The following is a 46913-nucleotide window of genomic DNA, read 5'->3' as shown; positions in this document are numbered from 1 at the left end:
AACCAATATTATATTTTTTATAAACCTTTAAAGTTTCTAATTGCATTTTTTGAATAGAAACAGGATCTTTTTTTAAAATATATTTATCTCTAATTTTATCTATTTCGGGTTGTACTAAACTCATATTCAAAGTAAAAGTACTAGTTTTAGTATAAATCGGCCAAGATAAAGTTCTAACTAAAACAGTAGTTAAAATTATACCAAATCCTAAATTACCAAAAAAATAAGAAAAAATATATAGAAAAAAACCAATAGTAATTATTAAAACATTCCAAATATAATAAAAACCTAATTTACCACTCCAATTTAATTTAGAAGGCCATTGAATAGGTAAATATCCGTAATTATCGACAAATATTGGAAAATTAAGTGAAAGATTATCATTAAATATTAATTCAGAAATTAAATGAGGAGGGTTATTATCACCGAAAGTAACTTGTTTAATAATATTATTATACATAGTTAAATCTTTGGAATTAATTTCATTTTTTTCATTATTAAATAACTTATGATGTTTTAATGACGGTAATTTTTCAATATTATTACTACTATTTAAAAATTTTAAAAAAAATTCTTTATTATAATTTATACCAAAATATTTCTTATATTTTGAATTATCACTGGTGTCATCAACAATATATCGATAATTAGTTCCGATTAAAACAGTAAAAAAATCCTTAATATTATTTAATTTTTTTATTTTTTGTTGTTGAAAATTTTTTGTTCCATATGAATAATCTTCTGTTGAATCAAAACAAAGATAATTAAAATCATATTCATTGTCGAATTTAATTATATTTTTAATTTGAATTCTATTATCATAAATAATTTCAACAGTAATAGGAGGAGCAAAAGAATAAGAGTCTGTATTATATAAAATGTTTATTTGAATATTATCAAGTTCAATTTCTTCTAATTGTTTAATTTGAATATTTTGTTCTTGATTATTAGTATATAATTTAAAAACATCAAAATGTTTTTTAATAAATGGTTTAATATCATGATTAGATAAAGATATTTTTTTACTATTAAAATATGGTTTTAATTCTTTACTAAATTCTAACATTGCATTTTTATTTTTAAAAACATTAACTACATAAAGTACATTTTCTTTTGTTTTTGATTTAATAAAGATAAATTTTATAAAAATAAAAAAAACAATAAAAAATAATATTAAAAAAATAGTTTTTGTAAAATTACTTCTTTGTTTGAACATAATATTTTAATTCCTAACTAAATTTAAATTACTAAATTAGATCTTTTTAATAAAATAAAAAACTCTTTTTTAATTTGTTGAAATATTAAATTTTTAGCTTTAGGTTTTATAACTAAAACAAAAGATATTTTAAAATCAATTAAAACATGAAATTCCTTAATAATCATTCTTAAACGTCTTTTAATTAAATTTCTTTCATAAGCTTTGCCATATTTTTTACCTATACTTAAAGCAAATTTAAAATGTGTTTGAGTTTTATTTTTTACATGATATAAAACAAAAAAAGAATTACCAATACTTTTTTTAAATTTTAAAATATTACTAATATCAATATCTTTTTTAATAATAAATTTTTTTTTCATAAGTTTAAATTTAGATTAATTTTAATAAATTATAAATCTCTAAAAATAAATAAAAATTTTTATAATTAGAATCTTTATATTTTATAATTCAATAATTAAACTGTTAAACGCATACGACCTTTAGATCTTCTTGCATTAATAACTCTTTTACCTCCAATAGTAGATATTCTAGCTCTAAAACCATGAGTCCTTTGTCTTTTAATTTTACTTGGTTGATATGTTCTTTTCATATAAAATAATATTTTTACCTCTTTTTCTTAAACTATATTATAACTAGATTTTTTTCATTTGTCAACAATAAACCAATTGAAATATTTTTGTGATAATAATTTTAAACAAATTAAAAATTTTTTTAAACTATTTTGAATAAAATATAATTTTTTATTTAATATTTTTAAAATTATTTTTTTATATAATAAACTTGAAATTATATTCGAATATATTAATTCAATTTTATTTTAAAAAGTTTATCAATAGTTAATAATAAATATTAAATACAAAAAAAAATAATAAATTTCTGAAATTAATTTTTAAATTTTTTTGTTTTTATAAAATCAAAAAATAAATTCATTAACATATTTAAAATAATAAAAAAAATTGGTAAATAAAATTTTATTATTTTGTATATAATAAAGATAAAAGATTTTTTTTATAATTTTCTACTCCAGGTTGATCAAAAGGATTCACTTCTAAAAGATAAGCAGAAAGGGCACAAGCTTTTTCAAAAAAATATACTAAATAACCAAAATGATATTCATCTAAATTATCAAAAATAATTTCTATATTAGGCACATTACCTTTAATATGAGCCATTTTTACAGCCTTTAAAGCATTTTGATTTATATAAGATAAACTTGTATTCGATAAATAATTTAATTTATCAATATTATTACATAAATTAGGAATAAAACAATCGTCAGGCATATTTTTAACATTTAAAATAGTTTCAAAAAAAATTTTCGGACCTTCTTGTAAATATTGCCCTAAAGAGTGTAATTCTGAAGTAGCATAAAGACCACATGGAAAAAGAGATTTACCATCTTTTCCTTCAGATTCTGCAAATAATTGTTTCCACCAATCAGTAAAAGAAATTAAATTAGGTTCATAACTAACTAACAATTCAATATGTTTTTTATTTTGATATAAACAAAATCTAGCAATAGCATATTGATAAGAAAGATTTTTTGATAATTCATAACTATTAGTATCATAAAATGCATCTCTAGCACCTTTTAAAATATTTTCTATATTAATATTGGCAAAAATAAAAGGTAAAAATCCTACCGTAGATAAAACACTAAAACGTCCACTTATTGATTTTGGAATATCAAAAACTTCATATCCCTCTTGCAAAGCTAAATTAAATAAATTATTACCTTTATTTTTTCTAGTTGTTACAAAAATTCTTTTTTTAGTTTCTTTTTTACCAAATTTAAATTCTAACTCTTTTTTTAAAATTCGAAATGCAATAGCTGGTTCAATAGTATTTCCTGATTTAGAAATAACATTAATAGCCCAATTTTTGTTTTTTAAATATTTAATTAAATTAGATAAATAAAAACCTGATATTTGATAACCAGCAAAAATAATCTGGGGTTTAGATAATATAAAGTCAAATTTTAAAAAATCTAAACCAGCTTTTACACCATAATAAGAACCACCCGCTCCAATGACTATTAAAACTTCTAAATCATAATAAGATTTTATTTGATTAATTTTAATAACTTCTTTATAATTAACTTTAAAAGGTAAATCTAACCAACCTAAAAAATCTTTACCAACACCTTTTTTATTTTGCATATTTTGATGAATTATTTTAATTTTAGATATTAATTGCTGGCTTTCTGTTTCAAAATTAATAAATTTTTTTATACCAGATAAATTTAATTTTAATCCCATATAATTTTAAAAAAACTCCTTTTTTTAGAACATTTATTTTTTCAAACTATTATAAAAATAAAATTATAAACGTTTATATTTAAAAAAAAATTAAATACCAATATATTATATTTTTTTAAAATTAATTTATAAATAAAAATCTTTTAAATATATTAAAATTTAAAATTAAAAATTAATTATTATCTTCAAAACGAATAAAAAGTATTTCTTTTGAATATAATTTTTTACTTTCAGTTACGCCAAAAATTTCTAAACTATCAAAAGTATTATTTTCAGATTTAATTTGTTTTAAAATAGATTTAGCTGTAGTCGGTAAAAAGGGTTGCAATAAAACACCAATAAATCTTAAAGTTTCTACTAAACTATATAAAACATGATCTAAAATATCTTGTTTATCACTTTTTTTAAATAATATCCAAGGTTTAGCTAAATCAATATATTTATTAGAAAAACGAGCTAATTGCATAATAACTTCTAAAGAATCAGAAATTTGAAAATTCAATATTTTTTTTTTTATCAACGGTAAAGCTTCTAAAGATTTTTTAGATAAATCAATTTCTAAAATTTCTGGTAAAATAACCTTTTTTAAATTATAATTACGATAAGATTTTAACATACCTAAAGTTCGACTTAATAAATTACCTATGGTATTAGCTAAATCAGTGTTATTTCTTTCTATTAATAACTCATGTGTAATATTTCCATCTTGATTATATGGTATTTCATGTAACATAAAATAACGAATTGTATCAACTGAAAAAGTTTTTAATAAATCATCAATATATAAAACATTACCTTTAGATTTGCTCATTTTATTTTTATCAAACAAAATAAAAGGATGTACAAAAAATTGTTTTGGTAAAGGCAATTCTAAAGATATTAATAAAATTAAAAAATGAACTAAATGAAAACGTATAATATCTTTCCCTATAATATGAAGATCGCACGGCCAATATTTTAAAAATTCTTTACTTTTAGGTAAATCCGGATGATAATTTAAACCAGTAATATAATTTAACAAAGCATCAACCCAAACATAAACAAAATGTTGTGAATTAAAATTTAAATTGATACCATATTTACAAAAAGTTCTAGTAATACATAAATCAGGCAAAGGATCTTTTAATAAATTTAAAATCTCTTGTTTTTTATTAGCTGGCTTAATTAAAAAATTATCATTTTTTAAAAAATCATATAATTTTTTTTGATATTTAGATAATTTAAAAAAATAAACTTCCTCGCTATTCCATATTGGAACTTCGCCATTTTTAGTCAATCCATTTACTAAATCTTTTTCTAATACATAAGATTCTTCAATAACAGAATAAAATCCTTCGTATTTGCCTAAATAAATATCTTTTTGCCTATATAACTTATCTAAAATCGCTTGTACTGATTTTTTATGGTTTTCGTTAGAAGTTCTAACAAATTTATTATAACTAATATTCATTAAATCATAAATTCTTCTAATTTCTTTAGAAAAATAATCAACATAAATTTGTGGTTTTTCATTTTTAGATTTTGATTTTTGTAATATTTTTTGACCATGTTCATCTGTTCCGGTTTGAAAATAAACATCATAACCTTCTAATCTTTTAAAACGAGCTAAAAAATCAGCTAAAACAACTTCATAAACATTACCAACGTGAGGAATATCTGAAGCATAAGAAATAGCGGTTGCAAGATAAAATTTTTCTTTTTTTTTCATTTTTTTATAATTCCTCAAAAATTAAATTTTATATTTTTTATAAATTTCTCTCTTGGAAATTTTTCTTTCTTTAGAAACCTTTTGAAAAGATTCTTTTTCACTAAAACCTTGTTTTAAATAAAATTGAATATGTTGTAATAAGGAAAAATTTTCAAAAAACATAAAAGATTTATTAAAACCTTCAATTACTATAACATATTCACCTTTTAAAAATAATTCTTTTTTTAAAATTTCTTCTAAAGAAGTATTAATTATTTGTTCAAATTTTTTAGTTAATTCCCTTGCTAAAGAAATTTTTCTATTACCATAAAGTTTTTTTAGCAATTTTAAAGTTTCTAATACTCTATAAGATGATTCATAAATTAATAAAGTTGCTTCACAAAATTTATATTTTAATAAAAAAAAATTTTTTTTATTTTGTGAACGAGGCAAAAAACCTAAAAAAATCAAAGGTAATTTAAAAGAAGACGTAATAAAAGCTGTTAAAAAAGCAGTTACTCCAGGAATAGCTATTGTATGAAAACCCCTTTTTTGCACCTCTTGAACTAATACATCACCGGGATCACTAATTAAAGGTGTTCCAGCATCACTAATTAAAGCTAAATCATGTTTAGAAGTTAAAAGTTGTAATATTTTATTTAAACGTTTTTGTTGATTATATTGATAAAAAGAAATTATGGGTTTTTTAATATCATAAAAATCTAAAAGTTTTTTTGATATTCTTGTATCTTCTGCTAAAATAAAATCAACAGATTTTAAAATTTGTAAAGCTCTTAAAGTTATATCAGATAAATTGCCGATTGGAGTAGATACTAAATATAAAGTAGGTTTTATTTCTATAAAACTTTTTTGTGATAAAAACATTAAATTTAATTTTCCTTTAATTTAAAAATATTATTTTATAAAACAAATTTCATCTAAACCAATTAATAAAGTCATAAATAAATCTTCATCAGTAAATAAGTATTTTTCTTTTTTTTGTAAACTTATAATTAAATTTATTATCATATTTAAATTTTGGATAGAAAAATCTATAAAAAAAATATCTGATGATTTATAATCATAAAAACAATCAATGTTTGTTTTTTTGTAAAAAATAACTATAAAATATTTTAACAAACAAATTAATAAATCTCGAAACCAACCCTTTTTTTCTTTTATTATAGGAAAATTAATAAATATAGTTCTTAAAAAATATGATTTTTGCAAACCATCAATAATATTTAAAAAAGTTTTTTTAAAATTAATATAGTAAGAACTATTAAAAAAAAGTAAATTTATTCTTTCTTTTTGAATTAAAGACATCAAAAAACAATCTATAAATTCAAAACCTTCTTCTTGAAACAACAAATATTTTTTTTGTTCTTCAGCAAAATAAGAAAAAGGTAAACTAAAAACTTGACAACGTGATAGAATCGTTGGTAATACTTGTGATGAATCTTCAGACAATAAAAAACCATGAGTATCTTGATTAATAGGATTTTCTAAAAAATTTAATAAAATATTACTAGCTGAATAAGTCATATTATTAATATTTTCAATTACATAAACTCTTTTTTTATATAATAAAGGTTTTTGTAAAAAATAAAACTTTAAATTTAAAATATCTTCCTTTATAATTAAAGAATCGTTTTTAGTTAAATAATAAAAATTAGAATAAGTGTTTGTAATCATTAATTGTTCTAATGTTAAATTTGGATTATTAATTTTTAAAATTTCATAAGATATTTTAATAACTAATTCTTTTTTATTGAAAATTTTGTTACCTTCAATTAAATACAAATGAGATATTTTTTTATTTTGAATAATTTTTTGAAACTTTTGATATAATTCAAATGATTTTAATATCATTATTGATTCTTAATATTAAAAAATTCTATAACTTTTTTATAAATAATTTCAAAAATATTTTCTAAAGATTGATTACCATCAATTAATATAATTCTTGATTTATTTTTTTTAAAAATATTTAAATAACCTTCTCTTACACGTTGATGAAAATCCATTTTTTCTAAATCAAAATTATCTAATTTTTCTTTTCTAAAATTTTTAATACGTCGAATACCAATAAAAGGATCTATGTCAATATAAAAAGTAATATCAGGTAAATATTTTAAAGCATAAAAATTAATTTTATAAATAAACTCTTCTCCTAAATTTCTTCCATATCCTTGATAAGCTACTGATGAATCTAAAAAACGATCACAAATAACAATTTTTTTTTGTTCAAAAGATGGAATAATAATTTGATTTAAATGTTCTATTCTGTCTGCTGCATATAATAAAGACTCACTGTAACAATTTAATTTTTTAAAAAAAGAATTTAAAAGTATTTTTTTAATCGGTTCGGTTTGTAAACAACCCCCAGGTTCTTTAGTAAGTATTGTTGAATAATTGTTTTCCATTAATTTTTTTTCTAATTTTTTTGATAAAAAAGTTTTTCCTGTACCTTCTCCACCTTCAAAAGAAATAAACATTATCTCGCTCCTTATTATAATTAATAAAAAATTTTTTTTAAAATTAAACCTTTAGCTGGTGCTAATAACCTAGCTTTTTGATTAATTTTTAAATCTAACATTTGTTTAAATTCTGATAAAGTTTTTTTATTTTGAGCAATTTCAATTAAAAAACCAACTAAAAAACGAATCATGTGTTGAATAAAACTATTACCATGAATTATCAAAAAATATTTTTGTTTTGTTTCTTTCATAAAGGCTTTAAAAATAATTCTTTGATAATTTTTTAAATTTTTTTTTGAAGTAAATAAATAAAAATCATGTTTACCTTCAATAAATAATATTGCTTCTTTGATTTTATTAAAATCAATATTAGGGATATAAACTTGAAATCGATAATTAAAAACATTTAATTTTGTTTTAGAAAAAACATAATGATAAATTTTAGATTTAGCTTGAAAACGAGCATGAAATTCTTTTGGCATTAAACTAATTTTTATAATTTGAATATCAGGTGGTAAACAAAAATTTAATATTTTTTGAAATTGTTCATTAGGAATTAAAAAAGGGAGTTTGAAATGTACTATTTGACCTAAAGCATGTACTCCTTTATCTGTTCTACTGGCGCCGTAAATTTTAATTGTTTTTTGCTTAGTTATTTTATTTAAAACGTTTTCTAAAATAGATTGGATTGTATTTAAATGTAATTGTTTTTGAAATCCATAATAATCAGTACCATCATAACTTAAAACTAACTTATAATTAAAATCTTGCAATTTTATCTCCTATATTTTTGACTTTTTAATATATCAAAAAATAAAATTAATTAATAAAAAAACAAAAACTATCATAATAATAAAAAAAATATCAATTTTTGTAACTTTATAAAAAATCATTTTAGTACGTGGAGCTCCTAAAACATAGCCCCTTACTTCCATAGCGTTAGCTAAAATTAAAGATCTTTTAAAAACTAAAACAAAAATAGGAATTAGTAAAGATAACAAATTATTAATTTTTTTTAAAAAATTTTTATTTTGTAAATCCATTCCTCTAGATGTTTGAGCTTTTAAAATTTTTTCAGTTTCTTGAAATAAAAAAGGTACAGAAATAAAAATTAAAGATAACATAAAAGTAAATATTTCTACTGGTATTTTAATTTTTTTTAATGGACATAAAATTATTCTTAAACCATCGTTAATTTCCATAAAAGAAGTTGATTTATTAAAAACAAAAATAATCATAATAATAATTATTAATCGTAAAAAAATAAAAAAACTTTGAAAAAAAGATTTTCGTTGTAAACCATAATTTTTAATATTTGATGATGTTAAAAATGATATATTTTCAACATTATTTAATGAAATAATTAAACTCGGAAAAACAAAAAATAAAAATAATAAAAAAATAAAATAAATCATTTTGAAAAAAAAATTTTTTTTAGTTATATTATAAAAGAATATTAAAAATATAAATATTAAAAAATTATTATAACCACCCCAATCATAAAAAGGGATTTCAAATAATAAATTTTTGTTTTGATTTATAGATTCAAATTGAATCAATAGAGAAAAAATAAATAAAAATCTTAAATTTTTAATTTGTTCAAGAAAATGTTGAAAAAAATAATTATAAAAAAAACAATAAAAAAATAATAAAAAAAATAAAAATCCATATATAAAAAATAAAATTTTTTCTTTATTGGAAGAGACTTCTGAAAAATAAATAGGTAAACGAAAAATAATAAAAAGTATAAAAAATAAAATTACAATTTTAAAAGAAGGATGAATCCGTTGCAATAAAGAAGATTTAGAAACAGAAAAAATCATTTCTCGATCATATTTCGAATTTAAATCATTTTTCGTCATAAAAAATCCCTTCAAAATATTTTTTTAAAGATAAAATTTTTTTAAATATTCTAATAAAGTTTTAAAACAATATTTATTTTCAAAAGGAATTCCAATAGTTTGTTGTAAATGTTTTAAAATTTTAAAAGTTTGTGGATAACCTAAATCAAATTTAGAAAAATAATCACTTTCAAAAAAAACTTCTTTATAACCATCAAAAACAAGTTCACCTTGTTCCAAAAATAAAATCCTAGAAGCATATTCAGCAACTAAATTAATATCATGAGTAATCATAATAATAGTTTTTTTTTGTTTTTTATATATTTCTTGAAAAAAATTCATTATATTTTTTTTACTCAAAGAATCTAAACCTCTTGTAGGTTCATCTAATATTAAAATATCTGGTTCCATAGCTAAAATACCTGCAATAGCTACTTTTCTTTGTTGACCATCGCTAATTTGAAAAGGAGATTTATCAAATAAATCTTCTGAAATACCAATTTTTTTTAAAACTTGAATAGATTTTTGTTTAGATAATTCATAATCATTAGTAAAATTTTCAGGAGCAAACATAACATCTTTTAAAACACTAATTTCAAATAATTGATACTCTGGAAATTGAAAAACCAATCCTATTTTCTTTTTTAAAGCAATTAAATTTTTTTTTTTTGTTTTAGAATTAATTAATTGATTAAAAATTATTATTTTACCAATATCAGTAATTAATAAAGAATTCATTAATTGAACTAAAGTGGTTTTGCCAGAACCTATTTTACCAATTAAAGCAATAAATTCACCTTCAGATTTAATACTTAAATTAATATCTTTTAAAGAAAAAATTTTATTTTTTTTATCATAAAAAAATTTTACTTTTTCAAATTGTATAGCCATAAAATTTCTTTCATCTTTTCTAATATTTTTATATCTTTAATTTTTTTATCTTTATAAAACATAATATCTTTTTTTATTTCATAATAAATTTTTAAAGCTAAAGTTGGTTCTAAATTATTTTGATTTAAAAAAATTTGATTCTCTAAAATAATTTCTGGTTTATCCTTCTTTACTAATTGACCTTGCGATAAAACAATAATTTCATCACTTTTAGAAGCAAAATCTAGATCATGAGTAATAGTAATAACAATTTTATCTTTAATTTTTTTAATAATATTTTCAATTTCTTTTTTTGACTTATCATCTAAAAAAGAAGTAACTTCATCAAAAATAATAATTTCTGGTTGCATAGCTAAAACAGATGCAATAGTAACTTTCTGTTTTTGTCCTCCAGAAAGTTCTTGTGGACTTTTATTTAAAAAATTACTCATACCAACCATTTCAGAATAATCATAAACCCTTTTTATAATTTCATTTCTGGACAAATTTTGATTTTCTAAACCAAAAGCTATATCATCTTTTACTGTATGACCTATAAATTGATAATCTGGATTTTGAAAAACCATACCAATCTTATTACGTAAAAATGGTAAATTATTATAATTTAACTTTAAACCATCAATTAAAATATTTCCTTCATAAGGTTCTAACAATCCGACTAAAATTTTAGCTAAAGTTGATTTACCCGAACCATTATGACCCATAATAGAGACCCAATTATTTTTGTAAATATTAAAACTTAAATTTTTTAATACTTTTTTATCATCATAAATAAAACTTAAATTTTGAATTTCTAACATAAAAGATAATAACCCTTACCTTTATTATATATTAAATAAAATATTATTATTTATTTTTAATAAATTATTATTTTTTTTATATATAAAAATATAATTTAAAATCAATTAATAAAAGATTACTTTATTATAAAATATAAATACTCAATTATATTAATATTTTAATAAAAATGCCTTATATAAATAAAATAAGACATTTTTAAAATTTAATTCTTTTAAACAAAAGTAATTATAGCCATAGGAGCTGCGTCCCCACGACGAGGAACAGTTTTAATTATTCTTGTGCAACCGCCATTTCTATTAATATATTTTCTGGCTGTAGTTTTAAATAATTTTTGAATAACAGTTTGTTCTTTATTAATATTTTCATCAAATAATTTTTTAATTGCTTGACGTCTGCTATGTAAACTGTTTTTTTTAGCTAAAGTAATAACTTTTTCAACATTTTTTTGTAATTCTTTAGCTTTAGATTCGGTAGTAATAATTTTTTCTTTAATAATTAAATCAGAAACTAAACTTCTTAATAAAGATTTTCTTTGAGATTTATTACGTCTTAATTTACTATAAGCCATACCAATTATTCCTCTATTTCTTCTTCATCATCATAATATAATTTTTTTTCTAAATCATTTTGAAATTTAAGACCATGTTGCTTAAATTTTTCTTTTAATTCTTCAAAAGATTTTCTACCTAAACTTTTTAATTTAAAAACTTCTTCTTCTTTTAATAAAACTAAATCAGATACTTTTTCAATTCCTGATTTTTTTAAACAATTAAATAAACGAACAGATAATTCTAATTGATCAATCCTTAATTCTAGAGATTTATTAGGCAATTCTTTCTTAGGCTCATAAATAAAACTGATTTGATCTTTTTTTTCATTTAAATTAGCTAAAAAACTAAAATGATCAAATAAAATTTTAGAGGCCATAGTTAAAGCGGTTTTAGCTGTAATAGATTTATTAGTAGTAATTTCAATTATTAATTCTTCTTTATCTCCTAATTTTTTTTCTATATCATAAGAAACTTTATTAACAGGTGTATAAAAAGTATCAATACTAATTAAACCTATCTTTTTTTTTGTATAAACCTTATTTTCTTCAGCACTAACATAACCTATTCCTCTTTTAATTAATACAGTCATTTTTAAAGAAGCTTTTTCAGATACTAAATTAGCTATTTCTTGTTCAGGATTAATAATTTTAACACCTTCAATTTGTTCAAAACAAGAAGCTGTTACTTTTTTTTTTCCTGAAACAAATAATTCCATTTTTTGTTCAAAATCATCATCTATCGAATCTACAGATATTACCACTTTTTTTAAATTTAAAACAATAGACATTACATCTTCATAAACTCCAGAAATTGTACTAAACTCATGATCAACACCTTGAATTTGTACATAAACTATTCCGGCACCAGGCAAAGAAGATAACAAAACTCTTCTTAAAGGATTACCAATAGTAACACCATAAGAAGGGTCTAAATTTTGAATAATAAATTTACCAAAAGATAAATCTTCAGATAAATTTTCTTCCAGAAAAAAAAGATTAATAAATTTAATTTTTTTCATATCTTTATAAATTCTTATCCACGAGGACGTTTAGGAGGTCGACAACCATTATGTGGCACTGTTGTAACATCCCTAATCGAAGTAATTTCTAATCCTGAAGCCTGTAAAGAACGTATAGAAGCTTCTCGTCCTGCGCCTGGACCTTTAACAAAAACTTCTACTTTTAACATTCCATGTTCTAAAGCTGCTTTTGCTGCATTTGATGATGCAATTTGAGCCGCAAAAGGTGTTGATTTACGACTTCCTTTAAAACCTAAAGCACCAGCACTACTCCAAGTAATAGTGTTTCCTTGTAAATCAGTAATAGTTAAAATAGTATTATTAAAAGTAGTGTGAATATGTGCTATTCCTAAATTAATATTTTTTTTAAATTTATTTTTATTTTTTTTTTTCTTAATCATAAACAAATATTAGCCTTTTCTATTTTTTATTATTAGTAACCGTGTTTTTTGTTCTACGCTTACCTTTTATAGTCCTAGCATTATTTCTTGTATTTTGACCACGTGAAGGTAAACCTTTACGATGACGTAAACCTCTATAAGATCCATTTTCCATCAAACGTTTTATATTTAAAACAACTTCTCTTTTTAAATCGCCTTCTACTAAATAATTACCATTTTGAATTTTATTTCTAATAGCAATTAAATGTTGTTCTTTTAAATCTTCTACTTTAGTATTGATATTAATTTCTTTCAAATCGCTCAAAATATTTTGAGCTTTTTTTATTCCAATACCACGAATATACGTTAAAGCAATTACAACTCTTTTATTACTAGGAATTTCAACACCCGCAATTCTTGCCATAAAAATACTCCTCTTAAATTATCCTTGTCTTTGATTATGTCTTCTATTTTTTTTATTAATGATATAAACACGCCCTTTTCGACGTACAATAATATCATCCGGGCTACGTTTTTTAACAGATGATCTTACTTTCATTATATAATTTTCTCCTTTTGAAAAAATATTAATTAATTTTATGAATAACGATAAAAAATACGTCCTTCGTTAAAATTATAAATAGATATTTCTACTTTAACTCTATCACCAAGTAAAACACGAATTTTATTCATGCGAATTTTACCAGAAACATAAGCTAAAATAATCTTATTATTAGACATTAATTGAACCTTAAATTTAGTATTTGCATTAGGTAAAACTTCAACAACTTTTGCATCTACTTGTAATAAATCTTCTTTATAATTTTGTTTTAACACTTTTTTTTGTAAAATTTTTTTTTTGTAAAATTTTTTTTTTAACACTTATAAAATCACCAACCTTTTTTTAAATATTAAGTTAAAATTTCATAATCTTTTTCAGTAACTAAAACAGTATGTTCAAAATGAGCACTAAAACTGCGATCAACAGTAACAGCAGTCCAATTATCGAATAAAATTTCTATTTCTTCACTACCTAAAGTAATCATTGGTTCAATACAAAAAGTCATTCCTGGTTTTAATTCAATGTTTTTTTGTTCATATACTATACAATTAGGAATATAAGGTTCTTCATGCAATTTTTTTCCAATACCATGACCAGTAAAATCCTTAACAATTCCATATCCGTAAGGTTTAACAAACTCTTCTATAGCTCTCGAAATATCAATAATATAGTTATGAGTTTTAACTTGTTTTAAACCTTCATATAAAGCTTTTTGTGTCACATCTATTAATTGAATAATTGGTGTTTCAACAGTTCCAATAGTATAAGTAAATGCTGAATCAACAAAATAACCTTTATAATTAATGCCTAAATCAATAGTAATAATATCTCCTGATTTTAAAATTTGTTTTTTAGAAGGAATACCATGAACAACTACTTCATTAACAGAAGTACAAATATGTTTTGAAAAACCTTTATAATTTTTAAAAGCAGAAATAGCTCTTTGTTTTTTAATAAAATTTTTAGCTAAAGTATCTAAATAGTAAGTTGAAACACCAGGTTTTAAATATAAACTTAACATTTTTCTAAGACGTTTTAAAATAAAACCAGCTTGTTTCATTAAATGAATTTCATTTTCTGTTTTAATAAAAATCACTTAATTTACCTATAAATATATAAACTAAAAAACATCATTATTATTTTTTTAAAAAATTTTTGCATAATCTTCTTTATTAACAGTAGAACTAATTTGTTGTAAAGTTTCAATAGAAACACCAACAATAATTAAAAACCCTGTTCCTCCTATTTTAAATTCTGTAAAATTAAAAAATTTACTAATTAATAAAGGTAATATAAATAAAAAAACCATAAACAAAACACCAATAAGCGTAATCCTAAAAAAATCATAAGATATTTTTTCTGTAGTTTGTTTACCTGGTCTGCAATTTTCAATATAAGCATCTTGTTTAGATAAATGTTCGGAGATATCATGAATATTTACAATTAAAAAAGAAGTTAAAAAAGAGAAAAAAATTATTAAACAAACAAAAAAAATAATTCCTAAACTAGTAGATATACTAATAAAATCTATAATTTTATCTTTATAACTTAATTTGTTAAAAAATGGTATATTATTAATAAAAAACATAAAAAATGCTTGTAAAGTAGACGTTAAAATAATAGGCAATACCCCGGAAACATTAATTTTTAAAGGAATATAATTTTCTACCTGACTTTGTTTATTAGGATAAATAATAGGAATTTTAAAAGTAGCTAAATAAATTATAACAGTAGATATTAAAATAAATAATAATAATAAAAATAAAGAAAAAAATTTAATTTTATCAGTATGCCAAAATTCAAATATTTTTTGAAAAGTATTAATTACTCCACTACTCATTCCAACCATAATTAAAATTGAAGTTCCATTACCAATCCCTTTAGCTGTAATTAAATCAGATAACCAAATAGAAATAGCTGTTCCAGTAGCTAAAAAAAACGATATATATATCTTATCTTTAAATAATTCAATATTATATTTATTCATCATTAAATAACTTTGAAACATAGCTAATAAAATAGCTAAAAAACGAATTAAACGATTTAATTTTTGTTTTCCAACTTCACCTTGTTCACGCCATTCTTTCAAATGAGGAATTAATTTTTGAACCAATTGAATAAAAATAGAAACAGTAATATAAGGATATATACTTAAAGATAATAAATTAAAATTACTAAGATCAAAATTAATTAAAAATTGATTTTGATTAAATTTTTTAAAAATTTTCATAATTGCCGCTATGTTAACAGGTAAAAACGGAATTTGTATACTACGTCCTAAAATAAAAATAAAAATAATAAATAAAGTAAAAACAATTCTTGAAATTAATTTACTGTTAAAAATTAATTTTATGTTTTTTAACATCCCTTAATTAACCTCAATATTTCCGCCTGCTAATTTTATATTTTCTTGAGCTTTTTTTGAATATTTAGAAACTTGAAAATTTAATTTTTTTGTTAATTTTCCATGAGATAAAATTTTAACTCCGTTAGGTAATATACTTTTAATAATTTTTTTCTCTAATAATAATTCTTCATTAACTAAAGTATTATTTTCCAATATTTCTAATGTACCTAAATTAACTATAGAATATTTTTTTTGATTAACATTGTGAAATCCACGTTTAGGAATTCTCTGAAAAAAAGGTATTTGACCTCCTTCAAAACCTGGTCTAACACCACCGCCAGAACGTGCTAATTGTCCTTTATGACCCTTACCAGAAGTTTTACCAGTACCACTTCCACAACCTCGTCCTAAACGCTTAACCGTCTTACGAGCACCTTTAAATGGTTTTATTTGATGTAACATAATTATAAACCCTTTCTAAATTTTTTCAATAGTAACTAAATGATAAATTTTTCTCATCATACCTCTATTAACCGGATTATCATCTTTTATAACTTTTTGATTAATTTTTCTTAAACCTAAAATATGTGCAGTTTGAATTTGTGATTTAGTTCTAGCAATTAAACTTTTATTTAAAATAATCATAAATTGTGGTTTTTTCATTTTTTATTATTCCACCTTATCAAAAGAAATTCCTCTTATTTTAGCAATTTCTTCCTTTGTTCTTAATTTTTTTAAACCATCTACAATAGCTCTTAAAACATTAATAGATGTTCTAGAACCTAAAGTTTTAGCTGAAATATCATTAATTCCTGCTAATTCAAAAATAGTTCTTGCAGCATTACCACCTGCAATAATACCTGTACCTTTACAAACTGGTTTTAAAAAAATTTTAGTAGCACCAAAATGACCAGTAATCAAATGTGTAATTGTTGTTTTAAATAAAGGTACTGTTATTAAATTTTTTTTTGCTTTTTCTGAAGCTTTTTTAATTGACTCTATAACTTCTTGAGATTTACCAGTAGCAAAACCTACTCTACCTTTTTTATCGCCTACAACTAACAAAACAGCAAAACGAAAACGTCTTCCGCCTTTAACTACCTTAGTAATGCGTTTTATTTTAACTACTTTTTCTTCAAATAAATTTACTTTTTTATTAAATTTTTGTTTTATCATATCAACTATCCTTAAAACTTTAATCCTAATCTTCGAGAAGCATTAGCTAAAGCTTCGATTTTTCCATGATACAAAAAACCGCCTCTGTCAAAAACTACATTAATAATTCCTTGAGCTAAAGCTTTTTTAGCTATCAATTCACCAACTTTAGTAGCTGTTGTTATATTTAAACCTTTAGAATCGACTTCTTTACTATGAACACTACATAAAGTTATTTGCTTTTCATCATCTATTAATTGTATATAAAAATATTTATTAGAACGAAAAATATTTAAACGTGGTTTTTGGTTTGTACCGATAATTTTTTTTCTTAATTTTAAATGACGTTTTTTACGAACTAAATTAGATATTTTTTTAATGATCATAAACTATTTAATTGACCTTTCTTTATTTTTTAGCACTCTTACCAGCTTTACGAATAACATATTGACCTTCAAAACGAATACCTTTACCTTTATAAGGTTCTGGTTTACGTAATTTAGCTATTTTAGAAGCAAATTCACCTACAAATTGTTTATCTATTCCTTTAATATGAATACCTTTAATTTTTTTAGGAATTTCTATATTAATACCTTTAGGTATAATAATTGTAATAGGATGTGAAAAACCTAAATGTAAAATTAGTTTCTCACCTTGCAAATCAACTTTATAATCTAAACCTACAATTTCTAAACGCTTAACAAATCCTTTTTCTACCCCTTCAATCATATTAGATAATAAAGCACGAGTAGTACCATGAATTTTTTTCATAAAAAGTTCATCATTAGGACGTGTTACTTTGATAATATTATTTATAAGAAGAATTTTAATTTTATGATTAAATTGATATTCAAGTTTTCCCTGAGGGCCTGAAACAACAATAAAATTTTTATCCTTAATTTGTATATTAACAATTTCAGGAACTTTAATTTCTTTATTGCCTATTCTTGACATGTTGTTATTCCTTTCATTACCAAATATAAGCCAATACTTCTCCGCCTACTTTTTCTAAACGAGCTTTATTATCTGTTAAAATACCTTTATTAGTAGAAATTAATGCAATACCTAAACCACCTAATACTTTAGGAATTTTTTCTACCGAAGCATAAACTTTTAAACCCGGTTTAGAAACTTTTTTTAAACCTTTGATAACTCTTTCTCTTTCAAATGTATACTTTAAACTAATAATAATTTCTCGTTTTAATTCTTTAATAAAAAAGTTTTTAATAAAACCTTCTTCTTTTAATACTTTCAAAATTGCCAATTTTAACTTAGAAATTGGAACTATTACTTGTGAATGATGCATTTGATTAGCATTTCTAATTCGAGTTAACATATCAGCAATATTATCAGTCATAACCATATATTATTTATTAACCTCCTCTTGTTTTACCAACTAGCTTTTTTAATGCCCGGAATTTCACCTTTATGTGCTAGTTCTCTAAATTTAATTCTAGAAATACCAAATTTTCGCATATATCCACGAGAACGACCATCAATTGAGTCTCTATTTCTATAACGTACTTTAGAAGCTTTAGCAGGAATCATTGATAAACCTTCATAGTCGGCATTTTTTTTTAATTCAAAATATTTCTCAGCATACTTTGAAATTAATAACAATTGTTTTTTATTTTTAACTATTTTAGATTTTTTAGCCATATATTTTCTCCTTAATCTTTAAAAGGCATGCCGTAAAGTTCTAATAATTTTTTAGCTTCTTCATTGGTTTTAGCAGTAGTAACAATAACAATATCCATACCACGATTTTTAGTGATTTTATCAATATTTATTTCTGGAAAAACAATTTGTTCTTTTAAACCTAAAGAATAATTTCCTCTTCCATCAAAAGATTTAGGTGAAACACCTCTAAAATCTCTTACACGAGGCAAAACTACTTGAGTTAATTTATACAAAAATGATTCTTTTCGTTCACCTCTTAAAGTAACTTTAACCCCGATAAGCATTCCTTCTCTTAATTTAAAATTAGAAATTGATTTTTTAGCTTTAGTAGCTACTGGACGTTGTCCACTTAATAAAGTTAATTCTTGAAAAACATTTTCTAAAACTTTAGGATTAGTTGCGGCATCACCAACACCCATATTAATAACAATTTTATCTATTTTAGGAACTTGCATCAAAGATTTATAACTAAATTTTTTAATTAAAAAAGAAATTATTTCTTCTTTATTATGATGTCTTTTTGTCATTTATTAAAATTTCTCCTTAGTTTAAATCTTCTATTATAGTTCCTGATTTCTTAAAATAACGAACTTTTTTATTATTTTCTATACGATAACCAACTCTGGTGGGAACATTTTTTACAGAATCAATTAAAGCTACATTAGAAATATGTATTGGCGCTTCTTGTTTAATAATATTACCTTTATCTTCATCTTTTAAAGGAGCTTTATGTTTACAAACAATATTCATACCTTCAACTAATACTTTTTGTTGTTTATGAAAAATTTTTAAAATTTTTCCAGTTTTAATAATTTTTTTACCATTGTCATTAGTAACAAAACGTTTTTTACCGGTAATAATTGCTACTTGATCACCTAATTTAATACGCATTATCGTACTTCCTTTATAATACTATAATACTTCTTGTGCTAAAGAAATAATTTTAGTAAATTTTTTTTCTCTTAGTTCACGTGCTATTGAACCAAAAATACGAGTACCCCTTGGGGTTAAATCATCTTTAATAATAACTACAGCGTTTTCATCAAATTTAATATAAGAACCATCTTTTCGTCTTAAACCATATTTAGTTCTAACTATAACAGCTTTTAATACATCTCCTGCCTTAACATTACCAGAAGAAATTGCTTTTTTTACAGTTACAACAACAATATCTCCAATATTAGCATAAAAACCAGTACTCCCGCCTAAAATATTAATAACTAAAACCTCTTTAGCACCACTGTTATCTGCTACAACTAAACGACTTTCTCGTTGAATCATTGTTTTTTATCCTTATCATTGTTAGAAATAATTTTTATTAAACGAAATTTTTTAGTTTTAGAAAGAGGTCTAGTTTCCATAAAACTAATTAAATTACCTTTTTTGGCTTTTTCCATTTCATCATGAACATAAAATTTTCTAGATTTTTTAACTATTTTTCCAAATAACAAATCTTTTTTATAAATATTCACTACCGCAGTAACAGTTTTATTCATTTTATCAGATACAACATTACCTATAAAAATTTTTCTAGAATTACGTAACATTTCAATACCTCCTTATATTATAGTTAAAAAAATTAATATTAAATTTACCTTAATTATTTTTTATTTTTTTATAATATTATTTTTTCTTTTTTAATTTCACTTATATCTTTAAAATTATTATTTTTCAATTCTGGAAAAATTTTTTTAGATAAAAAATTCTCTGTAATAACAGTTTTAATACGAGCAATATCTTTTTTAACTTTATTAATTTGAGAAGTATTAGTTAATTGACCTAAAGATAACTTAAAGCGTAAACGAAAAAAATCTTCTTTAAAATTAATTAAATTATCTTGTAATTCTTTGATAGTCATTTTACGAAATTTTTGAATTTTCATTATTTTTGTTCGCCCTTCTTAACAATTTTAGTTTTAATAGGCAATTTATGTGATGCTAATCTTAAAGCTTCTAATTCGGCTTTAACAGAATTATTTAAATCACTTACTTCAAATAAAACTTTACCTTTTTTAACTACAGCTACCCATTCTTCTGGAGTACCTTTACCTGAACCCATACGAACTTCTAAAGGTTTTCTAGTTAAAGATAAATGAGGGAAAATGTTAATCCAAACTTTTCCTGTTCTTTTCATATGACGAGTCATAGCAATACGAGCAGCTTCGATTTGCTTATTGGTAATCCAATTACCCTCTTGCGCTATTAAACCATAATTACCATTAACAATTAAATTTTTACCTTTAACCTTACCTTCATAACTTAGACGATGAGGACGACGATATTTAGTTCTCTTAGGCATTAACATAATTATTTATCACCTTTATAATTATTATTTTTTTTATTATTTTTAGAAATATAATTACTTTTTATAACAAAAGGTTTTCTAGTGTCTAAAATAGTTTCGCCTGGTAAAACATCACCATGAAAAATCCATACTTTAACACCAAAAGAACCGTAAGTTGTATGAGCTTCTGCAAATGCATATTCAACATCTGCTCGTAAAGTATTAAGTGGTACTCTACCTTCTAAATAACCTTCACTACGAGCCATTTCTAAACCACCTAAACGACCAGAAATTAAAGTTTTAACACCTTTAACTCCTGTTTTTAAAACTCTTTGAATAGCCATTTTTTGCACACGTCTAAAATAAAACCGTTGTTCTAATTGTTCAGCCATTGTTTTTGCTACTAAAATAGCTACTTTATCAGGATTTTTAATTTCTATAACATTTAAAACTACTTCTTTTTTTGTTATTTGTTCTATTTGTTTAGTAATTTTTTTAAGTAATTCATTATCTTTACCGTTAATTATATTAATCTTAACAACATGTAAATTAATTTTAATAATTTCTTTATCTTTTTTCTTACTACGTTCAATTTCAATTTTAGAAATTAAAGATTTAGAATAATTTTTATTAATAAAATTACGAATACAAAAATCTTCATGAATAAATTGTGGAGTTTTTTTAAAATTTGCAAACCATTTAGAATCCCAATCTTTAATAATGCCTAATCTTAAACCATTAGGATTAGATTTTTGTCCCATAAACATTGACCTCCTTTTTTTTAGTTTCAATTTCTTTTTTAATTTCTTTTGTAACAGATAATTTTAAAACAATATGGCTAGTTCTTTTTTTAATCATATCACCCGAACCTTTAGCTCTAGGAAACAAACGTTTTAAACGTAATCCTTCATTAACATAAACTTCAGAAATATAAAAATCATTAGAATTTAAATTAACATTTTGCAATAAATTAGCTTCAGCACTATTTAAAAGTTTTAAAATAATATTTGAAGCTGCTTTAGGAGTAAACATTAAAATAGCTTTAGCTACTTTAATTTCTTTACCACGAATTAAATTAACTACTAAACGTGCTTTTCGAGGAGCAATTGAAACTTTTTTTATAATAGCTTTAGAAATCATTTTTTTTATTCCTTTCTACTATTTTTTTTGAATTTTTTTATCTTTTTTATCATGCCCACGATAAGTGCGTGTCGGAGAAAACTCTCCTAATTTATGTCCTACCATATCTTCATTAATATAAACAGGTATGTGTACGCGACCATTATAAACAGCAAAAGTATTTCCTATAAATTGGGGCAAAATAGTTGTTCTTCTAGACCATGTTTGAATAACTTTTTTATTTTTAATATCTTTTTGTTTTAAAACTTTAACTAATAAATGATTATCATAGAAAGGGCCTTTTTTAACTGAACGTGACATATTTTTTTTCTCCTAATTATTTTTTACGACTTCTAATAATTAAAAAATTTGATTTCTTTTTACGATCTCTAGTTTTAACACCTCGAGCTTTTTTACCCCAAGGAGTCATTGGTGATTTACGACCAATAGGAGCGCGACCTTCACCACCTCCATGAGGATGATCGTTAGGATTCATAGCAGATCCTCTAACAGTAGGTCTAATACCTAAATAACGTTTTTTACCAGCTTTACCATAATTAATTAATTTATGAGATTCATTACCAATTTCACCAATAGTAGCACGACAAGAACTTAAAACTTTACGAACTTCACCAGAAGGTAATCGCAAAGAAACATATTTATCTTCTCTACTAATAATTTGAACATAAGTTCCAGCACTACGAGCTAATTGACCTCCTTTACCTGGCTTTAATTCAATATTATGAACTTTAGTACCAATAGGAATATTAATTAAAGGTAAAGTATTACCAATTTTAATATCAGATTTAGGTCCAGATAAAATTTTAGAACCGACATTTAAATCTTTAGGACATAAAATATATCTTTTTTCACCATCTGAATAATAAACCAAAGCAACGTTAGCACTACAATTTGGATTATATTCAATTTGAGATATTTTACCTATAATATTATCTTTATTTCTTTTAAAATCTATTAAACGATATCTTCTCTTAACGCCTCCACCTTTATGTCTAACAGTTATCTTACCTTGATTATTACGACCACTCATTTTTTTACGAGTAACCAATAAACTTTTTTCTGGTTTTTGAGTCGTAATTTCAGAAAAACTAGAAACACTCATATTACGTAAGCCATTAGTAATAGGTTTATATTTTTTAATTGACGTCTTTATTGACATTTTTAACCTTCCTTAAAAATTAGAAATATATTTATTTTTTATAATAAAAAAATATTAATTTATAATATCTATTTTATGTCCAGGAAATAACTTAACAATAGCTTTTTTGTAGCCTGATGTATAACCTGAATATTTACCTTTTCTTTTAAACTTAGGAGAAACATTTAAAGTATTAACAGACTTGACTTTAATTAAAAAAATCTTTTCTAAAGCTTTTTTTATATCTGTTTTATTAGCTTTTTTAGATACTTTAAAAAAATATTTATTTTGTCTTTCAATTAATTTATTAGTTTCTTCTGTGAAAATAGGTGATTTAATCAAATCATAATATTTAATCATTATTTCAAATTCTCCTCAAAATAATTAGCAGCTTCTTTTGTTAAAATAATTTTAGAATAACTTAATAATTGATAAACACTAACATGTTCTACAGTTTCTAATAATACTTTAGATAAATTTCTAATAGAAAGACATAAATTATGATTTAATTCTGTAGTTAAAATTAAAGTTTTTTGTTTAATATTTAATTGATTTAAAATATTTTGAAATTCTTTAGTTTTATAAGTTTCTAAATTAATATTATCTATTAATATTACATTTTTATTATTAATTTTCCAAGATAAAGCCATTTTTAAAGCTAATCGTCGTACCTTTTGATTAACTTTAACAGAATAATCACGAGGCGAAGGACCAAAACAAACTCCACCACCTCTCCATAAAGGTGATCTAATAGTTCCATGACGAGCACGACCTGTTCCTTTTTGACGCCAAGGTTTTTTACCACCACCAGAAACTAAAGCTCTATTTTTAGTAGAATGAGTACCTTGTCTCATAGATGCTCTTTGAGCATTAACTACATCATATAAAACTTGTTTATTTATTGTAATGCCAAAAATTTTATCATCTAAATAAATTTGAGATAAAAAATCACCTTTTTGATTAATCAAATTATATTTAGGCATTTTGGCCCTCCTTTATAACTTTTTTAATTGCTGTTTTAATCATTACAAATCCTTTTTTAGGGCCAGGAATACTACCTTTAATTAAAAAAAGTTCTTGTTCATGATCAATAGAATTAATTTTTAAATTTTGCAAAGTTACAGTTTGATGTCCCATTTGCCCTGGTAACTTCTTGCCTTTTATTTTACCTTTAATTGGTCCCATAGAACCTGGTCTTCGATGATATCTAGAACCATGACTTTTTGGACCTTCACTTTGATTATGTCTTTTAATAGAACCAGAAAATCCTTTACCTTTAGAAATGCCAATAACGTCGACAATATCTCCTGGTTGAAATAAATTAGTTTTTAAATAAGTACCTAATCCTAATTCTGATAATTCATTTTTAATACCTGGTATAAAACGAATTTCTTTAATGAATCGCTTAGGTGATGTTTTAGCATTTTTAAAATGTCCTAAAGCTGGCTTTGTACTTAATTTCTCTCTTTTAGAACTAAAACCTAATTGAGTAGAAATATAACCATTTTTTTGAAAAATATTTTGTTGTAAAATAACATTGTCTGAAACATCAACAACTGTAATAGGAATTAATAACCCTTGTTCATCGAAAACTTGTGTCATTCCTATTTTTCTTCCTAAGATTCCTTTAGCCATATTATTTAATCATTTCCTTTCTAAAAAATTTAACAATTATTTATATAATTTTTATTTTTTTAATAAAATATCTACCTCAGAAGGTAAATCAATGTACATTAAAGCATCAATAGTTTTTGGATTAGGATTAATAATTTGAATTAAACGCTTATGAGTTCGACGTTCAAACTGTTCTCGAGAATCCTTATTTACAAAAGGAGAACGTAAAACAGTAAAAATTTCTCTTTTAGTAGGTAAAGGCACAGGACCTTTAACTTCAGCACCTGTTTTTAAAACATTATTAATGATTTTTTTTGCAACTTGATCAATTAAATGATGTTCATATGTTTTCAAAAAAATCTTAATAACTTCTTTTTCTTTAGACATTTTATTTTATTTCTCCATGTATTATTTTTTACTTATCATAAAAGTTAATTAAAAAAATTATATATAAAATAAATTTAATAAATAATATTAAATTTTAAAACAATAATTATTATTTTTTTACTGAATAAATTAGAATTAAAAATAAACATTAAATATTATAACTTAAAAAAATTTTTATTGCAATATAAATAATTAAAAATTTAATAATATTAAATATTTTTATAAAATAAATTTTTATTTTAAAATTTGTAAATCTAACCATTTTAAAATATCTAATACAACTATTTTATGTTCTGAAACATGAAATAAATTATGATAATAATAAGGATATAAGTTAATTTTTTTATCTTTTGATTCAATTTTATTAAATAATGTTTTACTATGTAAATAAGAAACTATTTTATCTTGAAAATTATGTAAAAACAAAAAAGGAAATGAATATTTTTTTAAATTTTTATTTAAATATTTTATACTTAAAATTAAAATATTTCTCATTAAACGTGGTTTTACATAATCCAAACGATAAGGATTGTAATCATCCACCACAACATTATTCAATCTTTGAAAATTTAGTTTAATTTTTTTAAAATTAAAAAAATAATAAGGATATTGATAAAATAAATATTTTTTATCAATCATAGTAGGTGCTGAACTAACAATTAATCCATCAATATTACTATATTTAACAGCATAACTATTAACAATAATCCCACCCATACTGTGACCTAATAAAAAAATTTTTAAATTATTACTTTTTTTTAAAAACAAAACTAATTGAAATAAATCATCTAAAAAAAAATGAAAATTAAGAATATCTCCTCTTTTACCACTACTTTTACCATGCCCACGAACATCATATAATAAAACATTATAACCAGCTTGATTAAAATATTTAGCTAAATTACAATAATCTTTAGAATTTTCGCCTAAACCATGAGTAATAATAATATTAGCTTTGGAATTATTAACAATTTTAAAATCAGTATAAATAATATTATTATTAATAATCATATTTTAAACCTCATTTATAAATTAATTTTTATAAATTTTATTCTTCTTCATGAGATAAAAAATTCATTATTTTTTTATACTCAGATAAATAATTGCGATATTTATTTTTCTCTTCAATTATTTTATTTGGATTAGCTTTTGTTAAAAAATCTTTATTATTTAAAATATTTTCACTGCGTTTAATTTCTTTAAAAATAAATTCTTTTTGAATTTGTAAATTACTTTTATTTTTTTGTTTATTTAAAAACAAAAAAATATTTTTATCTAAATAAACACTAATATATTTTTCAACAAATAAAAGAGTTTTGTTTTTTTTATTAACTTTTTTAATTAAAATTATGTCATTAACATGAAAAAATTTTTTTAAAGTACTTTTGAAGGGTAACAAGATTTTTTGTTTTTCAATAGAAAGTTCTAATTCTATAGATATTAATCGAAAACTATTAATTTCATACTTTTTAACAAATTTTCGCATTTTAATAATCAAATTCTTTAAAATTTCAAAATCTTTCAAACATTCTAAATTTTCATAATTAATTTTCGGCCAACTAGATAACATAATAGTATCTTTTTTGTTAATTTCGATATAAATAAAATCTGTTAAAAAAGGAATAAATGGATTTAATAACTTTAAAATATTATTAAAAATATAAATTAAAAATTTTTGTGTATTAGATTTTTGAATATGATCTTTTAAAAATTCTAATCCCCAATTAGCAAAATCTTCCCAAATAAATTTATAAATTAATTTACCTACTTCATGAAATTCATATTTTTCAAATAAAATATCAACTTTAGTTAATAATTGCATAAATTGAGTTAAAACAGCTTTTTCTGGAAATAATAATTTATTTTCATCAAAATCTTCTGTAAAAATATTAAATTTTAACTTAAAAAAACGACTAATATTCCATATTTTATTTAAAAAATTCCAACTAGCATAAATTTTACTTTCGTTATAATTTAAATCCATACCAGGACTAGAATTCGTAGTTAAAAACCATCTTAAAGCGTCTGTCCCATATTTTTCTATAATTAAAATAGGATCAATACCATTACCTTTAGATTTAGACATTTTATTCCCTTTAGCATCTCTAATTAATCCATGCAATAAAACATCTTTAAAAGGATCTTTCTGAGTTAAATGTAAACTTTGTAGACACATACGAGAAACCCAAAAAGTTAAAATATCATAACCTGTAACCAAAACATCTACCGGAAAACGATACTTAAAATTAAAATTATCTTTATTGGGCCATCCCAAAACACTAAAAGGCCATAAAGAAGAAGAAAACCAAGTATCTAAAACATCTGGATCAGCTTTCCATTCTTTACCTGGACTTTCAATTTGAACTTTAATTTCAGAACCTTTGTGCCATGCAGGAATAGAATGACCCCACCATAATTGACGTGAAATACACCAATCTTGTAAATTCTCTAACCAACGAATAAATGTTTTTTTATAACGTAAAGGATAAAAATTAATTTTATTTTCATTTAAAACATTTTTAGCTAATTCGTTAGTTTTTAAAAACCATTGCAAAGAAAGTCTTTGTTCAATCGGAACATTAGAAATAGAAGAATAACCTATTGAACAAACATAAGGTTCTATTTTACTTACAAAACTTTTTTCTTGTAAAACATCAATTAATTTTTGACGACAAACGAAGCGGTCTAATTTTTCATAATCGAAAGCCATTTTATTCATAGTTCCATCTTTATTCATACATAAAACAGATTTTAAATTGTATTTTTTACCAATTAAAAAATCATTTTCATCATGAGCTGGAGTTACTTTAACTACTCCCGAACCAAATTCTGGTTTAACATAAGAATCACTAATTAAAGGAATAACAATATTAGTATCAGGAATTAAAAATTTAGAACCAATAAAATGTTTATACCTTTTATCATCTGGATGAACCATTAAAGCTTGATCAACAAAAATAGTTTCTGGTCTAGTAGTAGCAACTTCTAAAAAAAAATTATTATCATTATACAAAAAATACTTTAAATAATATATATAAGAATTTTTTTTTTGATAATATACTTCAACATTAGATAAAGCTGTTTGTGTTTTAGGATCCCAATTAATAATTCTATCAGAACGATAAATTAAATTTTGCTTATATAACTTAATAAAAACATAACGAACAGTAGAACTTAAATCTTGATCCAAAGTAAATTTTTCATTATCATAATCTAAATGTAAACCTAGACATTCCCATTGATTTCTTATTTTGCTTGCATATTCTTTTTTCCATTCCCAAGCATATTTTAAAAATTTTTCTTTAGAAAGTTCGTTATTAAGTAATCCTTCAAATTTTAATCTTTTTTTAACTTTATTTTGTGTAGCAATTCCAGCATGATCCATTCCAGGTAAAAAAAGAACTTCAAAACCTAACATTTTTTTTCTTCTAATAATTACATCTTGTAAAACATTATTCCAAGCATGCCCTAAATGTAGTTGACCTGTTACATTCGGAGGCGGAAGAACAATAGTAAAAGGTTTTTTTATATTAGTAATATTATTTTTTAAATTATCTTTAAAATATTTTTTATTTATCCAATTTTTATATCTATCTTTTTCTATGATTTTAAAATCATATTTTTTTTTCATAATAAAGTTCCCGATTAAAATTTTTATAAAAAATCAATTAAATGAAAGCAAATTATGTATTTATTAATAATATATTCAATAAAAAATGTTCATTACTAATAATTTAGAAAAAATAATTATGATTCTTTAATATTTATAAAATTGTTAAAATAGAAAATATTTAAAGTTTATAAAAATAATAAAAAATACATAATATTTATTTAGAAATAATAAATAAGTTAAAATAAACATTAAAATTAAAAAAATTAAATCTTTTATAATAAGATTATTTAATAATTTTTATTTTTATAAAAAAATTATCAAATAAATATTACACAATATTATTTATTTTTTAAACTTATTATTAATTATACTATAAATTTAATACATATATAATTTAAATATAAAATATAAGTTATCATTATTTACTTATTAAAAAAATACATAATAAATTATTAATAATTTTAAATTTATGAATATTTATTAAATAATAATTATATTCAATATTATACAATAAAAATTATAAATTATGAAATATTTAAAAAATAATTAATATTTGATAATTTATAACTTAAATTGAATAAAATTATAAATTTTTTGATAATAAAATAGAATAAATAAATAAAGCGGCAGCTACACTAACATTCAAAGAATTAATTTTACCTTGCATAGGTATTTTAACTAATAAATCAGAGTTTTTTTTTAATAAAAAACGAATTCCTTTTCCTTCATTTCCGATAATAATAGCTAATGATCGTTTTAAAGGAATTTTTTCTAAAGTATAAGAAGATTTTTCATCCGCAGAAATAATTAAAATATTATGTTTTTTTAATTTTAAAATTGTTTGATAAATATTAGCTACTAAAAAAATCTTAACATACTCTAAAGCTCCACTGGCAATTTTAGCAACAGTAGAATTTATAGGAGCTTGATGTTTATGACTAACAATAATGCCTTCAAAACCTGAAGCTTCAACAGTTCTTAAAATAGCTCCAAAATTATGAGGATCCTGAATTTGATCTAAAATTAAAAATCTTTGAATTTTTTCCGAATCAACATTATTTAAACATATTTCTAAAGAACTATATTTATAATCATCAACTTTAGCAACTATCCCTTGATGTTTATTAATTCCAGTTAAATTATTTAAAAATTGTTTATCTACTGACTTAAAATTAAATTTAATTTTTTTCAAAAAATTTAATAATCTTAAATCTAAATTTTTCTCATCTATAAACAAATTAAAAATTCTTCTTTTAGAATTAATAGCTTCTTTAACTGTATTTTTACCGTAAATAATCATCACAAAAACCTTTTAATTTTTTATTTATATATTAATAATTATTAATTATTTTTTCAAAACTCTTTTAATTAATAAAAGCATGCAAATAACAAAAAAATTAAAACATGAAAAATAAAACATTAATTTATTTATTTCTATTTGCTGTTTATAATTGTCTGTAAAAATTAAAAAATTAATAATTTTTTTAAATTGTAATAAATAAAAAGTAATTAAAAAAAATATTAACATAAAAATAAATAATATTTTTTTCCATTTATTAAATGGAAAACATTTATAAAATAATAAAGAGAATAAAACAAACGTAATAATAAAAAATAAAAAATTTGATATTATTATTTGCTTATAAATATTTTCATAAGAAATACAATTAAAATAAAATAACAAAAATAAATAATTTAAAAAAATTATAAAAGAAAAAGGAAAAGCTTTTTTTAAAACTTTTATTAAAAATTTATCATCTTCAACAATTTTATTATTATTTTCTAACATTAAAAAGAAAGACGGAATACCAATAGAAAAAAAATCTAATAAATTTAATTGTAAAGGATCAATCGGAAAAATTAATTTTTTATTATCTTGAAATAAAAATAAATTACAAATAATAACTGTTAATCCTAATAAAAAAGAAGCAATTGTTTTAGAAAAAAATAAAATAGAAATTTTTTCCAAATTATTAATTACTGTTCGGCCTTCTGCCACAATATTAGGTATTGCATTAAACTGTGAATCCATTAAAACTATATTAGCTAAATTACGTGTTACTTGACTTCCAGATCCCATTGCAATAGAAATATCAGAAACTTTAAAAGCTAAAACATCATTTACGCCATCGCCAGTCATAGCAACTTTATAATTTTGTTTTTTAAAACTTTCAATTAAAATTTTTTTTTGTTTAGGCGAAGTTCTACCAAAAACTTTATATTTTAAAGATAAGTTACAAACTTCTTTATCAGTTAAATTTTCTAAACTAATAACTTCTTTGTTATTTTCTATAATTCCTAAACGCTTAGCAATGTTAGCTACAGTTAAATGATTATCACCAGAAATAATTTTAATTGCTACATCATTTTTTTTAAAATAATTTATAGTAGAAATAATATTTTTTTTAATGTTATCTTCAATAATAATCAAAGATAAAGGTTCTTTTGCACGAAATATTTCTTTATTTTCTTTTAAAGAAAAATTATTTTTAGCTAATAAAATAACTCTATAACCCAAACTTGAATATTTATTTACTTCTTTTTTAAGAATATCAAAATCTTTTTCTAAAATAAATTCTGGAGAACCTAAAAAGAAAGTTCCTAATTGCTCAAATTCTATAGCACTATATTTACGCATACTAGAAAAAGGTAAACTATCAATATTTTTATATGGAAAAACATAAGATTCTGAATTAACAAAACTTTTTCTTAAAACATTGCCGGTAAAATTTAATTCCTGTTTAGCAGGAAACATTTGTGAAATAATTTGTTCTAATGAAATTTTATGTAATTTATTAAATTCTAAAACTTTTTTAACACTCATATTACCATCGGTAATAGTGCCTGTTTTATCTAAACATAAAATATTGATTTGCGATAACATTTCAATAGCAAAAAAATCTTGAACATAAACATTATTTTTAACCAATTTTAAACAACTAATTGTTAAAGATACACTTATTAAAAGAAAAATTCCTGTAGGCATCATTCCAATAATCATTCCAAATAAACCCAAATAATGAGAATTTAAATATTCAATGTTTGTGATAGGAAAATTTAAATACACTAACAAAGACATCGGAACTATAATAATCAAAACAATTTTAACAAAAAAAGATAAATTTCTTGTTAAAGGTGTTTGAATTTTAAGATATTTTTTAGCTTCTTTAGAAATTTTTTGAATATATGTATTATTTCCTATTTCTTTAACTTCCGCATAGGCTTGACCTGAAAAAACATAACTACCAGAAAATAAAAAATCGTCTTTTTGTTTAGAAACTAAATTTGATTCTCCAGTTAAAAAAGATTCATCTACTTCAATACATCCATCTTTTACTTTAGCATCTACTAAAATTTGATAACCTGTTTCAGTATACAAAAGATCGTCAATTACTATTTCAGAAGCATTAATTTCAATTAATTTACCATTACGAATAACTTTAGATTTATTTGACATTAATAAAGATATTTTATCTAATATATATTTAGCTTTAAGTTCCTGAAAAATTCCAATTAAAACATTTGCTGTGTTAGTAAATAGAAAAAAAAGTTGTTCATATCTTTTTAGATAAATTAAAAAAAAAGCCACTAAAAATACTAATAAATTTAAAAAACTAAAAAAATTACTTAAAATAATACTTAATGTTGTTTTTTTAACTTTTTGAGTAATTATATTTACTTTTCCTGATTTTTTTCTTTTTTCTATTTCTTCATCACTTAAACCATAAAATTTAAGAAAATTTTGATTTTTTAAATTATTTTTATCAATATCATTAATATTTTTTTTTTCGATTTTTTTCATAAATACTCCACATTGAAATATTTTTTTAAAATAAAATAATATATAAAAAACTAAATAAATCCTAAATCTATTAAAATTTTTCTATAATAATCAGATTTTTCAAAATTTCTACATTTCAATTCTTTTTGCCATAAATGATAAATTTTTATTATTTCTTTAGTAACTGGTTTTAAAACAATTTTAATTCCTAAAATATTTAAAATAAACATTAAAGTATTTTGAATTTGAGATACTTTTTTTAAATCAATATTTTGATTAAAAATTTTTAACCCTTTTTCAATTAAACTTACTACATTAGGCGTATTTAAATCATCATTCATATATTCATAAAATTTTTTCATCATTAATATATCTAACTGATTGGAAAAAATATTATTAATTTTTAAAATAAAATTATTTTTTTGTAATAAATTATTTATTTTTTCATATTTCAACGCAAATTGTTCCATTAAAAAATAATTAAAATCAATAGGTTGACGGTAATAATGAGAAATTATCAATAGTTTTATTGAATTATGATTAAATTTTTTTAATAAATCTTTTACCAATATTACATTTCCCAAAGATTTACTCATTTTAACTTCTTGATAATCAATACGACCTATATGGACAAAAAAATTACTTAGATTATTACCATCATAAGCAATAGATTGAGCTAATTCATTTTCGTGATGAGGAAATTTTAAATCATTACCGCCGCCATGAATATCCAAAGTAACATTAAAAATTTTTTTAATTATCACTACACATTCAGTATGCCAACCAGGCCTACCTTCAAACCAAGGACTTGGATATTTAATTCCAAATTTAGTTTTTTTCCACAAAATAAAATCTTGATGATTTTCTTTTTGTGAATCAAATTCTTTTCTATTATTTTTTTTTAAATCTTCGATAATTTTAGAACCTAATTTACCGTAATTAGATATTAAACCAATTCTAAAATAAACTCCTTGATCATTAATATAAGCATATCCTTTTAATATTAATTTTTCAATATAAGAAATAATTGAAGGAATAAAATCTGTAACTTGAGGTAAATAATCAATATTTTCCAATTCTAAATGTTTTAAAATACTTAAAAAAGAATTAATATATTTAGTTGAAATAAATTTTTCTGTTGTTTTTTTTTCTATAGCAGTTTTAATAATTTTATCATCAATATCAGTAATATTTACTGCATAATTTACTTGAAAATTTAAATTTTGTAAATATTTTTTTAACATATTAAAAAAAATTAAAGGTCTAGCATTACCAAGATGAATATTATCATAAACTGTCGGTCCACAAACATACATATTAATAACATTTGAATACAAAGGTTTTAAAATTTCTTTTTTACGCGTTAAAGTATTATAAATTTTTAACATTAAATTATTTTTTTCCTTTAAACGATATAATACAAAAAAATAATAATAAAAAAATTTTTATAAAAATTAACAAGAAATTTTTTTTATAACTTTGTCTAAATTAGATAACACTTTTTCGCGAGTTAATAATTCTAAAAAAAGAGATAAACAAGGACCTTGTGTTTCTAAAGTAGTAGCAATTCTTACAATCATGAAAAAATTTTTTTTCATATTATATAAAGTTAAAACTCTTTTAATAGCTTGTTCTATGTATAAAGATTTAAATTCTATTTGTTGAAAAATTTCTTTTAATTTTTTTAATAACAACAAACTCTGATTATTTCGTAAAAAAATTTCTGATTCTAATTTTAATTTTTTATCTTTTATAAAAAAAAATTGATATAAATAAAAAATTTCTTGAATATAATGAATTCTATTTTGAAATAAAATAGCTAATTTTTCTAAAAATAAAATATCAAAATTGGGATATTCTTTTTGAAAATATTTTTGTGATTTTTTTACTAAATCAACAATAGACATTTTCTTAATATATCGACTATTAATATAATTTAATTTAATATAATCAAAAACTGCTGGAGATTTTGTTATTTTTTTTTCATCAAACAAACTAATTATTTCATCATGAGATAAAATCTCTGTATTACTTTTAGGAGAAAATCCTAATAAAGACAAAAAATTAAATAACGCTTCAGGCAAATAACCTTTATTAGCATATTCTTCTAAAAATTGAACAGATAAATTGTCTCTTTTGCTCAACTTTTTTTTATTTTCATTTAAAATCAAAGTCATATGAGCAAATATTGGCACTTCCCAACCAAAAGAATGATAAATCATAATCTGTTTTGGAGTATTAGTAATATGTTCTTCACCACGAAAAATATGTGATATTTTCATTAAAAAATCATCAATAGCAACAGCAAAATTATAAGTAGGTAATCCGTTTTCTTTAATAATAATCCAATCTTCAATTTCTTTGCTTTGGAAAACTATATTACCACGAATTAAATCATTAAAAACATATTCAGTGTTTGTTGGTACTTTAAAACGAATAGAGTATTTTTGATTATCTTCTTTTTTGTATTCTTTATAAGCCATACCTTTATAAAATAATTTTTTAGCGTATTTTTGATAAATATCTAATCTTTCTGATTGTTTATAAGGACCAAACGAACCACCAATATCAGGACCTTCTTGCCATTTTATACCTAACCATTTTAAATTTTTTAACTGTGATTTTTCACTATCAGAAATATTTCTAGATAAATCAGTATCTTCAATTCTAATTATAAAATCACCATTATAACGTTTAGCAAATAAATAGTTAAATAAGGCTGTTCTAGCATTTCCTATATGTAAAAAACCAGTAGGACTAGGAGCATAACGAACTCTTATTTTTGTCATTTTATATTTTTTTCCCTTTTAAATATAAAAATTAATCAAATAAAAAAATATTTTTAAAAAAAATAAAATTAATTAACGTTTAGAAAATTGAGGAGCACGACGAGCTTTTTTTAAACCATATTTTTTACGTTCTTTTGAACGAGGATCTCTAGTAAGTAAACCTGCCTTTTTTAAAATAACTCTACATTCTGGCTCAACAATTAATAAAGACTTCGAAATACCTAAACGAATTGCTCCAGATTGTGATACTAAACCACCACCTTTAACATTAACTACAACATCATATTTTTCTAAATTATCAGTTAATTTTAAAGGATAAATAGTTTCTAAGCGCTTCGTAATAAAAGGTATATATTCTTCAAATTTTTTTTTATTAACAGTAATATTACCCATTCCTTTAGTTAAAATAACTCTAGCAACTGCTCTTTTACGTCTTCCTAAACCAAAATATTGATTTTTCATAATTTAATAATTATACCTCTAAACTTTCTGGTTTTTGTGCTTTTTGTTTATAATTTTCTTTAGCATAAACAAATAATTTTTTTCCTATTTTAGAACCTAATTTATTATGTGGCAACATACCTAAAATAGCTTTTTCTACAATTCTTGTAGGAAATTTTTTAATCATATCACCAGCAGTTACTTTAGTTAAACCCCCAGGGTAACCAGAATGTCTATAATAATATTTTTTTTTCCATTTATTACCTGTTAAAAAAATTTGATCAGCATTAATAACAATAACATAATCACCATTATCTATATGAGGAGTATAAAAAGGTTTATGCTTCCCTTTTAAAATAGAAGCTATTCTAGTTGATAATCTACCTAAAGTTTTATTTTTAGCATCAACTATAAACCATTTTTTTATAAATGTTTTGTCATTAGCCATAAATGTTTTACCATTTAATTTATGATTCATATCATTATTTTTTTCCATAATCATAATAAAAAAATACCTCCATCTATCTGTATTTTATTTAAAAAATTTTTAAATTTTATTTAATTTAATAATTATTTTATAATTAGTATTATTTTTTAAATTATATTAAATTATTATAAAAATGTCAATTAATATTAAAATAAATACTATATTATATTAATCAAAAATATTTTTTTTACTGATTAAAATTATTTAAAAAATTTATAATACAAAAACTAATTAATTTAATTATAATATAATTATATACAATTTATAAAAAATTTCATTAAAATTATTTCCCAATAAAAAATATTTTTTTATGTTAAAATTACAATATAAATAGACAGTTTAAAAAAGAGGAGGATAAATATGAATGTTAATAAAATTTTAAACAATAACTTTACACAAGGATTTAAAAAATTCATAAATAAAGGAAATGTTTTAAATTTATCAATTGCTTTTGTGATAAGTCAATTATTTTCTAAAATAGTAAATTCTTTATCTTCTGATATTATTATGCCTTTTATGAATATATTATTAAGTGATAAAAATGATTTTTCAGATTTACGTTTTCGTATAACCTCAAATAGTGATATATATATATATTATGGTAAATTTTTAAAAACAATTTTTGAATTTTTAATAATGTCTTTTTTTATTTACATAATTCTTATTATTATTTTTAGACAAAATTTAAATTCAGAAAAAGTTAATATGGAAAGTTTAACTAAAGAACAAATAATTTTAATAAAAGAAATTAAAGAAATTTTGAAAAAATAAATTAATAGAAACATATTAAATTTATATTTTTAATACTTTTAAAAAATATGTAAATTATAAAAAATAAAACTATTTAAATTTTTATATATATTTATAAAAATTAAAAAATAAAGGAATAAAAAAGTGACGGATTTCTTAGAACAATTAATAAAAAGATTAACAGAAACTTTAGAATTATCTTTTATATCTTGCTGTATAGGAGCTTTATTAGGCTTTTTATTGGGAATTTCTTTATATAAAACACGTAAAAATGATAAAACAATCAAAAAAATTTTTTATTCAACAATTAATAAAATCATTAATATATCTACACACTTACCTTTTATATTTTTTTCTCTTTTTACTGTTTTAATTTTTGAATTTTTTTTCCAAAATAATAAAAAAGGAGGATTTTTATGTGCTTGTTTTATTTTAACTACATACTTAACTTTAGTTTTTGCTAAAAAAATAGAAAAGATATTTATTAAAAATACAAAAAATTATACTTTTTGTTTAAAAAAAATAATAAAAAATAAAAACTTTATAAGTGAATTAATAATTCAAAAAACTTCTTTATTTATAACAGGAATTTGTTATTCAACAATCGCAGGTGGTTCTTTTGGAGGAAATAATTTCGACAACAAAAACAATGGAGGTTTAGGATTAGGAATTATAGCATATGAAAAATATAAAGAAGGGGAAACATTACATGTTTTAATTTGCTTTATTGTTATTGTTTTAACTATTCAAATAATATACTCAATAGGTAATTATTTATCAAAAAAATTAAAATAAATTAAATAAATTTATAAAAAGGAAAAAAATGAATTTAATAAAAAATTTCAATACTAAAAGAATTACTAAAAATAAATTTATAGCTGTAATTGAAATACCGCAAGGTAGTAAAAAAAAATATGAAATAGATAAAGAAACAGGAATGTTAATATTAGATCGTTTTTTAAATACTGCATTTCGTTATCCAGCTAATTATGGTTTTATACCTCTAACTCATTGTGAAGATAATGATCCTTTAGATGTATTAGTTTTAACTCAAGAACCTTTAGAACCGATGATTTTGGTAGAATGTTTCCCAATAGGAATTATAAAAATGATTGATCAAAACGAATTAGATGAAAAAATAATAGCTGTTCCAATTAAAGATCCGATTATGTCTAATTATAAAGATATTAATGAAATACCAAAAAACTTATTATCCGAAATTAAACATTTTTTCGAAAACTATAAAACATTAGAAAATAAAAAATGCTTAATAGAAAATATAAAAGGTAAAAGAGAAGCTATAGAAATTATTGATAAACATTTAAAAAATTACAAAAAAATAAATAATAATTAAAATAAATAAATATTCTATAGATAAATTAAAAGTATTTTAAAAAATATTAAAAATTTTATCAAATCAATGATTAAAAAATATAATTGTTAAATGAAAGTATTAATCAATTATGAAAAAAAATTTTAAAATAATTACTGTTAACAAAAAAGCAGAATATGATTATTTTTTAAAAAAAAAATATTATGCTGGCATTAAATTAATAGGTTGTGAGATTAAATCAATCAGATTAGGAAAAGTTAATATACAAAACACACATATTTTTATTAAAAATAATGAAATTTTTATAATTAATATGTTAATTGATAAATATAAATTAAGTTGTGATTTAGTTTTTCAAGAAAAAAGAGAAAAAAAACTTTTACTTAATAAAAAAGAAATTATACAAATCAAAAATAAAATGAAAACTCATTCTTTAACAACTATTCCAGTAAAACTTTACTTAGAAAGACATTTAGCAAAATTAGAAATTGCCTTAGCAAAGGGCAAAAAAAAATATGATAAAAGAAATGATTTAAAAGAAAAAACTATTAAATTAGATATTAAAAAAAATTATCCGTTAATTTAAATCAAACCCAAATTACAAAGTATTTTAAAATTATAATTATTTATTTAAAAAAATTTTTATAAACTTATATACAAATAATAATAAAATAATAATTAATAAAATTTATTAATACATTTCAAAAATAGTTTTTATAAATTTTTTAATAATATAACATTGTCATATAAACATTATTTAAAATAAAGATAAAATTATCAATAATAACAACAAAATACTATCTTAGTTGTTAAAGACATAATTATTTTAATAAAATAATAAATATAATATTTAACACAATAAAAAAATCTAATATACCTAAAATAAACCGCAGGAAAAAAATCCACAGCATTTATTTCATTCCTTTATATCTTTTTTATCTTCATGAGTAATTTTAAAATAATACTAATAATAAAAAAATAAAATGAATATAATAAAACTATAATATTTTATATACAAAAACAATAAAATTCTGTTAAAATTTTTAAAAAATATATAATATTGCAAATATAATAAAGGATTTTTAAAATCAACTTAATTATAAAAAAATAATTTAATTATATTTTTTTATTAAATATGTAAAAAAATAAAAATTATTTACAATCTAGATAATAAAAATATAAAATATTTATTAAAAAATAAACAATTTAACTTTATTTAAAATTTAGATTTAATTTTATTTTTTTTTATTTAGTGTTAAAAAATGATTTTAATTATTTATTTTATAATTTATATATAAATTGATTATTTTTTCTTTTTCTTTTATATTTTTTTTTAAATCATTAATTTCTTTTAATTGTTTTTTAGATAACTCTATAAGTTCATTTGAATTTATTTGAACAAAATCAAAATTTTTATCTAATTTTTTTATTATTTCATCTTTTAAATTTAAAATATAATTTAATTTCTTATTTTTTTTAAATAAATTTCTTATTTTTTTCTTATTTTTTTTAATTTTAAATTTTAACATTTGATTTTTATAATTAACAATATTTAAAATAAATTTTTTTTTACTTAATTCTTTTTTTTTATATTCTAATAATTCATTATTTAATTTCAAAATTTCATTATTTTTAGTTTCTTTTTTAAATTTTTTTAAATCATTATATATTTTTAATAATAATTGATTTTTAAAATTTAAATATAATAAAAATAAAAAAATAAAAGATATTAAAAATTTTTTATTTTTATTATATTTGATTTTATATTTCATAATTAAATGAACTTTCTATTTTTTTAATAATTAATTTTATCAAATTTATTTTTTATTAAAAAAAATATTTAGGAGCATATACATTTTGAAAAATTACTTCATAATAAGCAACCCATTTTTTTTTATTATTTTTAACAATAAAAGGTTTATTAGTTATAATTTGTCTTTGATCTAAATAAATTCCATTTTTAACTAAATTAATTAAATAATCATTTAAAATTAATTCATCATAATTCAAAAACAATGTTTCAACCATTATTAAATCTTTTAAACTAATTTGTTCTATAGTTTTAGCATCTTTTAATAAATAATTGCCAATTGATATTCTTTTTAATTTTTTTAAAGCTCCATAAGTATTCATTGCGGAAGCTATGTCAGAAGCTAAACTTCTAACATAAGTACCTTTAGAAACGTGAGTTAAAAAATCAACTTGATTATTATAAACTAACGAAGTTTTAAACAAACTATAAACGATAACTTCTCTTTTAGGAATTTCTATTATAATATTTTTTCTAGCCAAATTATACATTTTTTGACCTTCAATTTTTATAGATGAATACATAGGTGGCTTTTGTAAATATTTCTTTTTATGGAATTTATCAAAAGATCTTTGAATTTGTTCATCAGAAATAACATTATTATTACAAGCAATCATTTTACCAGAAATATCTAATGTATCATATTTTTGATTAAAAATAAAAGTACCCTTGTATTTTTTATCTAAATTTTCAAATAAAAAAGCTAATTTTGTTGCTTTATTAACAAAAATAATTAAAAGACCTTCTGCTGAAGGATCTAAAGTACCAGAATGACCAACTTTTAAAAAATTAAATTTTTTTTTTATTTGTTTAACAACATCATGAGATGTAACAAATTTTTTTTTATAAACTAAAAAAAATCCTTCCATTTATTGATTCCTTTTTGAAAAAATTTTATAACTAAATATAAAAATACTTTTTAAGTTAAAAACTTTATCAATTCATTTTGTGAACAATAACCAATTTGTCTTTTAATCTCTTTACCTTTTTTATACAAAATCAAAGTAGGAAAACTCATAACTTTATTTTCTAAAAATAAAGAACGATAATTATCGACGTTAACTGTACAAAAAAAAATATCTTTCTTAATTTGAGAAACTTGTTCTAAAATTGGCATTAAATTTCTACAAGGACCGCACCATTCAGCAAAAAAATCTACTAAAACTAATTCTTTTTGATTAATTAAATTTTGATAATTTATTCCATTATAACTATACATATTATCACTTTCTTAAATTTATTTTTTAATTAAAAATAATATTTTATTTAAAATTTTAATTATATTATCATTCATCTCCACCAATAGTTAAATCACCAACATAAACACTAGCACTACCAAACCCAGATAATTGTAATTTAAAATCATTACCAATATCTTTTAAATTTTTTAAAATATCAAAAAAATTACCTGAAATAACAATCATTTTAATTGGAGTAGTAATTTTTCCTTGTTGAATTTTAAAACCACTAGCTTGTAAACTAAAATCACCACTTATAATTTCTACACCAGTATGTAATCCTACTAAATCAGTAATATAAACTCCATTTTCAATACAACAAATAATTTCTTTTAAAGTTTTTTCACCTTTTTCTAAATAAAAATTAGTCATAGAAATTCCATTACCAAAACCATTACCTGTTGGTTCTTTATTAAATATTTTAGCAGTTTTTAAATTATTAACAAATAATTTAAAAACCCCTTTTTGAACAATCATTTTTTTATAACAAGCAACACCTTCATCATCAAATTTTTCTTTAAAATAAGTAAAATCAGATAGTGGATCATCAATAATATTAACTTTAGGAGAAGCAATAGATTCGTTAAATTTATCTTTTAATTTAGTTAAATTTCTATAAGCATTTTCAGCACTAAATATTCCACTAAAACTTTCTAAAAGTTCCGCAAACATTTCATTAGAAAAAACAGTTGGATAAAAATTAGATTTCAAAGATTTTCCACAAAGTTTTTTCTCACCGTAATTAATAATTTTTTTAGCTTGTTTTTCAACATCAAATTCAAGAAAATTTTTAACTAATTGAACTTTTCCATAACTTTGAATATCTTTATTTTTTGTAAAAACAGCTGATGTATAAATATAAGCAAAGCTATTATTACTTTTCAAATTAACTCCTTTAGAATTAATTAATATTTTTTGATGAAATACTTCTTGATAGCTATTTTTTTCAATTTTTTTATAAAAAAAACTTTTAGAAATAGTTTTTTCTAATTTTTTTAATAAATTAATTTTTAATTCTAAATCAACTTTAGAAAAATCAAAATTATTTTCTATAATATTTGGATATTTTTTAGAACCTTCAAAAATAATAGCTGGTTCTTGGGTATCTGTAATAGATGTATTATTTTTTAAAACATCTAGCATTTTTTCAAAATGATCATCATTTAAATTTTCAAAATAAACTCGAGATATTTTATTTTTATAAATTCCTTTTAAAGAAACAGAAATTATTTTACTTTCAGTATAAGTATTAATTTTTGAATTTTCTAAAGAAATATTTAGTTTTTTATTTTTATTAACAAATATTTCTAAATCAGAAAATCCTTTAGATATCCCTTTTTCAATCCATTTTTGATACATTTTTATTAACAATTTTCCCTTTCTGTGCCACCAACAATTATTTCTTTAACTCTAATAGTTGGTTGTCCTACATCTACCGGAACATAACCTGACCCAGCGCCACAAGAACCTTGTGATAATTTTAAATCATTTGCAACTCGATCAATTTTATTTAAAATTTCATGTCCGTATCCGATTAACATGGCCCCTTTAACAGGAAAAGTTAATTTACCATTTTCAATTAAATATCCTTCTTTAACTACAAAATTAAACTCTCCGGTTAAAGGAACAACTGTTCCTCCTCCTAAACTTTTAGCATACAAACCATATTTTGTATCCTTAATAATTTGTTGAGGAGTATCTTTGCCTGCATCAATATAAGTAGAATTCATTCTTGAAGTAGGAGAAAATTTATATGATTCTCTTCGTGAAGAACCAGTAGATTCAATGTTCATTTCTCTACCATTACGTAAATCAACTAAATAATTTTTTAAAATACCATCTTTAATTAATAAATTTTTTTGAGTTTTTTTTCCTTCATCATCAAAATTTAAACTACCCCAGGAATTTTTAATATTGCCATCATCATAAGCTGTTACTAATTCAGAAGCAATTTTTTGATTAATCTTTCCGACAAAAGGAGAAAAACCCTTTGCAACCGATGATGCTTCTAAAGGATGACCGCAAGCTTCATGAAAAATTACACCACCAAAACCATTATTAATTACAACAGACATTTTTTGTGGTTTTATCTCTTTAGCATCTAGTAAAATAATTGCTGTTTTTGATACATTTTTAGCCATTTTAACTAAATCAAACATTTCAAAAAATTCTAAACCAACAGATTTTGCTGCTATTTCATAACTCTCTTTCATTTGATTATCTTTTTTAGCAACAGAAATTAAACCACAACTAATATAATTCCTAGTATCATTTTGATAAACTCCTTTTGTATTAGCTATTAAAACTTTTTGTTCCTTTTCCGACAAATTTACGCGAGTTTGAATAATTTTAATATCATAATCTTTCATAATTTTCGATAAATTAAGCATTTTTTTTGATTTTTCTAATTTAGTCATGTTTGAATATGGTATTTTAATATTATCAATTAATTTTTCTGAATAAGACAAAGGAATTACTTTATGCGGTGAACCAAAAAAATTTAATTTCAAATTTTTAACTAAATTTAAAATATTATAAAAACTAATATCATTTGTATAGCCATAAACTTCGTTAATTCCTTGCAATAATCTAATACCTACACCAAAAATATTTTTACTACTACAATTAATAACTTCTTGACCTATAATTTCTAAATTATTAATATTTGTGTCTTCGAAAAAAAGTTCAGCAAAATCAGCGCCTGTATCTAAAGATTGATTTAAAATAACTTGAATTTCTTTTTTATTTAACATTTAACAATTTTTATCCCTTTCGAAAAATATAATATTTTAAAAAATTTAACTTACATAAATAATTTAAAAAATATTAAAAAATTGAATTAATTATTTTTTGTGTTTTTTCTGATATTTGTTTTGTATTTTGAAATTGATAATCTTGAAACTTAATAGATTTGTGACAATGAACTTCAACAATTTTTCTTTTAAACCAAAAAAATTTTTTAATATTTCTAGAACCTTTAATACTCAAAGGCAAAATAGTAGCCTCACTTTTAAAAGCAACTTTGAAAGCACCAGGCAAAAAATCTACAGCTTTTTCATTTTTAATATCTTTTATACCTCCTTCAGGAAAAATAACAATAGCTAATCCTTTTTTTATATTTTCAATACCTTTAATTAAATTTTTAGCTGTTTGACGATTATTTTTTCTAAATATTTGAATACAATCAAAAGAATTAAAACAATAACTTATTAATGAATATTTATATAAAGTATCTTTCGGAGTAAAAGCTAAACATCTCGGTATAACACTTAAAATAATAAAAGCATCAAACCATGATTTATGATTAGCATAAATAATTAAATTTTCTTTTAAAGGTATTACATCATAATTTTTAAAAACTATTTTAACTCTTAATATTTTTAATAAAAAAATAGATATACTTCTAATAACTATATACTTAAAACTATGATTTACTCTTAAATTTTTCATAATTAAAATAAAAATCAAACAAAGTAAAAAAATAAAAATTAAAGATATCAAAAAAGATAATATAGGAAATAAAGAACAAACAAATAAATAAAATAAATAATTCTTACAATAAAAATGTAAAATTAAAAATATCCAGTTAATAAAAAAAATAAATAAAAAAATTAAGTTAAACATTTTATTTTAATAACCTTTTTCTTTAAAATAAAAAAAACATCTTAAATAAAACTCGTATTATGATACTCAACAAAGATTAATTCTGGATAAATTTTTTTTGATATAATCTTATATTCATTTAAATTAACAAAAGGAAAAAATGAATCTCCTTTAAATCTTTTTAAAATATGAGTAACATAAAGTATATTTACATAAGGTAAAGTTTGTTTATAAATTTGACTTCCACCAATTACAATTATTTTATCTTTAATATTGTTTAAAAAATTAAATAAATCATTTATAACAATTGCATCAGATAATTGTAATAAAAGATCAAAACTCGCAACATAAGTGTTTTTAAATAAAAAATTTTTATTTTTATAATATTTTTTTAAAGATTTATAAGTCAAATAACCCATTAAAACATTTTTATTATTAGTCATTTTGTTAAAAAATTTTAAATCCTGTGGATAATGCCAAGGAAGCATATTACAATCACCAATTAAAAAATTAGGATCTAAAGCAGTAATTAAACTAATCATACAGCAACAACACCTTGTAAAATACCATGAGATTCATATTTTTCTAAATTAAAATCATTAAATTTGAACTGGTTAATATCAATTATTTGAGGATTTAAACGCATAATTGGTAATTTTTTAGGAATTCTTTTTATTTGTTTTTGAATTTGTTCTATATGGTTATTATAAATATGAGCATCACCTATAGTATGAATAAATTCAAAAGGTTTTAAACCTGTACATTGGGCAATAATAGTTAATAATAAAGAATAAGAAGCAATGTTAAATGGTATCCCTAAAAAAACATCACCACTTCTTTGATAAAGTTGCATAGAAATTTTATTTTGTTCAACATAACACTGTATCATAACGTGACAAGGAGGCAACAACATATCTTTAGTTAAGGTAGGATCCCAAGCAGTCAAAATTAAACGTCTTGAATAAGGATTTTTTTTAATTTCCGAAATTAAATCATTTAATTGATCAATTCCTTGAAAATTTCTCCATTGTTGACCATAAATAGGACCTAAGTCTCCGTGAATTTTAGCAAAATTTTCATCTATTTTAATCTTATCAATAAATTCTTGTAATGTTAAATCTTGAAAGAATTTTGAATTACGATATTTTTGATAAGGCCATTCATTCCAGATATTAACATTATTTTTAACTAAATAACGAATATTAGTATCGCCTTTAATAAACCATAATAATTCATGTATAATAGCTTTAAAATTCATTTTTTTAGTAGTCAATAAAGGAAACAATCCTTTTTCTAAATTAAAACGCATTTGGTAACCAAAAATACTTCTAGTACCTATTTTTGTACGATCTAATTTTTTTTTTCCATAATTTAAAATATAACGACATAAATTTAAATAAGTTTGCATAATAATTTAAATTCCTTACTATCAATGTAATAAAATTTTAATTTTTAGTTAAAAAATTATTAATAAATAAAAACAAATTAATATATTAAATTCAAAAAATTAATTAAATAAAAATAAACCAAATTTATAAAATAGTTTTAAAAAATAATGAGTTTATTTTTATTTAATTAATAATGGCGGAGGAAAAGGGATTCGAACCCTTGCATCTTTTTAAAGACCTATATACTT

General features: G+C 21.1%; 61 protein-coding genes. 4 read left to right on the top strand and 57 right to left on the bottom strand.

Annotation, left to right across the window (positions count from 1 at the left end; all coding sequences use genetic code 11):
• The 49 genes from V9D86_RS02225 to rplM all read right to left on the bottom strand — a co-directional run.
• The coding region (locus V9D86_RS02225; RefSeq protein WP_334331169.1) for a YidC/Oxa1 family membrane protein insertase at positions 1-1216 on the bottom strand (1216 nt) is incomplete at its 3' end.
• A 23-nt stretch (positions 1217-1239) separates the two neighbouring features.
• Positions 1240-1578: a ribonuclease P protein component gene (gene rnpA, locus V9D86_RS02220; RefSeq protein WP_334331168.1), complete on the bottom strand. Its 339-nt coding sequence runs from the start codon at positions 1576-1578 to the stop codon at positions 1240-1242.
• A gap of 95 nt (positions 1579-1673) precedes the next feature.
• Entirely contained in the window at positions 1674-1808 is a 135-nt protein-coding gene (gene rpmH / locus V9D86_RS02215) for a 50S ribosomal protein L34 (RefSeq protein WP_334331167.1), read from the bottom strand.
• A 385-nt stretch (positions 1809-2193) separates the two neighbouring features.
• The gene (locus V9D86_RS02210) at positions 2194-3477 is read right to left on the bottom strand and encodes a glucose-6-phosphate isomerase (RefSeq protein ID WP_334331166.1); all 1284 of its coding nucleotides are present in this window, start codon (positions 3475-3477) and stop codon (positions 2194-2196) included.
• Between the two features lie 172 nt (positions 3478-3649).
• A complete protein-coding gene (locus V9D86_RS02205) occupies positions 3650-5185 on the bottom strand; it encodes a methionine--tRNA ligase (protein ID WP_334331165.1) in 1536 nt (511 codons plus the stop codon).
• Between the two features lie 21 nt (positions 5186-5206).
• On the bottom strand, positions 5207-6049 hold the full coding sequence (gene rsmI / locus V9D86_RS02200) for a 16S rRNA (cytidine(1402)-2'-O)-methyltransferase (RefSeq protein ID WP_334331164.1): 843 nt from the start codon (positions 6047-6049) through the stop codon (positions 5207-5209).
• A gap of 30 nt (positions 6050-6079) precedes the next feature.
• Positions 6080-7036, bottom strand: coding sequence for a DNA polymerase III delta subunit-related protein (locus tag V9D86_RS02195; RefSeq protein WP_334331163.1), 957 nt, complete (start codon positions 7034-7036; stop codon positions 6080-6082).
• Positions 7036-7662, bottom strand: coding sequence for a dTMP kinase (gene tmk / locus V9D86_RS02190; protein WP_334331162.1), 627 nt, complete (start codon positions 7660-7662; stop codon positions 7036-7038). The genes V9D86_RS02195 and tmk overlap by 1 nt, the downstream gene beginning before the upstream one ends.
• Before the next feature lie 20 nt (positions 7663-7682).
• A complete protein-coding gene (gene truA, locus V9D86_RS02185; protein ID WP_334331161.1) occupies positions 7683-8417 on the bottom strand; it encodes a tRNA pseudouridine(38-40) synthase TruA in 735 nt (244 codons plus the stop codon).
• Between the two features lie 33 nt (positions 8418-8450).
• A complete protein-coding gene (locus V9D86_RS02180) occupies positions 8451-9506 on the bottom strand; it encodes an energy-coupling factor transporter transmembrane component T (protein ID WP_334331160.1) in 1056 nt (351 codons plus the stop codon).
• A 24-nt stretch (positions 9507-9530) separates the two neighbouring features.
• The gene (locus V9D86_RS02175; protein WP_334331159.1) at positions 9531-10376 is read right to left on the bottom strand and encodes an ATP-binding cassette domain-containing protein; all 846 of its coding nucleotides are present in this window, start codon (positions 10374-10376) and stop codon (positions 9531-9533) included.
• Positions 10352-11176, bottom strand: a complete 825-nt coding sequence (locus V9D86_RS02170) for an ATP-binding cassette domain-containing protein (protein ID WP_334331158.1) — start codon at positions 11174-11176, stop codon at positions 10352-10354. Before V9D86_RS02170 ends, V9D86_RS02175 begins: the two co-directional genes overlap by 25 nt.
• A gap of 212 nt (positions 11177-11388) precedes the next feature.
• Positions 11389-11745 carry a 50S ribosomal protein L17 gene (rplQ, locus tag V9D86_RS02165; RefSeq protein ID WP_334331157.1) on the bottom strand — a complete coding sequence of 119 codons (357 nt, stop codon included), beginning with the start codon at positions 11743-11745 and terminating at the stop codon, positions 11389-11391.
• A gap of 5 nt (positions 11746-11750) precedes the next feature.
• Positions 11751-12746: a DNA-directed RNA polymerase subunit alpha gene (locus V9D86_RS02160; RefSeq protein ID WP_334331156.1), complete on the bottom strand. Its 996-nt coding sequence runs from the start codon at positions 12744-12746 to the stop codon at positions 11751-11753.
• Between the two features lie 14 nt (positions 12747-12760).
• Positions 12761-13147, bottom strand: coding sequence for a 30S ribosomal protein S11 (rpsK, locus tag V9D86_RS02155; protein WP_334331155.1), 387 nt, complete (start codon positions 13145-13147; stop codon positions 12761-12763).
• Positions 13148-13166: 19 nt separating this feature from the next.
• The gene (gene rpsM, locus V9D86_RS02150) at positions 13167-13550 is read right to left on the bottom strand and encodes a 30S ribosomal protein S13 (RefSeq protein ID WP_334331154.1); all 384 of its coding nucleotides are present in this window, start codon (positions 13548-13550) and stop codon (positions 13167-13169) included.
• Between the two features lie 18 nt (positions 13551-13568).
• On the bottom strand, positions 13569-13685 hold the full coding sequence (gene rpmJ, locus V9D86_RS02145) for a 50S ribosomal protein L36 (RefSeq protein ID WP_012504510.1): 117 nt from the start codon (positions 13683-13685) through the stop codon (positions 13569-13571).
• A gap of 38 nt (positions 13686-13723) precedes the next feature.
• Positions 13724-14008 (bottom strand): translation initiation factor IF-1, encoded by a 285-nt coding sequence (gene infA, locus V9D86_RS02140; protein WP_437439145.1) that lies wholly within the window; start codon positions 14006-14008, stop codon positions 13724-13726.
• Positions 14009-14037: 29 nt separating this feature from the next.
• Positions 14038-14784 (bottom strand): type I methionyl aminopeptidase, encoded by a 747-nt coding sequence (gene map, locus V9D86_RS02135; protein ID WP_334331153.1) that lies wholly within the window; start codon positions 14782-14784, stop codon positions 14038-14040.
• A gap of 48 nt (positions 14785-14832) precedes the next feature.
• On the bottom strand, positions 14833-16053 hold the full coding sequence (locus tag V9D86_RS02130) for a preprotein translocase subunit SecY (protein WP_334331152.1): 1221 nt from the start codon (positions 16051-16053) through the stop codon (positions 14833-14835).
• Positions 16054-16056: 3 nt separating this feature from the next.
• Positions 16057-16497 (bottom strand): 50S ribosomal protein L15, encoded by a 441-nt coding sequence (gene rplO / locus V9D86_RS02125; protein WP_367950702.1) that lies wholly within the window; start codon positions 16495-16497, stop codon positions 16057-16059.
• Positions 16498-16512: 15 nt separating this feature from the next.
• Entirely contained in the window at positions 16513-16698 is a 186-nt protein-coding gene (rpmD, locus tag V9D86_RS02120; protein WP_334331151.1) for a 50S ribosomal protein L30, read from the bottom strand.
• Between the two features lie 6 nt (positions 16699-16704).
• Positions 16705-17211 carry a 30S ribosomal protein S5 gene (gene rpsE, locus V9D86_RS02115; protein ID WP_334331150.1) on the bottom strand — a complete coding sequence of 169 codons (507 nt, stop codon included), beginning with the start codon at positions 17209-17211 and terminating at the stop codon, positions 16705-16707.
• A gap of 11 nt (positions 17212-17222) precedes the next feature.
• Positions 17223-17576: a 50S ribosomal protein L18 gene (gene rplR / locus V9D86_RS02110; RefSeq protein WP_334331149.1), complete on the bottom strand. Its 354-nt coding sequence runs from the start codon at positions 17574-17576 to the stop codon at positions 17223-17225.
• A gap of 22 nt (positions 17577-17598) precedes the next feature.
• Positions 17599-18144: a 50S ribosomal protein L6 gene (gene rplF, locus V9D86_RS02105; protein ID WP_334331148.1), complete on the bottom strand. Its 546-nt coding sequence runs from the start codon at positions 18142-18144 to the stop codon at positions 17599-17601.
• Positions 18145-18160: 16 nt separating this feature from the next.
• Positions 18161-18553 carry a 30S ribosomal protein S8 gene (rpsH, locus tag V9D86_RS02100; RefSeq protein ID WP_334331147.1) on the bottom strand — a complete coding sequence of 131 codons (393 nt, stop codon included), beginning with the start codon at positions 18551-18553 and terminating at the stop codon, positions 18161-18163.
• A gap of 26 nt (positions 18554-18579) precedes the next feature.
• On the bottom strand, positions 18580-18849 hold the full coding sequence (gene rpsN / locus V9D86_RS02095) for a 30S ribosomal protein S14 (protein ID WP_334331146.1): 270 nt from the start codon (positions 18847-18849) through the stop codon (positions 18580-18582).
• 11 nt (positions 18850-18860) lie between these two features.
• Entirely contained in the window at positions 18861-19397 is a 537-nt protein-coding gene (rplE, locus tag V9D86_RS02090) for a 50S ribosomal protein L5 (RefSeq protein ID WP_334331145.1), read from the bottom strand.
• A 16-nt stretch (positions 19398-19413) separates the two neighbouring features.
• Complete coding sequence (gene rplX, locus V9D86_RS02085; protein ID WP_334331144.1) at positions 19414-19761, bottom strand: 50S ribosomal protein L24; 348 nt, start codon at positions 19759-19761, stop codon at positions 19414-19416.
• Between the two features lie 21 nt (positions 19762-19782).
• Entirely contained in the window at positions 19783-20151 is a 369-nt protein-coding gene (rplN, locus tag V9D86_RS02080; RefSeq protein WP_334331143.1) for a 50S ribosomal protein L14, read from the bottom strand.
• Positions 20148-20417, bottom strand: coding sequence for a 30S ribosomal protein S17 (gene rpsQ, locus V9D86_RS02075; protein WP_334331142.1), 270 nt, complete (start codon positions 20415-20417; stop codon positions 20148-20150). The genes rplN and rpsQ overlap by 4 nt, the downstream gene beginning before the upstream one ends.
• A gap of 68 nt (positions 20418-20485) precedes the next feature.
• On the bottom strand, positions 20486-20752 hold the full coding sequence (gene rpmC / locus V9D86_RS02070) for a 50S ribosomal protein L29 (protein ID WP_334331141.1): 267 nt from the start codon (positions 20750-20752) through the stop codon (positions 20486-20488).
• Positions 20752-21174, bottom strand: a complete 423-nt coding sequence (gene rplP, locus V9D86_RS02065; protein WP_334331140.1) for a 50S ribosomal protein L16 — start codon at positions 21172-21174, stop codon at positions 20752-20754. Before rplP ends, rpmC begins: the two co-directional genes overlap by 1 nt.
• Positions 21175-21176: 2 nt before the next feature.
• Positions 21177-21914 carry a 30S ribosomal protein S3 gene (rpsC, locus tag V9D86_RS02060; protein WP_334331139.1) on the bottom strand — a complete coding sequence of 246 codons (738 nt, stop codon included), beginning with the start codon at positions 21912-21914 and terminating at the stop codon, positions 21177-21179.
• Positions 21898-22293, bottom strand: coding sequence for a 50S ribosomal protein L22 (gene rplV / locus V9D86_RS02055; RefSeq protein ID WP_334331138.1), 396 nt, complete (start codon positions 22291-22293; stop codon positions 21898-21900). Before rplV ends, rpsC begins: the two co-directional genes overlap by 17 nt.
• 18 nt (positions 22294-22311) lie before the next feature.
• Complete coding sequence (gene rpsS / locus V9D86_RS02050; RefSeq protein ID WP_334331137.1) at positions 22312-22593, bottom strand: 30S ribosomal protein S19; 282 nt, start codon at positions 22591-22593, stop codon at positions 22312-22314.
• Positions 22594-22609: 16 nt separating this feature from the next.
• A complete protein-coding gene (rplB, locus tag V9D86_RS02045) occupies positions 22610-23452 on the bottom strand; it encodes a 50S ribosomal protein L2 (protein ID WP_334331136.1) in 843 nt (280 codons plus the stop codon).
• Between the two features lie 54 nt (positions 23453-23506).
• The gene (gene rplW / locus V9D86_RS02040; protein ID WP_334331135.1) at positions 23507-23791 is read right to left on the bottom strand and encodes a 50S ribosomal protein L23; all 285 of its coding nucleotides are present in this window, start codon (positions 23789-23791) and stop codon (positions 23507-23509) included.
• Complete coding sequence (gene rplD / locus V9D86_RS02035; RefSeq protein ID WP_334331134.1) at positions 23791-24414, bottom strand: 50S ribosomal protein L4; 624 nt, start codon at positions 24412-24414, stop codon at positions 23791-23793. The genes rplW and rplD overlap by 1 nt, the downstream gene beginning before the upstream one ends.
• Entirely contained in the window at positions 24407-25066 is a 660-nt protein-coding gene (gene rplC / locus V9D86_RS02030; RefSeq protein WP_334331133.1) for a 50S ribosomal protein L3, read from the bottom strand. The genes rplD and rplC overlap by 8 nt, the downstream gene beginning before the upstream one ends.
• A 51-nt stretch (positions 25067-25117) precedes the next feature.
• The gene (gene rpsJ, locus V9D86_RS02025; RefSeq protein ID WP_334331132.1) at positions 25118-25432 is read right to left on the bottom strand and encodes a 30S ribosomal protein S10; all 315 of its coding nucleotides are present in this window, start codon (positions 25430-25432) and stop codon (positions 25118-25120) included.
• 234 nt (positions 25433-25666) lie between these two features.
• Entirely contained in the window at positions 25667-26443 is a 777-nt protein-coding gene (locus tag V9D86_RS02020; RefSeq protein ID WP_334331131.1) for an alpha/beta fold hydrolase, read from the bottom strand.
• A 37-nt stretch (positions 26444-26480) separates the two neighbouring features.
• Positions 26481-29063, bottom strand: a complete 2583-nt coding sequence (locus V9D86_RS02015; protein ID WP_334331130.1) for a valine--tRNA ligase — start codon at positions 29061-29063, stop codon at positions 26481-26483.
• 565 nt (positions 29064-29628) lie between these two features.
• The gene (rlmB, locus tag V9D86_RS02010; protein ID WP_334331129.1) at positions 29629-30345 is read right to left on the bottom strand and encodes a 23S rRNA (guanosine(2251)-2'-O)-methyltransferase RlmB; all 717 of its coding nucleotides are present in this window, start codon (positions 30343-30345) and stop codon (positions 29629-29631) included.
• A 45-nt stretch (positions 30346-30390) separates the two neighbouring features.
• Positions 30391-32847 (bottom strand): HAD-IC family P-type ATPase, encoded by a 2457-nt coding sequence (locus V9D86_RS02005; RefSeq protein ID WP_334331128.1) that lies wholly within the window; start codon positions 32845-32847, stop codon positions 30391-30393.
• 50 nt (positions 32848-32897) lie between these two features.
• Positions 32898-34214, bottom strand: a complete 1317-nt coding sequence (cysS, locus tag V9D86_RS02000; protein WP_334331127.1) for a cysteine--tRNA ligase — start codon at positions 34212-34214, stop codon at positions 32898-32900.
• 66 nt (positions 34215-34280) lie between these two features.
• Positions 34281-35615 (bottom strand): glutamate--tRNA ligase, encoded by a 1335-nt coding sequence (gene gltX, locus V9D86_RS01995; RefSeq protein WP_334331126.1) that lies wholly within the window; start codon positions 35613-35615, stop codon positions 34281-34283.
• A gap of 72 nt (positions 35616-35687) precedes the next feature.
• Positions 35688-36080 carry a 30S ribosomal protein S9 gene (gene rpsI, locus V9D86_RS01990; protein ID WP_334331171.1) on the bottom strand — a complete coding sequence of 131 codons (393 nt, stop codon included), beginning with the start codon at positions 36078-36080 and terminating at the stop codon, positions 35688-35690.
• 7 nt (positions 36081-36087) lie between these two features.
• Complete coding sequence (gene rplM, locus V9D86_RS01985) at positions 36088-36558, bottom strand: 50S ribosomal protein L13 (RefSeq protein ID WP_437439144.1); 471 nt, start codon at positions 36556-36558, stop codon at positions 36088-36090.
• A gap of 345 nt (positions 36559-36903) precedes the next feature.
• On the opposite strand from rplM, the gene mscL reads away from it, so the two are divergent.
• The 4 genes from mscL to smpB all read left to right on the top strand — a co-directional run bounded on the left by mscL (position 36904) and on the right by smpB (position 39212).
• Positions 36904-37314 carry a large conductance mechanosensitive channel protein MscL gene (gene mscL / locus V9D86_RS01980; protein WP_334331125.1) on the top strand — a complete coding sequence of 137 codons (411 nt, stop codon included), beginning with the start codon at positions 36904-36906 and terminating at the stop codon, positions 37312-37314.
• Positions 37315-37437: 123 nt separating this feature from the next.
• Positions 37438-38088: an ABC transporter permease family protein gene (locus tag V9D86_RS01975; RefSeq protein WP_334331124.1), complete on the top strand. Its 651-nt coding sequence runs from the start codon at positions 37438-37440 to the stop codon at positions 38086-38088.
• Positions 38089-38116: 28 nt separating this feature from the next.
• Positions 38117-38647 (top strand): inorganic diphosphatase, encoded by a 531-nt coding sequence (locus tag V9D86_RS01970; RefSeq protein WP_334331123.1) that lies wholly within the window; start codon positions 38117-38119, stop codon positions 38645-38647.
• A gap of 109 nt (positions 38648-38756) precedes the next feature.
• On the top strand, positions 38757-39212 hold the full coding sequence (gene smpB / locus V9D86_RS01965) for an SsrA-binding protein SmpB (RefSeq protein ID WP_334331122.1): 456 nt from the start codon (positions 38757-38759) through the stop codon (positions 39210-39212).
• Positions 39213-39894: 682 nt separating this feature from the next.
• On the opposite strand, the gene V9D86_RS01960 is transcribed toward smpB, so the two are convergent.
• From V9D86_RS01960 to V9D86_RS01925, 8 genes are all read right to left on the bottom strand, one after another.
• Entirely contained in the window at positions 39895-40398 is a 504-nt protein-coding gene (locus V9D86_RS01960; protein WP_334331121.1) for a hypothetical protein, read from the bottom strand.
• Between the two features lie 55 nt (positions 40399-40453).
• Positions 40454-41305 carry a tRNA pseudouridine(55) synthase TruB gene (gene truB / locus V9D86_RS01955; RefSeq protein ID WP_334331120.1) on the bottom strand — a complete coding sequence of 284 codons (852 nt, stop codon included), beginning with the start codon at positions 41303-41305 and terminating at the stop codon, positions 40454-40456.
• Positions 41306-41355: 50 nt separating this feature from the next.
• Entirely contained in the window at positions 41356-41655 is a 300-nt protein-coding gene (locus V9D86_RS01950) for a thioredoxin family protein (RefSeq protein WP_334331119.1), read from the bottom strand.
• A gap of 67 nt (positions 41656-41722) precedes the next feature.
• Positions 41723-43033, bottom strand: coding sequence for a TldD/PmbA family protein (locus V9D86_RS01945; RefSeq protein ID WP_334331118.1), 1311 nt, complete (start codon positions 43031-43033; stop codon positions 41723-41725).
• Between the two features lie 5 nt (positions 43034-43038).
• Positions 43039-44427, bottom strand: coding sequence for a TldD/PmbA family protein (locus V9D86_RS01940; RefSeq protein ID WP_334331117.1), 1389 nt, complete (start codon positions 44425-44427; stop codon positions 43039-43041).
• Between the two features lie 73 nt (positions 44428-44500).
• On the bottom strand, positions 44501-45124 hold the full coding sequence (locus tag V9D86_RS01935; RefSeq protein WP_334331116.1) for a lysophospholipid acyltransferase family protein: 624 nt from the start codon (positions 45122-45124) through the stop codon (positions 44501-44503).
• Positions 45125-45339: 215 nt separating this feature from the next.
• Complete coding sequence (locus V9D86_RS01930) at positions 45340-45819, bottom strand: dihydrofolate reductase (protein ID WP_334331115.1); 480 nt, start codon at positions 45817-45819, stop codon at positions 45340-45342.
• The gene (locus V9D86_RS01925) at positions 45816-46685 is read right to left on the bottom strand and encodes a thymidylate synthase (protein WP_334331114.1); all 870 of its coding nucleotides are present in this window, start codon (positions 46683-46685) and stop codon (positions 45816-45818) included. Before V9D86_RS01925 ends, V9D86_RS01930 begins: the two co-directional genes overlap by 4 nt.
• Positions 46686-46913: the final 228 nt, after the last annotated feature.

The organism is Candidatus Phytoplasma prunorum (assembly GCF_036924415.2).
GTDB classification, from domain to species: Bacteria; Bacillota_I; Bacilli_A; order Acholeplasmatales; family Acholeplasmataceae; genus Phytoplasma; species Phytoplasma prunorum.
The sequence above is the reverse complement of the archived record's forward strand: the minus strand, read 5'-3'. Positions and strand labels throughout refer to the sequence as shown.

Coding starts and splice junctions, on each gene's coding strand:
- rnpA (WP_334331168.1), bottom strand. CDS start 1,578: ATGAAAAAAAAATTTATTATTAAAAAAGATATTGATATTAGTAATATT.
- rpmH (WP_334331167.1), bottom strand. CDS start 1,808: ATGAAAAGAACATATCAACCAAGTAAAATTAAAAGACAAAGGACTCAT.
- V9D86_RS02210 (WP_334331166.1), bottom strand. CDS start 3,477: ATGGGATTAAAATTAAATTTATCTGGTATAAAAAAATTTATTAATTTT.
- V9D86_RS02205 (WP_334331165.1), bottom strand. CDS start 5,185: ATGAAAAAAAAAGAAAAATTTTATCTTGCAACCGCTATTTCTTATGCT.
- rsmI (WP_334331164.1), bottom strand. CDS start 6,049: ATGTTTTTATCACAAAAAAGTTTTATAGAAATAAAACCTACTTTATAT.
- V9D86_RS02195 (WP_334331163.1), bottom strand. CDS start 7,036: ATGATATTAAAATCATTTGAATTATATCAAAAGTTTCAAAAAATTATT.
- tmk (WP_334331162.1), bottom strand. CDS start 7,662: ATGTTTATTTCTTTTGAAGGTGGAGAAGGTACAGGAAAAACTTTTTTA.
- V9D86_RS02180 (WP_334331160.1), bottom strand. CDS start 9,506: ATGACGAAAAATGATTTAAATTCGAAATATGATCGAGAAATGATTTTT.
- V9D86_RS02175 (WP_334331159.1), bottom strand. CDS start 10,376: ATGGCTATACAATTTGAAAAAGTAAAATTTTTTTATGATAAAAAAAAT.
- V9D86_RS02170 (WP_334331158.1), bottom strand. CDS start 11,176: ATGTTAGAAATTCAAAATTTAAGTTTTATTTATGATGATAAAAAAGTA.
- rplQ (WP_334331157.1), bottom strand. CDS start 11,745: ATGGCTTATAGTAAATTAAGACGTAATAAATCTCAAAGAAAATCTTTA.
- V9D86_RS02160 (WP_334331156.1), bottom strand. CDS start 12,746: ATGAAAAAAATTAAATTTATTAATCTTTTTTTTCTGGAAGAAAATTTA.
- rpsK (WP_334331155.1), bottom strand. CDS start 13,147: ATGATTAAGAAAAAAAAAAATAAAAATAAATTTAAAAAAAATATTAAT.
- rpsM (WP_334331154.1), bottom strand. CDS start 13,550: ATGGCAAGAATTGCGGGTGTTGAAATTCCTAGTAATAAAAGAGTTGTA.
- rpmJ (WP_012504510.1), bottom strand. CDS start 13,685: ATGAAAGTAAGATCATCTGTTAAAAAACGTAGCCCGGATGATATTATT.
- V9D86_RS02130 (WP_334331152.1), bottom strand. CDS start 16,053: ATGTTAAAAAACATAAAATTAATTTTTAACAGTAAATTAATTTCAAGA.
- rplO (WP_367950702.1), bottom strand. CDS start 16,497: ATGTTACATCAAATAAAACCATTTAAAGGTGCTCGTAAGACGGTTAAG.
- rpmD (WP_334331151.1), bottom strand. CDS start 16,698: ATGAAAAAACCACAATTTATGATTATTTTAAATAAAAGTTTAATTGCT.
- rpsE (WP_334331150.1), bottom strand. CDS start 17,211: ATGATAAAACAAAAATTTAATAAAAAAGTAAATTTATTTGAAGAAAAA.
- rplR (WP_334331149.1), bottom strand. CDS start 17,576: ATGATCATTAAAAAAATATCTAATTTAGTTCGTAAAAAACGTCATTTA.
- rplF (WP_334331148.1), bottom strand. CDS start 18,144: ATGTCAAGAATAGGCAATAAAGAAATTAAAGTTCCTGAAATTGTTAAT.
- rpsH (WP_334331147.1), bottom strand. CDS start 18,553: ATGGTTATGACTGATAATATTGCTGATATGTTAACTCGAATTAGAAAT.
- rpsN (WP_334331146.1), bottom strand. CDS start 18,849: ATGGCTAAAAAATCTAAAATAGTTAAAAATAAAAAACAATTGTTATTA.
- rplE (WP_334331145.1), bottom strand. CDS start 19,397: ATGACAAAAAGACATCATAATAAAGAAGAAATAATTTCTTTTTTAATT.
- rplX (WP_334331144.1), bottom strand. CDS start 19,761: ATGCGTATTAAATTAGGTGATCAAGTAGCAATTATTACCGGTAAAAAA.
- rplN (WP_334331143.1), bottom strand. CDS start 20,151: ATGATTCAACGAGAAAGTCGTTTAGTTGTAGCAGATAACAGTGGTGCT.
- rpsQ (WP_334331142.1), bottom strand. CDS start 20,417: ATGTTACGTAATTCTAGAAAAATTTTTATAGGTAATGTTGTATCTGAT.
- rpmC (WP_334331141.1), bottom strand. CDS start 20,752: ATGAAAATTCAAAAATTTCGTAAAATGACTATCAAAGAATTACAAGAT.
- rplP (WP_334331140.1), bottom strand. CDS start 21,174: ATGTTAATGCCTAAGAGAACTAAATATCGTCGTCCTCATCGTCTAAGT.
- rpsC (WP_334331139.1), bottom strand. CDS start 21,914: ATGGGACAAAAATCTAATCCTAATGGTTTAAGATTAGGCATTATTAAA.
- rplV (WP_334331138.1), bottom strand. CDS start 22,293: ATGATTTCTAAAGCTATTATAAAAAAAGTTTCAATTGCTCCTCGAAAA.
- rpsS (WP_334331137.1), bottom strand. CDS start 22,593: ATGTCACGTTCAGTTAAAAAAGGCCCTTTCTATGATAATCATTTATTA.
- rplB (WP_334331136.1), bottom strand. CDS start 23,452: ATGTCAATAAAGACGTCAATTAAAAAATATAAACCTATTACTAATGGC.
- rplW (WP_334331135.1), bottom strand. CDS start 23,791: ATGATTAAATATTATGATTTGATTAAATCACCTATTTTCACAGAAGAA.
- rplD (WP_334331134.1), bottom strand. CDS start 24,414: ATGCCTAAATATAATTTGATTAATCAAAAAGGTGATTTTTTATCTCAA.
- rplC (WP_334331133.1), bottom strand. CDS start 25,066: ATGGCTAAAGGAATCTTAGGAAGAAAAATAGGAATGACACAAGTTTTC.
- rpsJ (WP_334331132.1), bottom strand. CDS start 25,432: ATGTCTAAAGAAAAAGAAGTTATTAAGATTTTTTTGAAAACATATGAA.
- V9D86_RS02020 (WP_334331131.1), bottom strand. CDS start 26,443: ATGATTATTAATAATAATATTATTTATACTGATTTTAAAATTGTTAAT.
- V9D86_RS02015 (WP_334331130.1), bottom strand. CDS start 29,063: ATGAAAAAAAAATATGATTTTAAAATCATAGAAAAAGATAGATATAAA.
- rlmB (WP_334331129.1), bottom strand. CDS start 30,345: ATGATTATTTACGGTAAAAATACAGTTAAAGAAGCTATTAATTCTAAA.
- V9D86_RS02005 (WP_334331128.1), bottom strand. CDS start 32,847: ATGAAAAAAATCGAAAAAAAAAATATTAATGATATTGATAAAAATAAT.
- cysS (WP_334331127.1), bottom strand. CDS start 34,214: ATGTTAAAAATTTATAATACTTTAACGCGTAAAAAAGAAATTTTAAAA.
- gltX (WP_334331126.1), bottom strand. CDS start 35,615: ATGACAAAAATAAGAGTTCGTTATGCTCCTAGTCCTACTGGTTTTTTA.
- rplM (WP_437439144.1), bottom strand. CDS start 36,558: ATGATTATGGAAAAAAATAATGATATGAATCATAAATTAAATGGTAAA.
- mscL (WP_334331125.1), top strand. CDS start 36,904: ATGAATGTTAATAAAATTTTAAACAATAACTTTACACAAGGATTTAAA.
- V9D86_RS01970 (WP_334331123.1), top strand. CDS start 38,117: ATGAATTTAATAAAAAATTTCAATACTAAAAGAATTACTAAAAATAAA.
- smpB (WP_334331122.1), top strand. CDS start 38,757: ATGAAAAAAAATTTTAAAATAATTACTGTTAACAAAAAAGCAGAATAT.
- V9D86_RS01960 (WP_334331121.1), bottom strand. CDS start 40,398: ATGAAATATAAAATCAAATATAATAAAAATAAAAAATTTTTAATATCT.
- truB (WP_334331120.1), bottom strand. CDS start 41,305: ATGGAAGGATTTTTTTTAGTTTATAAAAAAAAATTTGTTACATCTCAT.
- V9D86_RS01950 (WP_334331119.1), bottom strand. CDS start 41,655: ATGTATAGTTATAATGGAATAAATTATCAAAATTTAATTAATCAAAAA.
- V9D86_RS01945 (WP_334331118.1), bottom strand. CDS start 43,033: ATGTATCAAAAATGGATTGAAAAAGGGATATCTAAAGGATTTTCTGAT.
- V9D86_RS01940 (WP_334331117.1), bottom strand. CDS start 44,427: ATGTTAAATAAAAAAGAAATTCAAGTTATTTTAAATCAATCTTTAGAT.
- V9D86_RS01935 (WP_334331116.1), bottom strand. CDS start 45,124: ATGAAAAATTTAAGAGTAAATCATAGTTTTAAGTATATAGTTATTAGA.
- V9D86_RS01930 (WP_334331115.1), bottom strand. CDS start 45,819: ATGATTAGTTTAATTACTGCTTTAGATCCTAATTTTTTAATTGGTGAT.
- V9D86_RS01925 (WP_334331114.1), bottom strand. CDS start 46,685: ATGCAAACTTATTTAAATTTATGTCGTTATATTTTAAATTATGGAAAA.